The following is a 54,736-nucleotide window of genomic DNA, read 5'->3' as shown; positions in this document are numbered from 1 at the left end:
GGCGCGCGTTGTCCGCCGGCTCGCGCAGGGCCAGGCGCAGCCAGGCCCCGTCGAGGCCGGGGAAGCCGTGGGTATGGCGGGCCAGCAGGCCGCGTCGCAGCAGGAAGGCGAACAGCGCCTCGGCCTCGGCGGCGTCGCGGCCGCCGCGCAGCAGGAAGAAGTTCGCCTGGGTCGCCGGCACCGTGAACCCCAGCGACCGGACCGCCTCGGGCACGTCGCGCACGGACGACAGCCAGGCCCGGGTGCGGGCCAGGTAGTCGTGGTCGGCGAGCAGCGGCGCCACCAGCTCCAGCGCCAGGGCATTGACGCTCCAGGCCATCTGCCGGGCGGCGAGGCGGCGCACCGTCTCGGGCGCGCCGAGCAGATAGCCGAGCCGCAGCCCCGGCACGTCATGGCGCTTGGTCAGCGAGCGCAGCAGCAGCAGGTTCGGCGACTCGGCGAGCAGGGCATTGAGGCGTTCGTCGCCTTCGGTGAAGTCGGCGAACGCCTCGTCCACCACCAGGGTGGTGCCCGTCTCGTCGGCCCGGGCCAGCAGGCGCGCCACGGCCTCGCGGGGCACCAGGGTCCCGGTGGGGTTGTTGGGCCGGCACAGGAAGGCCACGTCGACGCCGGCCAGGGCACGCGCGGCGGCGTCCACCTCCAGCGCGAAGGCCTCGCCGCGCAGCGCCAGGGTGGTGACCGCCAGGCCATGGTGCCGACAGGCCAGCGCGTACTCGCCGAAGGTGGGCTCGATCACCAGGGCCCGTCCGCCGGCATGCAGGGCCGCGGCCAGGTGGATCGCCTCGATGCCGCCGTTGGTGACCAGCACCCGTTCCGGGGCCAGGTCCTCATGGTCGGCGATGGCCCGCCGGGCCCGGTCGTCGTCCGGATCGGGATAGCGGGCCAGCCGCGGCCCCGCCCCGGCCAGCCAGTCCCCCAGCCAGGCCGGCGGCCCCAGGGGGTTGAGGTTGGCGCTGAAGTCCGTCACCGGATGATCGGCCGGCAGGCCGAAGCGGGCCAGCAGCGGGGCCACGCGCCCGCCATGGCTCGGCCACTCGATTCGCGTCATGTCAGCCACTCCCGGATCAGCACCAGGGATGTCAGGAGGATCAGCATCCCCAGCCAGCCTGCCTGCATGTGGCGGATGGCCCGCTCGATATGGCCGGCCGCCAGGGGCTCCAGGGGCCGGCCCAGGGTGGGCCGGGGCGACGGCCGGCCGCCATAGTGGTTGAGCCCCCCGAGCCGCACCCCCAGCAGGTTCGCCATCATGGCCTCGGGCCAGCCGGCGTTGGGGCTCGGGTGGCAGGGGGCCTCGCGCCGGGTGGCGGCCAGGGCCCCGACGACCCGGCTACGGGGGATCGCCCGGGCGGCCAGCCCCATCGCCAGGGCGGTGAGGCGCGCCGGCAGCCAGTTGGCGGCGTCGTCGAGCCGCGCCGAGGCCTTGCCGAAGTCCTCGTAGCGCGGGCTGCGATGCCCGACCATGGAGTCCAGGGTATTCACCGCCTTGTAGGCCAATGCCAGGGGGGCGCCGCCGAGCAGCGCCCAGCACAGCGGCGCGGTGATGCCGTCCACGGTGTTCTCGGCCACGGTCTCCACCGTGCCCCGGGTCACCTCGGCCTCGTCGAGGTGCTCGGTATCGCGCCCGACGATCATCGCGAGCTGCCGGCGCGCCTCGGCCAGCGTGCGCAGCCGCAGGGGCTCGCCCACCGCCCGGGCCGCCTGGGCGAGCCCCCTGGTGGCCAGGGCCGTGGCCAGCAGCCCCAGCTCCACGACGCCGGCCAGCCAGGGGCTCCACCGGGCCAGCGCCGCCAGCAGCCCCCAGGCGATCGCCCAGGTGCCCCCCACCACCAGGGCCGCCAGCCACAGGCCCCGGCGGCGTCGGGCCGCCGCCGGGCCCCGGTTCCAGGCGCGCTCGAGCCGGGCGATCACCCGGCCGATGCCCACCACCGGGTGAGGCAGCCAGGGCGGGTCGCCGATCGCCAGGTCGATCAGGACCGCGCCGACGACGAGCCCCAACAGCTCCAGGGACAGCGGGGCGAAGGTCATGGGGCCCCCTCCCCGCCCGCCGCCAGGGAGGCCCGGATGGCCCGGAAGACGGTCGCGGCGATGGCCCGGCCCAGGGCCGTGCCCGAGCCGGCGTAGGGGGTGGGCGGGCCGCGCCGGGTGGCGGCGATGGCCAGGCAGTCGGTGGACGTGCCGGTGGCCGGGGTCCCGGTGTGGGGATCACGCACGCCGAGGCTGTCCAGGGCGCGGACCTTGGCCTCGGTCGCCGACAGGGCGGCGTTCACCAGGGCCCCGTCGCCGGGACACCCGTCGATGAACACCAGGACGTTCAGGGTGCCGACCACCAGGCGGGGATCGCCCCGGGGAGGCGCGGTGATGTCCACGGCGTTGCCGACGCCGGCGGTGACCACGGCGAGCACCGTCATGTCGCCGGCCCGGGCCTCCTCCAGCGCCAGCCGGTCCAGCGGCACGGCGGTCATCATCGCCAGCGTCTCCCGGTGGTCGAGCCCTCGCCCCGCGAGCCAGGCCCGCAGGTCCCGTCCCGGGGCCTCCCCGGCGTAGCCCTTGTCCACGTGGAAGTTGCAGAAGTCCCGCGACCAGCCGAGCCCATCGCCGACCAGGGCATTGCTCAGGGTGCGCAGCGGCGAGGGGTGATGCAGGTGCACCCAGCCGTCGTCGGCGGCCAGCCTCAGGCCGTCGCCGAACGCCAGGACACGTTCGGGGGCATGGCGCGGGGCGTCCACGGGCTCAGCGCTCCGCGCGGTCGTCGACGCCGGCCTGGGCGAAGGTGGCCATCTCGGCCAGCATGGCGGTGGCCGCCTCGAGCAGCGGGAAGGCCAGGCCCGGACCGGTGCCCTCGCCCAGACGCAGGTCCAGATCCAGCAGCGGCTCGGCGTCCAGCGCCGCCAGGGCCCGGGCGTGACCGGGCTCCCGGGAGCGATGACCGAAGATCAGGTAGGGCCGCAGCGCCGGGTCGAGCCGACAGGCGGTGAGCGCGGCCACCGTGGCGATGAAGCCGTCGACGAGGATCGGCATCCGTCGCGTCGCCGCCTCCCGGTAGGCCCCGGCCATGGCGGCGATCTCCAGTCCCCCCAGCCGGGCGAGCACGTCCAGCGGATCGGCGGTATCCGGCGCACGCTCGATCAGGGCCGCCTCGATCACCGCCCGCTTGTGGGCCAGGGCTTCCCCCGCCACCCCGGTGCCGGGGCCCACCAGCTCGGCCACCGGCGCGCCGGTCAGGGCCGCCAGCATCGCGGTGCTGGCGGTGGTGTTGGCGATGCCCATCTCGCCGACGATCAGGCAGCGACAGCCCGCCTCGGCGGCGCGTCCGGCGGCACGCCGGCCCACGGCCAGGGCCGCCCGGGCCTCGTCGCGGCTCATGGCGGCTTCACGGGCCAGGTTGGCGGTGCCGTGGCGTACCTTGTCATGCACCACGCTCGTCTGGGGCAGCTCCCCGGCCACGCCCACATCGACCACCTCGAGGCGCGCCTCGAGGCGACGGGCGAAGACGTTGATCGCCGCCCCGCCGGCGGCGAAGTTGGCCACCATCTGGGCCGTGACGGCCTGGGGAAAGGCCGAGACGCCCTCCTCCGCCACGCCGTGATCGGCGGCGAAGACCACCACGCCGGGGGGCGTGACCCGCGGGAAATCCTCGCCGGTGATCCCGGCCAGGGTCACCGCCAGGGCCTCGAGCCGACCCAGGCTGCCGGGGGGCTTGGTGAGGGTATCCAGGTAGCGGCCGACCCGCTCGGCACGGGCGGCATCGGGAGGGACGATCGAGGATGGGCGGTCGTTCACGGCGGGCTCCGGGCTTCCTTGTCGAGGCGCACATGCTACCAGAGGGAATCCGACCGGGCCCGCCTCGGGAACGTCCCTCGAGTGCTAAGCTAATTCTGTCCAGGACACCCACAACGCAGGCCCGACCGACGACGCCGCCGCCGCCAGCCGGGCGCTCCAGGAGTCAGCGCCATGACCAAGAAGCCTCCCCGCACCCGCGGTCTCCATGAACTCTATGCCGAGGATCCCGAGAAGGCCGACAAGCTGCTCTGGGATCGCGAGGTCGACCCCGTGACTCGCCGCGGCTTCCTCAAGCGTTCCAGCCTGCTGGCGATGGCCGCGGCGGTGGGCGCCCAGATCCCCTTCGCCGATCGCATGCCCGGCGGCTTGATCCCCGCCGCCCTGGCCCAGAGCGACGAACCCTTCACGCTGCATGGCAAGGAAGGGCTGACGGTGCTCAACGATCGGCCGATCAATGCCGAGACCCCGGCCCACCTGCTCGACGACGACGTCACCCCGGGAAAGCATATGTTCGTGCGCAACAACGGCATCCCGCCGGCGCTGGAAGGCATCGACGTCGCCGCCTGGCGGCTGGAGATCGCCGGCGAGTCCTGCCTCTCGCCCAAGACCTTCTCCATCGCCGAGCTCAAGGAGCAGTTCGAGCACCACACCTACCAGCTACAGGTGGAATGCGGCGGCAACGGGCGCAGCGAGTACGTGCCCTCGGCCAGCGGCAACCAGTGGACCACCGGGGCGGTGGCCTGCCCCCGCTTCACCGGCGCCCGGCTGCGTGACGTGCTCGAGGCCTGTGGCATCGCCGAGGATGCCGTCTACATCGGCTACTACGGCGCCGACGATCACGTCAGTGGCGACCCGAACCGGGAACCCATCTCCCGCGGGGTGCCCATGTCCAAGGCCCTGGAGGACGAGTCGCTGATCGCCTGGGCCATGAACGACGCCGACATCCCCTACCTGAACGGTCATCCCCTGCGCCTGGTCTGCGGCGGCTGGCCGGGCTCGGTGTCGGGCAAGTGGCTCAACCGCATCGTCATCCGCAACCAGAAGCACGACGGCACCAAGATGGGCGCGCCCTCCTACAGCGTGCCAAAGCACCCGGTCGCGCCGGGCACCGACGTGCCCCTGGAGGACTTCGAGACCATCCAGTCCATGCCGGTGAAGTCCCTGGTGACCTTCCCGAAGTCGGGGATCACCCACGCCCTGGGCGAGCCGATGACCGTGCGCGGTCATGCCTGGGCCGGGGATCTCCCGGTCCAGGAGGTCCACGTCTCCATCGACTTCGGCGCCACCTGGCAGAAGGCCGAGCTCCGCGAGCCGGCCAACCGGCTCGCCTGGCAACGCTGGACGAGCGCCGTGGAGTTCCCCGAACCCGGCTACTACGAGGTCTGGGCCAAGGCCACCGACAGCCAGGGTCGCGCCCAGCCCATGGTGGTGCCGGGCTGGAACCCCAAGGGGTATCTCAACAACGCCTGCCACCGCATCGCCGTCCAGGTGGCATAGGGGGTCCCATGACACACGCGCTACCCTGGCGGCCGCTGGCACTGGCCGCGGCACTGCTCCTGCCCGTCGGGGCATCGGCCCAGGAGACCGATCCGGAGACCGGGTTGATCCAGGCCGAGGGCTGGGAGGTGGTCAAGGCCAACTGCACCGTCTGCCACTCCGCCCGGCTGGTCACCCAGAACAGCGGCTCCCGCAACCACTGGGAATACCTGATCCGCTGGATGCAGGAGACCCAGGGGCTGTGGCAGTTCCGCCCGGAGATGGAGGCCACCATCCTCGACTACCTGGCCGAGCACTACGGGCCCAAGGAGGGCGCGCGGCGCCCGCCCCTGCCCCGCCACCTGATGCCGGACAACCCCTACGCGACCGGCGAGGGGCCCGGCTAGGCGTTCCAACCCGGCTGCAGTAGACCGCCACCGGCTCTATACTGTATATAAATACATAAAGGAGTCGACCATGGCGAGCCGCCCCCACGACGCCGTGGCCCGCAAGGGCCGCGGCGCCACCTACGCCCCGGCCAACCGCTTCGCTCCCACCCACCGCGAGACCGTGGACGACGGCTGGTGGCAGGAGGCCGTGCCCGACCGCCTGGCCACCGAGGTCGCGGAGGAACGCGCGCGCAGCGCCCTGGCCTGGAACACCTCCCCGGACCTGCCCTTCGACCGCTCCCTGAACCCCTACCGGGGCTGCGAGCACGGCTGCATCTACTGTTACGCCCGGCCCAGCCACGCCTACTGGGACCTCTCCCCCGGGCTCGACTTCGAGACCCGCCTGATCGCCCGCACCGGCCTGGTCGAGCGGCTCGAGGAGGAGCTGGCCAGGCCCGGCTACGCGTGCCGATCCATCAACCTGGCGGGCAACACCGACGCCTACCAGCCCATCGAGGCCGAACGCCGCACCACCCGCGAGGTACTGGCCCTGCTGCTCGAGTGCCGCCACCCCGTCACCCTGGTCACCAAGAGCGCGCTGATCCTGCGCGACCTGGACCTGCTCGAGGCCTTGGCCGAGCAGCGCCTGGTGCGGGTGATGATCAGCCTGACCAGCCTCGACGCGGACCTGAAGCGCGCCCTGGAGCCACGGGCGGCGGCCCCGACGACCCGGCTGAGGACGATCGCCCGGCTGGCCGAGGCCGGGATCCCGGTGGGTACCCTGGTGGCGCCGGTGATCCCGGGACTCACCGATCATGAGCTGGAACGGCTGATGGCCGCCGCCCGGGAGGCCGGCGCCCGGGAGGCGGGCTGGATGCTGCTGCGCCTGCCTCGGGAGGTGGCGCCGCTGTTCGAGGACTGGCTGGCCCACCACTATCCCGAGCGGGCAAGCAAGGTGATGAGCCTGATCCGGCAGTGCCAGGGCGGGCGTGACTACGACCCGCGCTTCGGCCACCGCCTGCGCGGCCAGGGCGTGTTCGCCGAACTGCTCGAGCAGCGCTTCCGGGCGACCCGTCGACGGCTCGGCTTCCCGGGGCTGCCAGCCCTGGACACCACCGCCTTCCGCCCGCCGCGGCGCCAGGGGGAGCTGTTCCGGTAAGGCTCGGGAGCGCTCAGGGCACCAGCACCGCGGCGCCGGAAAGGCGGCCCTCACGCAGGTCGTCCAGAGCCCGGTTGGCCTCCTCCAGCGGGTAGGCGGTGGTCTCGGTATGGATGGGTACCCTGGGGGCCAGTGCGAGGAACTCCTCGCCGTCGCGGCGGGTGAGGTTGGCCACCGACTTCAGGCTGCGTTCCTCCCACAGCAGGCCATAGGGAAAGGACGGGATATCGGACATGTGGATGCCACCGGAGACCACCACGCCGCCGGGACGCACCTGGGCCAGCGCCGTGGGCACCAGGGCCCCCACCGGGGCGAACAGCAGGGCGGCGTCCAGCGGTTCGGGGGGCGCCTCGTCGCTGCCGCCGGCCCAGTCGGCCCCCAGGCGCCGGGCGAAGGCCTGGGCCTCGGTGTCGCCGGGGCGGGTGAAGGCATAGAGGGTCTGGCCCCGGGCGATGGCCAGCTGGGCCAGGATATGGGCGGCGGCGCCGAAGCCGTAGATGCCCAGCCGGCGGGGCTCGTCGCCCCCGGCGAGGCGCCAGGTGCGATAGCCGATCAGCCCGGCGCAGAGCAGGGGCGCGGCGGCCTGGGCGTCCTCGGCGGGCAGCGGGAAGCAGTAGCGAGCATCGGCGACGCAATACTCCGCATAGCCGCCGTCTCGCGTGTAACCGGTGAACTCGGCCCGCTCGCAGAGGTTCTCGCGCCCGGCCTGGCACTGGGCGCACTCGCCGCAGGTCCAGCCCAGCCAGGGCACGCCCACCCGCTGGCCGGCCGCCAGGTCGGCGACGCCCTCCCCCAGGGCATCGACCTCGCCGACGATCTCGTGGCCGGGCACCAGGGGCAGCCGGGGGTGGTCGAGCTCGCCGTCCACCACGTGCAGGTCGGTGCGGCAGACGCCGCAGGCCAGCACCCGGACCCGCACCTCGCCGGGCCCCGGCTCGGGCCGGGGCACGCGCTCCAGGCGCAGGGGCTGGTTCGGGGCATGCAGGCGCATGGCGCGCATCTCGCTCATGGGGGGCTCCTCGTCCGGGATCACGCCCCGAGCATAGCCCAAGGGAGCCCGCGATGACCGGGAGTCACCGCCCGGCATGACCCAGGACAGGCGCCTGCCGCTCAGGCCTCGACCGCCACCTCGTAGCCGGTGAACTTGCGCAGGTTGATCACCCCGCTGTCGAGGATCAGGTACTGGCCCTTGATGCCGAGCAGGGTGCCGGTCACCTCGGGCGACTTGTCGAAGTTGTGGGAGACCACCTTGCGGGGGTACTCGAGCACCGGGTAGTCGAAGGCCCGTGGCGCCTCGTCGAGCACGCGGATGGCCCCGTCGCCGAAGCGCTGGCGCAGCTCGGCCAGCCCGGGGGCCAGGCGCTCGAGCAGGCGATCCCGCTCGCCGGCCAGGTCGAGTTCCCGGGTCTCGCCCTTGAGCATGGCTCGCCAGTTGGTGCGATCCGAGACCTCGTCCTTGAACAGCACCTCGACGAAGCCGGACTGCTGGCGGGAGTCCACCTCGAGGATGGGCAGGGCCTGGACGGCGCCCTGGTCGAGCCAGCGGGTGGGCACCTGGGTGAGCCGGGTGATGCCGACCTTGAGGCCGGAGGCGTTGGCCAGATAGACCACATGGGGCTGGAAGCAGTGGCGCTCGCCCCACTCGGGCTCGCGGCAGGTGCCCTGGAAGAAGTGGCAGAGCTCCGGCTTCATGATGCAGGTATCGCACTGGGCCAGCTTCTTGAAGCAGGGGTAGCAATGCCCCTGACCGAAGCTCTTCCGGGTGGCCCGGCCACATTGGGTACAGGCGATGGCGCCGGTCCAGGTCAGGCGCAGGGGGTGGCCGAGGCGGGCATTGAGATCGACGCGTGCCTCGCCGGCCCTCAGGGTGTAGCGGGCCGGCGAGCCCGGCTCCACGGCCATCTTGGTCAGGCAGCCGGTGACGGTCGCGGCCTCAGTCACGGCTGGCGTCCCGGGCCAGGCCGGCCAGCTCGGGGGCGACGTTGGCCCCGCTGCTGTCCGCGCCGCAGGTGCGCCGCTCCAGGTAGCCGACGCGCTGATCCTCGGGCACGCCGGTTTCCGCCTCGTAGCGCATCACCGCCTCCAGGCACAGCTCGGTCTGCTCGGGGGTCAGGAAACGGCCGTCCGGCCACTTGCGCAGCGACACGGCCTGCTTGAGGCTCTCGTAGATGGCGGGCGTCATCTGCTGGATCATGCGCTCGAAGGTCATATCGCTCATGGCGTGCCTCTCTGGAGGAAACGAATCGGAACAGGGAGAGTCGTTGGCTCGCGGAGCCACCAAACTCGCAAAAGTTGGCGAGCGAAGGCTAGACAAGGCAAAAATCAGCGCAAAGGCGGAGTTTACGAGCCGTAAATGAGCACTTTAAGCTGATTTTTAACGCCGTATAGCCGAGCGCAGCCACTTTTCAGCACTACCTCGCCCGGCGGGAATGATACCAGCCCAGAACGAGGCCCACGACCAGCCCGCCGAGGTGGGCCTCGTTGGCCACGTTGCCGAAGCCGAACAGCTCGGCCACGTCGGTCATGGTGAAGACCATCCAGCCGAGCATGAAGACCACCAGCATCTGGGGCACGAAGAAGCCGTCGGCCGGCCGCCGGCGCGACATCAGCCAGACGTAGCCCAGCAGCGCGAAGTCGACCCCGGACATGCCGCCGAACAGCACGGTGCCGGTGGCGTACTGGGCCAGGTTGCCGCCGATCCCCGCGGCCAGCAGCAGGATCAGCATGCGTGCGCTGCCGTGCAGGGCCTCGACCTGGCGACCGAAGAACCACAGCCATAGCATGTTGAAGATCAGGTGCATCCAGCCGAAGTGCAGGAAGGCCGGCGACAACAACCGCCACACCTGGCCGGAGCCGAGGGTCTCCGCCAGGCTGCCGAAGGCCAGCTGCCCCTTGACCATGCCCACCGGCACCACGGTCAGGGCGGCGATCACCAGGTCACCGAGCAGGGCCATGACGGCGAAGACCAGCAGGCACAACGCCAGGGCAGCGGCGGTGACGGGGGCCTGGCGGAAGGGCGCGAGCCAGGGCGGAAGCGCCGGGCGCGCGCGCCGGGGGCGGCCCTGCGGCATCAGTGGCTCGCCGCGCTGCCAGCGCAGCACCAGCCGCTGGATCGCCTCCCGCTGGCCCGGGTCGACCAGCCATAGCACCTGGCCGTCGGCTTCCTCGGTGAAGAAATGGCCGATGCGATGCGCCCAGAGCGCCCGGCGCAGCTCGCGGGTGTCGACGTCATGGGGAAGCGAGATCACCCGGTACATGGACTCTCCTCGGAGTGGCGCAAGGGGCATGCCGGGCACGAAGAAAAAGTCCGGCGGAGGGGGCCGCCGGACAAGAGCAAGGGATCATTCAAGGGAACACCTACTCTGACGGGACCGCTGACGGTAAGTTCGCAACAGTTATCGGTATTTAGGTAACGTTTTGTATCAATCGAAATCGATCTCCCACGGCTGTGGCCGCGCCTCCTCTTCCCGGGGCACCCGGATCCAGACGAAGTGATCGGCGTCCAGCCGCGCCTCGCCGCTCCAGCGGTAGGCCACCAGCCGACCGAACTTCACCGCGCTGTAGTCCAGGCAGGCGATGTTGGGCGCCGGCAGGGCCGGAATGCCCTCGCACCAGTAGTGGCCGATGAACAGCGGCGGCTCGTCCGGGCCGTAGTAGCTCAGCCGCTCGCGCTCGGCCTCGGTCAGGCCACGCAGCTCCAGGTCGTCGGGCAGGTTATCGGGCTGGAAGACGACATCCCCCCAGGTCCGCGGTGAGCGGGCCCAGAAGTGCGCCCGGAAACTGCGCCGGGTGAAACCGTCGCCGGACTGGATCTGCACGCCCTCGGGCAGGGGGATGTGGCTGCCCCGGGTCAGCCGATCGAGGATGCGGAACTCTCGGGTGGCGGGCTGGACCGCCGCGGTCAGGAAGTCGAGGTCGATGCGCGCATCCGGGCGGTCCCGGCGCAGCTCGTCGATCAGGGCCTGGTCCCAGCAGGCGTGGACCACCCGCAGCCCCTCGAGCTCCAGGCAGAGGGGAATCTCCAGGAACCAGGCCAGCACCTCGTCCCACTCCTGGGGATGGTCGCGGTACTGCTCCAGGGTCTCCTTGACGATGCGATTGTGACGCGGGGTGTGCTCGCGCAGCCACTCGCGCCCCAGCTCGGGAGGCGCTCGGTGGCTGTAGGTGAGGGCATTGACCTCGTGGTTGCCCATGACGATCAGCGCCTCGCCCTCCTCCACCATCCGCCGGGCGATGGACACCGCCAGGCGGATGCGCGGGCCGCGGTCGATGAGGTCGCCGAGGAAGATCGCCTTGCGGCGGGGGTGGCGATAGACGCCGCCGCGCTGATGATAGCCGAGACGTTCGAGCAACGACGCCAGGGTCGCCCCGCAACCATGGACGTCGCCGATCAGGTCATAGCCTTCCAGGGGCGCTCTGTTCACCTCAGTCTCCCAGGCGGTTGCTCCAGCCCAGCTTGCTGCGCAGGACCTCGTAGAAGTTGTGACCCAGGGGGTGAACGAGCTGCACCCGCTGGGGCTTGCGACGGATCACCAGGACGTCGTCGGGCTTGGCGACGGCGCGGGTCTGGCCGTCACAACTGATGTGCGGGTAGGTCTGGTTGGTCTCGCCGATGTGGATGCGGATCTCGCTGCCGGCGTCGATGGCGATGGGCCGGCTCGACAATGTGTGCGGGAACATCGGCACCAGGGTGATGACGTCCAGCCGGGGATGCATGATGGGGCCGCCCCCGGAGAGCGCATAGGCCGTGGAACCGGTGGGGGTGGCGACGATCAGGCCATCGCTGCGCTGGCTGTAGACGAACTGGTCGTCGATGAACAGCTCGAACTCGATCATCCGTACGGCCTTGCCGGGATGCAGCACGACCTCGTTGAGGGCGTCGCCGTTGCCCACCAGGACGTCGTCCCGGTAGAGCTCGGCATCGAGCAGGAAGCGTTCCTCGAGCTCGTAGCGCCCCGACAGCACCTCGCCCACCCGTTCCTCGAGCTCGTCGGGAGAGATGTCGGTGAGAAAGCCCAGCCGCCCCCGGTTGACGCCCAGCACCAGGGTGCCGCTGTGGCAGAGGTTGCGGGCGGCCCCCAGCAGGCTGCCGTCGCCGCCGACCACGATCACCAGGTCGCAGAGCTCGCCCAGCAGCCGGCGGCTCGCCTCGGGGTGACCGTGGCCGAGCAGCACCGTGGCGGTGCGATCCTCGACGATCACGTGGTAGCCGCCGTCATCGAGGAAGCGGCACAGGCGCCTGAGCGTCTCGACCACCTTGGCGCTGCCCAGGCGGCCGATCAGGCCGATGTTCTTGAAGGCTTGCATGCGCGGGTCCTTCGCTTCGCGACGGCTCATTATGGCGACAGGCGCCGAGCCGGGCAAACCGCGCTCAGGCCGACAGTGGCGCCCGCCGGCGTTGCCACCACTCGTTGACGGCCAGGGAAGCGAGGATGATGGCCCCGCCCAGGGCCAGGCGCGGCAGGTCGGCGTCGCGATTCCAGATCAGCAGGTTGACCAGCAGGCCGGCGGGCACCAGGGCATTGTTCATGATGGCCAGGGCGCCGGCATCGACCCGGGTGGCGCCGAGGTTCCAGAGGAAATAGCCGACGCCGGATGCCACCAGGCCGAGCCAGGCCAGCACGCCCCACTGCGTCGGCGTGGTGGGCAGCGCCCCGGGGTTGCCCAGCCACAGGAAGGCCGGCAGCGCGACGGCCAGCGCGCCCAGGTAGAACCAGCCGAACACCGACAGCCGCGGCAGGTCCCGGGGCAGCTCGGCGGAGAGGCGGCGATAGCCCACCTGCCCCAGGGCGAAGCAGAGATTGGCGCCCTGCACCACCAGGAAACCCAGCCAGTAGTCGCCGTCGAGGCCTTGATAGCGGATCACCGCGGCCCCCAACACGGCCAGCGCCGCGGTCACTAGATGGAAGGGGGTGAAGCGCCGGAAGAAGGCGTCATCGAGCAGGGTGATGTAGAGCGGCGTGAGGACGGTGAAGAGCAGGACCTCGGGCACCGAGAGCAGCAGGAAGGACTGGTAGAAGAAGATGTACATCAGGCCGAGCTGCACGGCCCCGAGCCCCATCAGCGTCCAGCGCTGACGCCCTCGCAGCAGCCGCGGGCGCAGCACGGGCAGGAAGACCAGGGCCGCCAGCGCGATGCGTGTCAGCACCGAGAAGTAGCTGTCCACCTGGCCGGCCAGGTAGACGCCGATCAGCGAGAACGAGAAGGCCCAGAGAACGGTGATGCCGACGAGATAGCCCAAGAGTCAACTCCGGTTTGAACATGGGGGCGCCGGGGATTATACCGGCCGCAGGCCCGGTGCCAAGGTTCAGGCGCCTCGCAGCCAGGCCAGCACATAGATCACCCCCGGCACCCAGCCGAGCAGGGTCAGCGCCACCGCGATGAGCACCCGCCGCGAGCCGCCGCCAGCCAGCCCCATCGCCAGGGGCGGCAGGAGTACGCCCAGGGCCAGCAGGGCCGCGAAGGGCTCGGGCCGCCGCGACGGGACCGGCTCGATCGGGGGCTCCCGGTCGGCATCCCCACCCTCGGGGACGGAAACTCGCGGCGCCTGGCGCGGCGGAGGCGTGAAATGCTGCACGGCGTCCTGTTCGTGCTCCAGGGCACGGCGATGGGCCTCATGGTCGATCTTCTGCTCCAGGGCCTCCGCGCCCTCGGCGAGCTCGTCGTGGTAGCGCTCCCAGTCCTCCCAGTCGTGAGGCGTGCCCGCCCGGGGACGATGATCGCCGGACTCCCGGGCACGGGACCAGGCCTTCTCCTCGAGGGTGTTGGGGCGCTCCCGGTCGCGTTCTCCATCCAGCCCCTTGCGGGCGAGGTATTCACGGGCATCCATGAGCGGTCTCCATCGGTCGAGCGGAGGGGCATTGTGCCCCATTGGAGTGGTGACTCAAGCCCGGGTTCCGGAGGGCCGGTCTCGGAGGGTCGGTCTCAGAGGGCCGCTGACGGACGGCCGGTCCCGCGTGTCCTCTAGCGTTGGCAGAGGGTCCACGCGCTCCGGCAACCGGGTCGGCTATGCTGAACGCGAGACACGCCGGGGGCGGCTCCGTGACATGGGCGCAGGGACGGCGCCCGGGAGGCGACACCCTGGCGAGAGGTCCCATCGGCACAAGGAGAATCGCCATGCCCAGCAAGGCTCCCACCACCGTGCGCGAGATCATGTCCCGCGACTGCTATCGGGTCAGCGGCAAGACCTCGGTCACCACCCTGGTCGAAGGCCTGGGCCTGCACCGGCTGCCCGGGGCGCCGGTGGTCGACGAGCACGACAGGCTGATCGGCTTCATCTCCGAACAGGACGTGCTCGGCAAGCTGCTCGAGAGCGCCTACCTGGACGACGAGCCGCCGCTGGTCCGCGAATTGATGCGCGACGAGGTCCTCTCGGTCACGCCCAACAAGAGCATCACCGACCTGGCCCAGGAGATGATGGAGGCCAAGCCCAAGGTCTACCCGGTCACCGAACAGGGCCGGCTGGTGGGCATCGTGACCCGCCGCGACGTCCTCAGCGCCCTGCTGCGCATGCGCCACTCCTGACTCCCGGCTTGACGCCTCCGCCATGCCACCCGGCCCCGCGCCGGGTGGTATCGTGTCGTGCCCACAAAAAAAGAAGCCGCCCCATCGAGATGAGGCGGCAAAGGATCGATTCTGCAAGCCAGAACAACAGTGCTAGCGACTGCCATCGCCCCTGTTGCCTGCACCTGTTCTGACAGTGTTGGCGGGGAAAGTTCAGCCGACGAGGAAAATTTTTCACGGTGACTGTCCGCGGCTTGGGCACGGCCGGGGTTGAAATCATTAAGGCACTGGATATACTGGGAAACCTCGCGGGTGTAGCTCAATGGTAGAGCAGAAGCTTCCCAAGCTTAAGACGAGGGTTCGATTCCCTTCACCCGCTCCAGTATCACTCTAACCCTCTGATCTCCAAGATCTTTCCCTCCTAACAAGGGGTTAGGTGCTACAGGAGTGGCTACAGAAGTGGCTACACCTCCTCCCTACTCCGTTGATTTCATTGCCTTGAAGGCATGGGACATCAGGATGCAGATCCATGGCCAGAGGAAAGCCTACTGACACCCGCGCCCTGCGGCGGCGTGGCAACGTCTGGTTCGTCCAGAAACGACTCTCCCCGATCCTCGCCAAGCACCTCGGCAAACAGATCCTCCAGCAGTCTACCCGAACGGGGGACCTGGATGAGGCATGTCGAATCCGTGATCGCTTGCTCGCCGACCTGAACGACCTGGAAGCCGACCTCAAAGGTGAGGCCAGCCAAGTTCAGCAGCGGCGCCTATACCTCCAGGCCCGCGACCAGTTCGAGGAAGCCAAGGAAGCCATCCACAGCACCGACCCTAGCCACCCTGTCAGCCTCATCGAGGTGGTAGACCCCGAGGACCTGCCGGAGATCGAGCAGGAGGCGCTCAGAAGCGTCTACCAGGGGGAAACCCCGGCTCGCTACCAACTGACGCTCAGAGGCGCTCTGGAGGACTGGAAGACATCACCGCTGGTGGATCGCAAGCCCTCGACTCGCTCGAAGAACGAGCTGGCGATGAAGCGATTCCTCGATTACCTGGGCGAGGAGGACGCGACCCTTGCTTCACTCCAGCGTCGACAGGTGAAGGGCTTCATCACTTCCATGCTCGGTGAAGGCAAGACGAAGCAGACCGTGGCGAACTACTTGGCCGGCCTGTCGGCCCTCTGGCATCACGCCGAGTACACCATGGAAGAGCCACTCCCCCAGAGCAACCCTTTCAGGGGCCACCAACTCAAGCCCAAAGGCTCCATCCGCAGCTACGACCAATTCAGCCGAGAGGACGTAGAGGCCATCTTCGAGGCCACGGCAAAGAGCGAGGGCATCTACCACATACTACCGCGCTTGGGCTTCTACACCGGCGCTCGCATTGATGAGCTGTGTTCGCTGAAGGTAACGGACATCATCCAACGCCAGGGCATCTGGTGCCTTGCTGTGCGTGAAAGAACAGGTAAGAACAGCAATGCTACCCGCGAAGTCCCTCTCCACCCTGAGATCAAGGACTTGATACTGGCGCAACTCGAACACGCAAAGGCTGTAGGGGCCACCTACCTCTTTCCCGAGGTAGAGGCATCCACTCGGCGAGACGGAAAGAAGGGGCCGAAGTTCTCGCAGTGGTTCGCCCGCCTCTCCAAGAAGGTCATCAACCGAGGTGACCGCAAGCTGGGCTTTCACTCGTTCAGGACCACCGCCATCACCATCATGGGCGATGCAGGGCAACGAGAAGAGATCATCGTGTGGGTCACGGGTCATGAGCGAGGACTCACTACCGCCAACAAGGTCTACAACCGAGGACCCAGTTTCTCGAACCGTCTGAAAGCTGTCGAGAGCATTCGGCTGGACGCGCTGCAGTAACGACCAAGGGCGTTCTGCCCTACTGGAAGAGCGTTCGCTGCCCTCCCCCACTTCCTTCATCCACGCAAAGCACATCACGGTAGGTCGTCGCTTCCACAGGATGGCCTCCCGGTGCTCCAGGCCTACCCCAGGGTGAAGACCAAGCGACTCCGTCTGACCTTCGGCGGGGCTCGTCTGCGCCTGTCCGTGGCCCAGGACCAAGAGAACGTCATCGAGCTGGATCGCACCAAGCAGACCAACGGCATCAGCCCGAACTGGGTCCACAGCATGGACGCCTCTCACATGCGGGAGACCGTGCGTCGCTGCTGGGGCGAGGGTCTCCGGTCCTTCTCCCTGGTTCACGACTCCTACGGCACCCACGCCGGGAATGCCTGGGCGCTCGCCGACATTCTCCGTGAGGCCTTCATCGACATGTACTCCGAGCAGGATGTGCTCGCCAACTTCAAGGAGGAGCTGGAAGAACAGCTACCGGAAGGCAAGAAGCTGGACTCGCTGCCCGCCAAAGGCGACCTGGACCTGGGGCTGGTGATGCAGTCCGACTTTTTCTTTGCCTAGTCCTATCCGCCTACGGATAGTTCGTGCCGGGAGTCCCGCCAGAAGGGGCTCTCGGAATTACGGCCCACTATTGGACAGCCCGCTCTGTCCGTCTCCGAAAGCAACCCTCGACAGCAGAGAGAGCTATCACCATGAGCAACACCCAACTGACTGTCGCCGACATCGCCGTTCGCCAGGACAGCGAAGGCCGCTTCAACCTCAACGACCTCCACAAGGCAGCCGGTGGTGAGCGCCGGTTCGACACCCGCGAGTTCCTCGACCGCGAGCAGACGAAGGAGCTGGTCGCTGAATTGGAATCCCAAATGACGGAGATTCCCGTCAATAAGAAGCGTGGTCGCTACGGCGGCACCTTCGTCGTCAAGGAGCTGGTCTACGCCTACGCCATGTGGATCAGCCCCGCGTTCAACCTGAAGGTGATCCGTGCCTTCGATCAGCCCAGACCCAAGGCGTGGCCGTGGCCGATCACGCCGCCGACGACTTCCTCGACAACCCGCTCGACTACATGGAGAAGCTCCTCCATCAGGCCAGGAAGCTGAAGGCCGAGCGTGACCAAGCCCAGCAGCGTGTCGGCACCTACCAAAAGGTGGTCGGCCAGAGAGAGCTATCACCATGAGCAAGACCCAACTGATCACCAAGCAGTGGAACGACAAGACCCTGACCTTCCGCCAGGACGGCTACTTCAACATGACGAAGGCCGCCAAGCAGTTCGGGAAGCGGGACGCCTTGGACTTCTTCCGCAATGCAGAGACCCAGGATTATCTCGCCGAGCTGGAGAAAACCACGGGAATCCCCGTGGATTCGCTCGTGATTAAGACCCGTGGTCGGCACGGCGGCACCTGGGCACACCCCAAGCTGGCCGTCTTTTTCGCCCGCTGGTTGGACACTCGGTTCGCCGTGGCCTGTGACGCCATGATCGAGGACATCCTCAAGGGCAACGCTGAGGTGACCGTCACCAAGCCTCAGCAGTCAGCCACGATGGCGCTTCCTCAGGACTACCTCTCGGCTCTGGAACAACTGACCGAGGCTGTGCGCCGGGAGCAGGAAAAGGACAAGGTGATCGAGGAGCAGGGTCTTGCTCCCGTATAGCACTCCATCAGGCACTTACGCTACATTCTATCGGCCACACCGTAGAAAAGGAGGAACTCAGGAATGACTGCTGCGGCTAGCTACAACCGCATTGCTATCAAACGGCTGTTCCGAGCACTTGAAGAGCTGCGTGAAGTTTACTCAGACATGCAGCTTCAAACCGCCCAAGTCTTCCTCATCATAGCCATGAACCAGGGGATCACCATCAAAGAGCTGATGAGAAGAACTGGCCTCGCCCAGTCCTCATGCTCAAGGAATGTGAATCTGCTCTCTGACTGGGTCAAACCTGAGGTGCCAGGGCATGGGCTGGTAGTCACATCTGAGGATCCGAAGGAACGTCGGAGAAAGGTGGTGCACCTGACTTCCAAGGGCAAGGAGCTGGCAGCCATTCTGTCAGACATTGTCCACTAAGAAGCTCATAGCACTCTCCCCTCTATCTGGAGGTCGAGAGAGCTAGCGAGCCGCATCTCCTGTCGAGCCTCTCCCCAAGGCTCATATTCCCTCCTGCCATAAAACCCTTGATTTCTATAACTCCTGATTACGGCCCACTTATGGAGGAGAGACTTCCTCTGGGGGCACTCTAAGAAGGGCACTCTATACGGATGGTGAATCCGGTAGGCTCTTGCGGCCCCGCCAGCTAGCAGCTTTGCGCCTTCGGTGCAGCGCCAGTAACGGTCCCGGCACAACGCCTGGACGCAGCGAACGCGATGACGCCGACCCATGGATCACAGGGAGGTGGTGGCACCCTGTCGGAGTCCGGGCGACCCGTTGTTCAGACGGGGTGACTGCGGGTGGCGGGGGATCTAGAAGAGCATCTACCGGATGGTGGTTTCCTCTTCTAGAGGATCTACAAGATTCCTCAGTGAGTGAACCTTGTCATGGTTGATCACATCCATGATCCCTTCCTCTCATGAGTCTCTCTGAGTCGATCCCAGGCCCTTCCCTGGAGTGATCCATCCCAAGGAGGAAGGACCTCACTTCCCCAGTGCTCCGATGAGCATCCCCAGCTCTTCCCTTGAGCTGATCTGTTCAGGCGATGCCTGTCACCCAAACCCAACCCACATCATCGAAACCCAGCGGCATTCTCGAAGACAGTCGGTCAGTCGGGCGGTGTTCGTCCGTCTCGCTGGTCCGTCCGTCTGAAGGGAGCCGACTGTCTCCGACAATGAGGACGAACGATCATCATGGTTACACCACACGCTCTTGCCGATCTCTCTGAGCCTCTCTTCCGGCCTGACGACGAGGGCCATCGTGTCCGCATCTACACCGATGGAGCCTGTAGCAACAATGGTCAGGGCAATCCCCAGGGTGGCTGGGGGGCCGTCTTAGTGAGCCCCTCCGGGCGTCGTCTCAAGATTGCGGACAAGCTCCAGGGAGAGACGATCACCAACAACCGAGCCGAGCTGACCGCCGTCATCAAGGCACTGGAGGTGCTGAAGAAGCCATCCGACATCGACCTCACCACGGACAGTGAGTACGTCCTGAAGGGCGCGACTCAGTGGATGAAAGGCTGGAAACGTCGGGGGTGGCAGACGGCCAGCAAAGCCCCGGTGAAGAATGTCGACCTATGGCGTCGGCTCGACGAGCTGCTTCAGGTGCACCGTGTCCGGTTCCACTGGGTCAGGGCTCATGACGGCCATCCAGAGAACGAACTGGCAGACGCTCTTGCGGTTGCAGCCGCGAAGGGAGAGAAGGTGCATGAGTACCACAGCATCGCCCCTTCCGGGCAGGAGGTGTCCGATGTGTGACCCGTACTCCATCGCCTCGACAATGATGACGGTTGCCTCGGCCGGTAGTCAGTACATCGGATACCGCCAACAGGCTGCCCAGGCCGAATCCCAGACGGCCATGTACAAGCAGAATCGACGGAATGCTCTGACGGCACTCACCCGACAGTACGGCGACATCGGACAGCGCCAGGTTCAAGAGCAAGAGGCTGCCTATCAGCGGAAGGAGGAGCTGACTCGTCAGGAGCGAGCCCGTCGAGCCCGTGCCCGAGTGAAGGCCGGAGAGTCCGGCGTGAGTGGCCACAGCGTGAACATGGCTCTTCGAGACATCTCCGGTGCTGCGGCTCGTGACCGCTCTACGGTCGGTCGAAACCTCGACTGGACGCTGGGCCAGTTGCAACGCCGCAAGCACTCTGCGAGAACCAAGGCGGAGAACCGGATCAACGCAGTGCAGCCCGGGCAAAAACCCTCGAAGCTGGCTCTGGGCATTGGCTTGGCGAGCACGGCGACCCGTGGCTACACACGGTTCCTGAAGTCGTCACCACGCTCCTGAGACGGATCGCACGGAGGACCAAGGAACGGCGACTAAATTGATCCTCAGATGGCCAAGGAGGGCCTCGAAGGAGCCTGTTCACTCGGCCTTCCAAGTCCGACATTTGTAGAGCTTTCGGGCTATGTTGGGATCCCCTAGAATGTGGGCGTCCGGTTCCTGACATGGAAGTGAAGTCATGAACGAGCGTCAGAAACGCATCAAGATGCGGCGAAAGCCGGTCGCCATCGGCGATGGACAGAACTCCAAGAAAGTGGCCGAGTTGGCTTCTGAGTTGATCCGCAGGGGCTACACACGCCAAGCTGCATATGCGAAGGCTCGACGGAAGTACCGAGAGCAATACAGGAAGGGTCCTAAACGGATGTTGCAAGGCGGTGGTGCTACGCCGAAATGACTCTTCCATCAGGAGCTTCTAGGCATCTCCTCCCCTGTTTCGCACAGGCAACATCGGCACAGTTGGAGCAGTCCGACGAAGCTAAAGACTGGGAATGCTGCTCCTGAGCGGTCATAGCACCATCCTCAGGTTGAACGCCGTGCTTATCCACATGGCGTGGGCGTAGACCAGCTCCTTGACGACGTAGGTGCCACCATTGCGGCCACGCTTGGCTTCCATCGGGCTAATCCTGAGATCACAGGATTTAGAAAGCTCAACGATGATTCGCTTGGTGGAGTCCAAGGAGGTGAAGTTGCTGGGCTGGTGGACTCGCTCACCGCCGGATGCCTTGTGGAGGTTGTTGAGGTTACACCGGCCTTCACTGTCTTTACGAATGGCCAGGAGGACAGTCTTGGTGACCCAGTCTTGGAAAGCGCGGGCCTGGGGCTTGTCGCTCCGCATGATCAGCTTGTAGAGGCCAGACTCGGAGATGATCTTCGACGGGCGGCCCCTTTCACTGATCCGAGCAGTGAAAACCTCTGAGCCATCTAGGTGACGGAGCACATTCGTAGTATTCACGTCGCCACTGCTCTTCACGCCATAGCCAATGGCGAGGCACACGTCCTTCGCTGCGCACCAGGGATCGTCCCCACAGTCGATCACACGGACGGCCATGGAAGGGAAGTCGAAGGTGGTCAGTTGGGTGTTGCTCATGGTGATAGCGCTCTCTGCTGTCAGAGCCTGGCTCAGTCTCCACTCACCATGCCCCGGGGAAAGCCCGGCTATTTTTGTGGCGCACTTGTGAGCCGGTATCGAGGTTGAAGAGAAGACACCGATCCCCCCCATGCCCCCGGTGACTGCTCGGTAGTTTGCGTGAGGTGGATCGAATGACCCATGCCCCAGGGGCTTCCTGAAACTAACCTGGCGACACGGCCCATGTGCTACCGCCTTCAACCTTGAGACCAGAGCAACTAGCTCAGTGCCTCATCACGGGATCTTGCGCTACGTCCTTCCAGGCATCCAGGTACAGGCCGCACTGATTCCAAGCCAACTGACCAAGCCTGGGAATCCTGACAAAGACATCCCCGTAGACGAGCCGAATGTAGAGCCTTGCCACTTCCAGCTCCATGCCCCAACGAACAAGCTCGATCCGCATGACTGAGCCTCCTTCCTTACTTAGTCACCGAACGTTGGTATTGGTGGCTGGGTTTCTTGAACGCCACCGGAGATGAAGCTATCGCACCCCAACATCTTCGTAAAGTGCTGATATAAATGAAAAACATCCGGGTGAGGATGTGTTCCGATAAGGGATAGTGGGTGCTGCCCACGCCGACTGATCCCCAGGGATCTCCTATGCACGAGAGGATGAATTCGCGGAAATCGAAAAAAGCAGGACCAACCGGCCCTGCCCTTCGTCCTGCCCTTCGTCTTGCGGTCGGGCCTTGTCTCATTGAGCAGCTTGCTCGGCACGCTTCATGGCGCGTTGGACGGTGCTGACACCACAGCCCACGATGTCGGCTGTCTTCCGGACGCTGAAGCCTTGCTCTCGAAGCTCCCTGATCCGTCGATGTAGCTCCTCGTTCACCGGGCGGCCCTTGTAACGGCCTTCCTGCTTGGCCTTCTCGATGCCCTGAGCCTGTCGCCTACGCCTGTCCTCGTAGTCCTTGCGGGCCACTGCCGCCAGCATGTCGAGGAGCATCCCGTTCACCGCATCGAGCATCCTGCTGGTGAAGTCATCATCATCGCCCACTGCCATAGCCGAGTGACTGGTCGGGAGATCCAGGGAGACGACCCTGAGACCCGCACTCTGGATGGCTCCCTTCAGCCGATCCCAATCGCTCTTCGTCAGGCGCGTAAGGCGATCAATCTGTTCGACCAGTAGAACGTCTCCGGGGTGGGCGTCATCGATGAGCCGAGCAAGCTCGGTACGGTCGGCCTTCGTCCCGCTGGCGTTCTCGACGTACCACGATGCGACCTTCAGCCCTTTCTCATCGACGAAGCTGGTTAAGGCCTCTCGGGCACGGCTGGCGTTCTGGTCTTCAGTGGAAGCACGGAGATAGGCACGGATGTAGGCCATCGACGATCACTCCCTTGTTGAGCATCGTATTCATTAGGGTGTGCTCACAATAAGTGTGCTCGCTTGGGTTGTCAATACGCTTATATGAACACGTCCTGTGCCCGCCTTGAGGCGTGATCGGTGATGTATGCCCTAATGGTCACATTGTTAGAGGACTATCGATAGGAGGACCTACACAGCACTACAGGCTGAGCATCGGGGACTCACAGCTAGCAATGGGTTTACTTGTCTGTGTGCCTCGGTATGTTTTTGCAAACTGGGATAGGTCAAAAGATGGACAGGAAGACAGGACTGAGCGTGGCTCTATGAGCATATCAGGATGAGACCTGGATCAGCTCCACCTATACGAATCGATGAATCACAAATATTTTTACCACATATCAGCAGTTAGACTCCGCGACACATGTATTATTCTTAAAAGCGTGACACAGGACCATGAAACAAACTTAATCAAATGTTTCGAGAAGATCTCTAACTTCATCCAACCTATATTCTTTCCGAGAGGACAAGTAGCTTGACACCCCCTTGGCGATCTGCGCACTGCTGTTACTCATATTACTCTTCTTGACTAGACTGGCAATTCGCTGTTCAATCCCCTCGGGTGAGGCAGTTAGCATAATTCTATCTTCAAACATCTTCAACGCATTGTCGAAGATAGGATTATTTTTGCTAGTGTAGCCTAGCGGCTCTTTCCTACCAAAGCTTACATCCACCTCCATACTTGCATACATATCTGCATTATCGTAAATCTGTACAACATTCTCTTTGTCTCTGACAAGCTCTTTGCAAATAGCCCATACCTCAAAGAGAAGAGCCTGACGATAACTCTTGTCTTTCTGAAGAAATATCCTCATCTGGTTGGCTAACTCGGCTTGTGAAAAAACATCAACATGAGTCACGTTAAGCTCATTAAAAATCCGCCACGCTTCATCACTTTTACCCGCAAGCTGCAAACACATGGGAAGGCGCATACGTTCTTTGAGCATAAGCTCGTCGCCTCCTTCTGCTGAAAATGCTTCTTCTAACTTGCGACAAGCAGCTTCATAGCTCTTATCTTTCTTAAGCTGAGTGGCTTCTTTTAATAATCGCCGAGCAGGGACCTCTGCTCGCCAATGCTCGATTCTTTGATCAGCATCACAGCTTGCTGCTTTATCCCTTGACGAAGACTTCGCATGAACCTTGCCGAAAAAATCTCTTAAGAATGACAGCATCTTACAAACCCTCATATTTCGATCTTCATCTTCCTAACCAATTCACTTCTACAGTCAACCCAAACTGCAAGAGTAAATCTCGATAGATTTTCATTCTTCGCCAAAGATAGGTGGTTAAGAAGACTTAACTGCCACTTGCTGCTATCCCAGCCAGCATCGGCACGAAAGGACCGATGATGCCCATCAGATCTGCCCCTTTGCTGATGAGCTGCCCCAACTTCTCAGACATGCCTTTGCTGTCATGTTGGGATGCTTGCATATCATTGATGATGCCTTCTAGCTCAGAAATGCGCTGAGGATCAGCCACATGCGCCCTCAGCTCAGTCTTCAAGTCCTCGAACACCCCGTCACTAGACTCAATAACGACATTGAGCGAGTTATCCTCACTATTCTGGTTGAAGCGAGCATTATTTCCATTTATATGATAGTTGATTGTAGTGACTGACTGCTTGTCATTAGGAGCATCCTCCCTACGCACTTCCGTTTGATAGCTATCAGGAATACTTCCAAAGCCTCTCGTAAACCCAGGATCAATCACCAAGTACCGCTCATCTGTACCATGCAGCATTTCTCGGATCAGCACATCGTAAGCGAACGGGCAACACCGCTTGCCGGTAATCAGTCGGTGTGCTGCCAGTTGTGAGGCAGGAGTTCGCTGAGCTGGCTGGCCTTATGTGTCGGCAGCCGTTCCAGCACATCCTTCAGGTAGGCGTAGGGCTCATGGCCGTTCAGCTTGGCGCACTGGATCAGGCTCATGATGGTGGCGGCGCGCTGGCCGCTGCGCAGTGACCCGGCGAACAGCCAGTTGCTGCGGCCCAGCGTCCAGGGGCGAATCAGGTTCTCAACCCGGTTGTTGTCGATCGTCAGCCCGCCGTCGTCGAGGTAGCGTGTCAGCGCCACCCAACGCTTCAGGCTGTAGTCCAGCGCCTTGGCCGTCGCCGAGCCGTTCGGCACCTTCTCGCGGTGAGCCAGCATCCAGCGGTGCAGCGCGTCGGCGATGGGCCTCGCTCGTGTCTCTCGCAGTCGTTGGCGCTCTTCCGCGGTGAGCGTCTGTGCCTCGCGCTCCACCTGGTAGAGCTGGCCGATCAGCTCGATGGCCTGCTTGGCGATCTGGCTCTTGCCGGCCACATGCAGGTCGACGAACTTGCGACGCGCATGGGCCATGCAGCCGATCTCGGTGACGCCGTTGGCGAAGCTCTGCTTGTAGCCGCTGTAGTCGTCGCAGATCAGCTTGCCCCGCCAGTCGCCGAGGAAGTCACGGGCATGCTGCCCGCCGCGACTCTCGCTGAAGTCGTAGACCACCGCCTTCAACCCGGCGTAGGGCGTGGTGGCGTAGGCCCAGAGGTAGGCGCGGTGCGTCTTCTTCTTGCCCGGGGCCAGCATCGGCACCGGGGTCTCGTCGGCATGCAGCACCGGCTCGCTGAGCAGTAGGTCACGTAAGGCATCGATCAGCGGTTGGAGCCGCACGCCGCAGACGCCGACCCATTCGGCGAGGGTGGAGCGCGGAATCGCCACGCCAGCCCGGGCGAAGATCTGCTCCTGACGATAGAGCGGCAGGTGGTCGGCATACTTGGCGATCAGCACCTGGGCCAACAGGCCGGCGGTGGGAATGCCCTTGTCGATGATCTGCGCCGGCATCGGCGCCTGGGTCAGCGTCTCGCACTGGTCGCAGACCCACTTGCCACGGATATGGCGCTCGACGTGGAACACGCCCGGCGTGTAGTCGAGCTTCTCGCTGATTTCCTCGCCGATCCGCCGCAGCTGACAACCACACGCGCAGAGATCATTCTCCGGATCATGGTGAATCTCGGTGCGCGGGAGTTCGGGCGGCAAGGGGGCGCGCTTGGGCGCCTTCTTGGGCGTCGGTGTCGCGGAGGCGAGCTTCAGGTCCTCCAGCTCGGTCTCGATGGCGGCGATGTCGGCATCCACCACCTCGTCCAGCAGGCTGATCTGCAGGACGTTGAGCTGCTCGCTGCGCTTGCCGAAGGCATGGCGCTTGAGCAGCGCCAGTTCGTAGCTCAGCTTCTGATTGACTTGCTCGGTATGCCGCAGCGTTTTCTGACTCTGCGCCAGTGCCTGTTCCTGCTGCTCGACCTGCGACATCAGGGTTGCCGCCAGGTGACGGAGTTGATCGGGAGTGAGCTGGGACAGATCGGGCGGCGTTTTCATCCGCCAAGTATGCCAGCCCGCCGGCGACAGCGGGATTAGCGCATCCGCGAATAGCCGGGCCGCCAAGTCTGTGCCGCTCATCACACGACCGAGATCACCCCGTCGGCACCGAGACGCTGCCAGGGCAGGCCTTGCACCAGCGCCGTCACCTGCTCGGAACACAGCGCGACGCGATCGCCGTGCCAGTTACCGGCCCAGTGGAACTTGCCCTGGTTCAAACGCCGGGCGCACAGCCAGACGCCCAGGCCATCGTGAACCAGCACCTTCATGCGGTTGCCGCGACGGTTGGCAAAGAGATAGGCACAGTGCGGGCGAGCCGCGCCGAACACCTTCACCACCCGAGCCAGCGTCGTATCCGGGCCGGCGCGCATGTCCAGCGGCTCGGTGGCCAGCCAGATCTCGTCGATACGGATCATCCCAGCAGCCCTTTCATCCACTGCGCGCACTGGGCCGCCTCGGCGACCGGCCAACGCACGGTGATCGTGCCATGCGCCGAGGGCACCTCGATCCGGATTGCCGCGGCGGAAGTGGGAGGCGTAGGGGAATCAGCCGTTGCTGCCGGGGCCGGAAGTGGCACGAACTCCGGCACGGTCGGCAGTTGGCTCTGGCGTTTGGCCTTGCGAATCCAGGTCTGGACGAGGTTGGTGTTGAGCCCGTGCTGCAGGGCGATCTGGGCAATCGAGGCGTCGCCCTGTAGGCAGGCCGCGACGATCTTGGCCTTGAACGACGGGGTATAGCGACGGCGACGACGGACCTCGCGTTCGGTGCTTGGGGATGTCATGAATAGGTGCCCATCTATTGTTACGTGGGCACCTACTGTCACCGGCCAAGGCCCTTCGCAGAAGGTGTGTTCAGCGACCGGTTACAGCACATCACCCATCTCGATGGGTTCTCTTGCATGGGGGATGTAAACAGTGCTTTTCTGAACGGATGCTGCCACTGGTCCAAGTTGACGGCCATCTGTCTTTTCAATGATCACTTTGTCACCGTGCATGTCTTCGAGCATGTTGCCTCCTTGCTGGATGCTTGCCAGCTCAAGATAGCACGGTGACAAGCAGTACTGCTCTCCCCATCCCCTGACCTGAGGATTTGCTTGATGCTTTCAGCGAGGCGGCAAGAACGGCGCACAGCAAGCGGTAACGGTCCGAGGCAGCAATCCGTACTCTTCTGACAGAGCAATACATCGACCATACGTTGCTGGACTCCAGCGGCCCCCCTTACAATGGCCCCAGTGGATGCCTACGAGAATGGCTACAGTAGCGGCTACAGATGGCTACTCTAGATCACGTAACCAACTGATTTTACTACTAGTTGCGGAGAGAGGGGCGATTCCCTTCACCCGCTCCATCCCCTTGCTCGATCTCGTCCAGGCACGCCTCCTGCTTCCCCGCAAGCTCCCGATCCCCCGGCGTCTCCGGATCCAGTCTTGTCCACGCACCACCCGGCATCGCAGCGTATGGCGAGATTTCTGCCATACATGGAAGCCCCTCAAGGGCATGCGCTACTGGCTGGACAACGCCGCCCTGCCCGCCCTGGGCACCATGGCGGTGAACAAGATCCACCGCAGCGACTGCGCCAAGGTGCAGGTAGCCATCTTGGGCCGGGGCGCCTTCAACACCGTGGAGAAGTCCCGCACCTGGCTGAACCAGATCTTCGGCCACGCCATCGTCCCGGGCCACACCGAGAACAATCCGGCCAGCAACCTTACCGACATCGCCGTCCAGGCACCGAAGGAGGAGCGCTACCCTCATCTCCTCGAGCCGGAGCGCCCCCGAGTTCCTCCAGGCCCTGGGGGCATCCCCCAGCAAGACGATCGTCAAGGCGGCTTCCTGGATGGTGGTTCGCACCGCCTCGCGGCCGGGGCATGGTGCGCTGGGCCGAGTGGGATGAACTGGATGGCGATGTGTGACGGGTGCCGGCCGAGAAGATGAAGATGTGCCGGGAGCACGTGGTGCCGTTCCCCCGTCAGGTTCTGGAGACCATCGAGGCCCTACGGCCTGGCACACACGAAGAAGGGGTTGGAAAGGATCCACAACCAAGCGGAGTACCTGGGGCACCGCAAGGAGATGATGCAGTGGTATGCGACTACCTGGACGCCCTGGAGCGCGGCATCAATCACGAGGAGCAGGCGACATTCAAGGCGCGAGGAGCTATGGTGACTTCTGGTGTATGGGAGGAGGTAGGAAGGGTGGCGTATCCTGTTGATTGATCTCGCCAGATCACAATCAACACGGAATGGATACGCCATGACCGATTCTACCCTCCGAGCTCTTTCACAACCAGAACCCCAGGCCACTGACCCGCTGCACGAGCTGCTGCGCCAAGGTGCCCGTGACCTGATCGCCAAGGCCATCGAGGCCGAGTTGACCACCTTCCTGGCGCAGTATGCCGATCAGCGGCTCGACGATGGGCGCCAGGCTGTGGTCCGCAACGGCTACCTACCTGAGCGCACGGTCCAGACCGGGGTCGGGGATGTCAGCGTGCAGGTGCCCAAGGTGCGTGACCGCAGCGGGGGTGGCGCTCGCTTCAACAGCAGCCTGCTGCCGCCCTACCTGAAGCGAGCCCGCAGCATCGGGGAGCTGATCCCCTGGCTCTACCTGAAGGGGATTTCCACCGGCGACTACCAGGAGGCCCTGGCGGCGCTGCTGGGCGACCAGGCCAAGGGGCTGTCGGCCAACACGGTGTCACGACTCAAGAAGCAGTGGGAAGACGAGCATACCAAGTGGCGGAAGCGAGACCTGGCCGACCGGCGCTACGTCTACTGGTGGGCCGACGGTGTGCACAGCAACGTCCGCATGGATGACCGCCTGTGCCTGTTGGTCATCATCGGTGTCACCGAGCATGGTCGTAAGGAGCTGGTGGCCGTCGAGGACGGCTTCCGCGAGTCGGCGGCCAGTTGGGAGACCCTGCTGACGGGCCTGCGAGAACGTGGCCTGACCACGACCCCAAAACTGGCGGTGGGCGACGGTGCCATGGGGTTCTGGGCGGCGCTGAGCAAGATTTACCCGGAAACTGACCATCAGCGCTGCTGGGTCCACAAGACAGCTAACGTGCTGAACAAGCTGCCAAAGTCGGTACAACCCAAGGTCAAGGCCGACCTCCATGACATCTGGATGGCCGAGACCCGCGACCAGGCGCACCAGGCCTTCGATCGCACCCTGAAACGCTTCGAGGCCAAGTACCCCAAGGCCATGGCATGCCTGGCCAAGGATCGGGACGAGCTGCTGGCGTTCTACGACTACCCGGCAGAGCACTGGGTGCACATCCGCACCACCAACCCGATCGAATCGACCTTCGCCACGGTCAGGCTACGGAGCAAGCGGAGCCGGAACTGCGGCTCCCGGGCGACGACCCTGGCGATGGTTTTCAAGCTGCTTCAGAGCGCTCAGAAGCGCTGGAGGCGCATCAAGCACTTCCAGAAGCTGGAGCTGGTCGTCAGCAACGTCAAGTTCCAGGATGGAGAGCAGGTAACCGATCAATCAGACAGGAATGCGGCCTGATCGCCATCCACCAGAATTGACAATAACTGAGGCGCGAGTGCCTCGCAGTTCATAGTCAAGGGCTTCGCCAGGAAAGAGGGGGCAGATCAACTTCTGAGGGATGATAGGGACAAGTGTGATCTGCCCCTACTAGGGGAAACACCTAGTCTTGCGCATCCTCCTCGAGGAATGCCTCTTCCTTGGGGCTGATCTGGAATACCACCGCTCGGGCAGGTTGGTCCGTCGTGTTCATTGCCCGCATCCGGGCATCCAGGGGTTCGGAAACCGCTTCTCCTGCCTTGATCGTCTTGCTTTCACCTTCCACCTCAAGCACCACCTCGCCTTCAGCGACGTACACATAGACTGGGCTGGGATGGGAGTGCCATGCCGCTGCCGTATGTGGATCCATCGTGACTCTGATCACCCGTACCTCCTGAGCTCCCGCTGGTAGCTCAACTTCCTGTGCTAACACCTGTTCCAATTCCGAGGCGGGCGTATCGATTTCAGTCAGATCTTTCGCCAGGCTCATGGATGAGGCTGTGGCGAGAGCAGCAACAGCGGCCAACGTCATGAGTTTCATCGCTTTTCCCCCAATGGATGGTGTACAACTTCACCCTGCTGCCACGCCTGAAACATGCGGGCGCCCCGCAATCTCACTATAGCCAAACGGAAGTAAGCGACCATGCTGGGGAGGGGTGGCTACCGGCAAGACCAGATGCCCGATGTCACTGGAGGCCAGACGCAGGTAGGCCCCTACCGGGGCGCCTGCCGGAGAAGCCACCTTACCCACGCCTCTTCACCCGCCAGGGGCGCTTTCGTTTTCTGTGCCGGCGCGCTAGCTTGGTATCCCTACCGCAAGGACGCGACGCTATGGAAACGCTGCTCTTCCTGCTTCACCAGTGCCAAGCACGAATGACAGCCGTCGGACTTGACGCTGGGGACGTGTTAACCGCATTGGCCACTCTGCTGGGAGCTGCTGGCGGTGCCTATATTGGTGCACGAGGTGCCTATAAGGGCACCGTAAAGGCCAACAACCACGCCCTCCAACGCAGCAAACTGGAGGAGGCGTACTCCGCACTGGATGAGGTCATAACCACTCGAACTGAGCAGATGGCCACTGTGCGGGATATACTCAAGCACCTCGACGCCACAGAGGTGCGTCGGTATGCGCAGCAGCAGCTAAGCATCCATGATCATCTCCCGGCTGCGAACCGGCTCGCAACGTTGGTCAAGTTCTACCTTCCCGAGGCCGATCAGCAGGTGTCTGAGCTAACGGGCATCCAGTTCTTGTTCGATCGGTTCGTGCGGAATCTCGACGATGAGCAGGGGAAGGAAGACCAGGCACGCGATTCTGCCAACAGCAAGCTCAACGAGTTTCAGAAGCGATCGAGCGGCTTGAAAGCCGAGATCCAACAGGCCCACGCCAGGCTAGGCTGATTAAGTCCTCCCTTTGCTCCTCCACCTCGCCGGGGTGTTCTCGCTTCTGGAGGTCCTGATGCGCCGATGGCTTGCAGGCATGCTCTGCTGATTCAGCGGCCGCCCTGGGGCGAGCTAAGCTCTGACCCGGTTATCATCAGGCTCCCTGGAGCCTCAGTCAGCTCGAGCTCACACATGGAACTCCTGCCCTCGGGATTGACGTTGCGAATCAGTATGATGCATGGGTCCCAGGCTCACAAATCGGGATGTGTCTCACGCCTCCGGTGCCAGCCGTTGAGAGATCCAGCGCACCTCCTGCTATCTTCAGCCCGTGGATGACGGCGGCCCTGGCGCTGCCAAGAACTTGTGACATGGACAGGAGACTTGCCGTATGGAGATTGGAGACAGGGTCACGGTGTCCCGCGAGATGATCGCTCTGCACGAGGACGATCTCGCCATCGGAAACACATGCGACTTCCTTGATATGCGAGAGCGAGTATCAACGGAGAACGGGGTTTCACAAGTCGCCAGGTATCGCATTCGTATTGACCATATCGGGCCGGAGAAATGCGAGTGCACAGTCATAGAGAGACTGAGATAGGAAGCCCCACGCCGATAATGGCCCACACCACCGACATACCTCTCCTCTGCTGGGCGAGTATGGTTAAAATTTTTCCTGAATCAAGACCGAAAGGGATATTCGATGGCACAGTTACGATCTCTTGCCAAGCGGCAACATTATCACATGGCAAGCATCATTAGATCTTTCTCCCACAACAATGATGAAGTAGTTGTCATAGATAAAGAGACAGGAACAGAAACCCTGACTTCGATAAATGATGACAGATTCACTGGGTGGAAGGCTTGGTCAAACCACATAGAAGAGATATTGGGCCGCGATGACATTGAAAGGAAGATGCAAGGCCAGGTTCGACAGGTAGAAAACCATGGGAACGTATCAAGCCATATAGATATTTCAAGATACGACCTATTCTGGAAGCTCCGCCACCATCACTCTCTAAACCCAAGCGCACCGGAAACAATGCTTGAGGGAATAGATTGGGGAAAGCTGCCCAAGGACATCGTCCACTGGTGCAATCAAAATGGAAAAGTCCCTATTAACGGTGATGGAACTGTCGACGGAATATTCTCTTCCTCAATGAAGATAGAGAAAGAGCTTGAAGAAAATTGGCATCAATATAAATATGCCAAATGGGACGTAATTCACTGTCCCTCAGGTGGATTCATATCCGCCGATTGCTATGACTCAAGAGCAATAATTCCAATAAGCGATACGACAGCCCTCGCGGCAGTTCCTAAACACAAGGCAACAAAAGGCACTGTGGAAGTTAAAGAGGACACTGTGGCTGCATTCAACTCATTAGCCTTAGAGCAGTGCAAGAACTTCTGCTTCAAGTTAAAAAATTCTTAGCCAACACCATACGCCGATGATGGCCGCATATGGACGGGCATCCAGCGCCAGCAGCCGGGAACCCGCGCCGCTGTCGGGCTGATCAATTACCTGCTACCACCGCCCTACCCCACCGGATGGCATGGAATGGCGTCCGGTTTGCCCCATTGATGCCCCACGGGCGCCAGGCCCTTCCTCTCACACCTGCTGTCAGCGATCACCTACACCAGCGCCCTGCCCCGCCACCTACCCTGAGCAGATCAGCTGGGAGGATCAATCCATGGACGAGATCACGATGATGCCGGACCCATCTGGGCGCTGGTTGATGATGTGCTCCTGTGGGGCGACTGAAATACGGGCCGACTCCGGTCCCGCCTGGCGAGACTTCGATCTCCACCAGGAGGGGCCCAATCTGTACCGGGTAACCTGCAAGGCCTGCGGGAAGGTCACCGCGCATCACATGCGCGAGGGCTCCCGAGGCACTGCTGCCACCGCGACCGCATGACGTAGCCCGCTGCCGCGCTTGCATCCCCCGCCCCGCCCTGCCGACACTGGATACCCATCCAGCAATCACAGGAAAAGCCGCCATGGATCAGCACACCCCCACCAGCTACGAGCAGCTCGGCCGCCGGGTACAGCAGCAGTTGGAGGCGGCGACGTACCCGGCAGCAGTACCAGGTGACCCTGACCCAGCAGCCCGATAACGAGCTGCGGTACCACATCACCCAGTGGCGGAAGCGGTTGTAACGACGAGGATGGATGAGCCTGCGGCGGGCGCGGCCGCCGCGGCGGCGGGTCGTCGAGTATCACGTGATCTGGCGGGGCCGGCTGGTCAGCGGGCGCGTTCGGCTGGATGACCTGGACCAGCAAGCGCCGGTCAGCCAAGTGGTGCGGCGGATGCCGCGGTAGAAGGCAGCCATCCGTGTCCTTTCACGCTCCAACACTCGTCAACCAGTGACGCTTGGGTTCGCTGCCATCCAGGGCGCATGACAGCGAGAGCATGCTGAGCCGCGTCACTCCCTCAGCGTAGTACCATATTTCTCATACCGTGGCGCGCATTCGACCAATGGCCTACGGCCGAGCGAATACCAACCAGATCGCCGGATTCGTTCTGCTGCATCGGCTCGCTTGAAATATGTCTAGATGGACACAATGTAAGCAGCATCGTTCCGAACTGTCAGAGTCCTCATGGGTTGCGAGCAGTTCGATTAGTCACATTTATTTTACTTTTCAATCAAAAGTCCTTCAGATAGGGATAGAAAGGCCTACTTCATGAAAGGTGACAGCACTAAGAAAATTCAGCTACATGATGGCCGACACTTGGCTTACATTGAGAGGGGCAATCCGGATGGAGTCCCAGTACTATTTTTTCATGGAACACCTGGTTCGCGACATTTTCGCCATCCTGATGGCTCTATCGCTACTAGAAAAGACGTAAGAGTGATTCACCCTGACCGGCCCGCAATCGGTCTCTCGGACCCAAAGCCGGGGCGAACATTGCTTGATTGGGCAGAGGATACAGGTGAACTCTTGGATGCTCTCCAGATAGACAAGTGCACCATCGCTGGCATCTCAGGAGGGGGCCCCTACGCATTGGCCTGTGCATGGGCAATGCCTGATCGCGTTTCTCGTATAGCAGTGATCAGCGGAATGGCGCCTCTCGAAATGCCAGGTGCGACCGAGGGCATGAGCACAGTGAACCGCACCGGATTGTGGATAGCTCGTCATGCTTCATGGTTACTACCCTTGGCCATTTCTCCTATGGCTCAAGGGGCTAGAAAGGAACCTAGGAAGGTTCTGGATAAGGCAGCAACTAGCTATTCGGCGCCCGACAAGAAATTGATGGAGAGACCCGAGATCCGTGGAATGTATGCCGAGGACATAGCTGAAAGTTACCGGCAAGGCGCACGCGGACATGCCAGGGATCTCCGCGCGGTTGCAAAGCCGTGGGGCTTCAACCTTGGAGAGATCCGTATACCCGTAACGCTTTGGCAAGGGGAGCTGGACCGAAACATCACCACAGCAATGGCCATGCACATGAAGGAAAAAATACCCGACGCGAAACTTAACCTGATCAAAGATCAGGGCCACCTTCTCTTGTTTGAATACTGGGAAGACATCTTGTCCGAACTCATTGACGGGTGATGAGGAGGGATAGGGACACCATTCAATACGTAGTTGGCCCGCCGGGTGGCGGGCCTGGTGGGATGGAATGGCGGGGCCGGTCGTAGACCGCTTGAGCGATGCCCTTTCCCCGGAATGGTGCCTCGGCGAGCACCTCGACGCCGGCCTGCCTCCCTGGCGACGGGCCCCTCCCGGGGCACACACGAATGCCTGACGTCACACCCCCTACCCTAGCCCGCATAGCGGCAGGGGTGTGTAGGCGGTCACGGATGCGGGGCGTCAGATGTTGGGGTCGGCGTACTCGTTGCCGTCGATGTGGGCGATCTGCTGGCCGCTGGAGTCATACAGATAGCCGTTGGTCTTGGTCGAGTCGATGCTTTTCCAGCCGCCGTTCGCCGCCGGCGCGAGGTAGATGCTTTCACCCTGGCCGTCGCACAGCTCGATCTCGCTCATCGGCTTGGAGTAGGTGCCGTCGTTCTCGGGGTCGTATTTGCTGCCGACGATCTTGCCGCCTTTGATCGCGAGATTTACGCAGCCGTCCTCGGGCCATTCGTCGACAAGAATCTCTGCTTCCGTGGGATTGCAGTAGTCCTGATCGCTGTCCGTGCCCGAACACTCAAATTGGGTGGCATCCGTCCACTGCCCCCTTCCCAATATTTCCCGTTACAGTATTTCCCTGTCTCGCTTTCCGATTCCGTGATACCTATACAAGCATCGTAGGAGATGCCATTTAATACGCCATCCGTGTGCATGCCGGCATCGGCAGCAGCGGCATCTGTGGTAGCCCCCTTCCCTGTAGTACCAGTGAACGAATTGGAGACCTTCCAGAAGTATCCCTCTTTGTATCCTGAATTCAAGCAATGAGCGCAGCACCTGCGGTATCCAGGGCTCCTGAGTATTCCCCCAGAAACACCTGAGCCGGTGTCCGATAGCCGAGCCGTTTTCGGGGCGGTCATTCAGCTTCATAACCACTTTGCGCAGCTTGGTATCGGTGACCTGCCGAAAATCCGTTCCCTTGGGGAAGTACTGCCGTATCAGGCCATTCGTGTTCTCGTTGGTCCCACGCTGCCCGGAGCAGTAGGGATCACAGAAGTACGTCGCCGCCGTCACCGCCTTGGCCACGGCTTCGTGGCCGGCGAATACCGAGCCATTGTCCAGAGTGATGGTTTGGACAGCTCCCCGACGAGGCTTCAACAGGCGGATTATGGCCGCTTGTGTCAGTTCTGCCGAGATCTTGGGCAGCCGTGCCGCCAGCAGATAGCCGCTGCGACGCTCGACCAGCGTGACCAGGCCCGATTGCTTGTGCCCCTGGATCACGGTGTCGCCCTCCCAGTGGCCGATGAAACGCCGGTCATCGAGCTCAGCCGGGCGGTGCTCGATCCCTACCCGGTTGGGGATCTTGCCCAGCCCAGCGCTCTTGGCCTGGACGCGGTGCTTGCTGCGACGTTTGGGCTGACGGAGATGCCGCCAGTGATCACCACCCCGTGCCTTGTCATCCCAGATCAAGGAGTAGATCCATTGATGACTGACGCCTACCCCGGCCAATGGCGCTATGAAGCCGCTGATTTGCTGTGGGCTCCACTCCTCACGCAGCCGGCCGATAACGGCGGCAATCAAGCTCGGCAGACGTTTTGTCCACTTCCAGGCTGTGCGGCGCCGATGATCACTGAGGGCCTGGGCCTGTTCGGGATCATAGCCATCTGAGGTGGCGTTGCGGCGCAGCTCACGACTGATCGTGCTACTGTGGAGGCCCAACTCCCTGCCGATCTGCCGCTGGCTCATGCCCAAGTCATAGCGGGCGTGGATCTGGTATCGTTGGATCTGGGTCAGCTGTCGGTATCCCATGCTCTGCATCACTTTGGTCGGTGAGCCGAGAAGGGCACCGGCGCTGGCCCTCCTGCCTCCACCGTGCTGTCCAAAGTGCTGCGGTTATTCTATGAATCCAGGACTATAAATTGCTATCGATACCTAGGATATCATTAATTCGATACCTTAAAGCCAGCAGCTATCTCAAGGGAGCTCACCAATATAATAATTCGATCATCAGGATGTATTTTTCCTCTGCAGTAGATTATAAAGAGACCCCAAGTTACTAGGCGCTTCATCTAATCGAACACATCGCCCTGACTCTTTCTCCCATTTAGCCGAAGAAGCGAGAAAAAGATGGACAGAAACTTTTGAATCCAACTCTTCACCTAGCAAGCCAGCCGGCACCCAAATCATGCCAGCCTCTACAATCTTATTTGGAACGGGGCTTCCACATCGTGAACAAAAACTGCTTTGAAATCCTGTCTCCTTACTAAATGACGCAATCAACTCTAATCCAGACACCCAACGAAAATTACTTTCATGCACCAAAGTAGCGGCATTGGCAGAAGACCCCGTTGCTTTCCGACACAGCCGGCAATGACATTGATAAATATTCGGAATCTTGCCAATGACTTCAAACACCACCCCACCGCAAAGGCACTCACCTTTAACACTCGCCCGTTCCACTTCCACCCCCTAGAATAAGTATTCCATCAGTTTCGACAAACCTGCCAAAACACAAGATAATCCAATAAGTTAAGCCAAACATTTTCTCTGATAACCATGCCCATCTTACATTGCCAACACATGGCTTAATGAAATTATGAACAGAGTTGCGATAAAATTCGAGAACAACTGACCACAAAACCATACACATCAATGGCCACCCAACACCATGACCATTGCAGCCTTATAAATAGCTACATAACAGCCATCTACCATTTATCTCAAAACAGAACAAAGTTCTAGAAAAAAACAAACACGACTTATCCTTTTAGCAATAACCCCCACCTCCTCAGAAAAATATTTTTACCTCTAACTAAAATCGCATTACATGCTCTCCCCACAACAAGCTATAACATTTATCGATTTTAAATATACAAATTAGCATTATCCATGAAAATCGAGAACCAGAAGATTCAACGACCACATTAGCACTCTGCATCTACTAACAAAAAAGGCGCGTAATGCGTCAAAAACTCCACTACATAACATCCTGGCGCTTAAATCAAGTCATAAAGTCAATCTAACGATGCTCCGGACCGTAGGTCGAGCTATTCCGTTCTTGCACCACCGCACTCAAGCTGACGTTGTAGGCACTCGCGAAGTTCCTGGAGATCTGGGACACCCTCAATTCTCACCGTACCGACCTGAATCGTCGGTACTGATCGAATATCATGTTGACGCGCCACATCAAGCATCGCTTGGTGTAGCTCGAAAAAGCGGCCTGATTCCAGGTTACGTCTAAATTCCATCCTATCTAACCCGGATTGATAAGCCACCTTTTCCAGTACATCTAATTTTCCGATGTCCTCACCAACAACGAAAAAAGCGTTAAGCACACCGCGTATATATGCATCGGCTTTTCCTAGGGATTTCGCGTACTGCATTCCTTCAAACGCCAGTCGGGTATAAGGCTGTGGTGAGATTTTTGGAAGCTGGATCGGAACACCTAGCTGCTTAGCCATAGGATAAACCGAACTAGCCCAGACTGTTTGCAAGTACTTACCTTCTGGCCGCAGCGTTGGCTCTGGATATGGACGTAATTCAAACGGCATCCACTCGATCTTAACGTCTAGACTCTTAGCAGCCTCATAGATTGATGCTTCAGACAGCAAGCAATAAGGGCAAACAAAGTCAAGCCAAACTCTTAATCTCACTTTACCGCAGAAATCTTGCCCGTCGATAAAAGCGTTCCCATCTAGAGTTTCGCAATGAGAAAACGCAGCATCACATGATTGTTTTTGCAGAGTGTCCACTCGTTAGCTCCTTAACTAGCATACTGGCTATTAACATCTAGCCTTGGGCATACTCGTCATAGCGACAAATTAGGCAATCGTATCAATCACCGTTTTGAGATAGGCATCAACATCTGGCTCTGGATACCCTTGCAGCACATGCTTTATCCATGCCTCTCGCTCAAAGCACAAAACACTTAGTTCCCAAGCACAGGCAATAAGCCCTGACGGCGTAAGGTAACGAAACTCGTCTTGCCGCTTAGACGAAGTGGCATAGACATGATGGTGAAGCTCATTTTCATCCGCCCACCAGTCTACAAAAAAGAAGCTACTAGTTTTGCTCTGATGAACGCCAACAAAGCCGACACCATAGTGGTTTGTCTGATGAGCCGATTCATGTAGCCGTTTCTTTGCTAGCTTCCATGCTGATTCAATCAAGCTCTCTTCTAACTGCTGACCCTCATAGGCAATGCCGTAAGCCTTCATTTTCCAATCGTCAATCTCCCAGAGACCAATAGGACGAATAAGCCTCGGGCGGTAGGGTTCGGCTAATCGGATCACGTTACTTACCTCTTTATAATCAATTCCCCTACGGAGAAATCAGTGCATACACCTTCCTAACCTGAGAAAAACCATATCATGGTCTACTCACCACATTGGTGTCCCATTGGGAAAATAACCATTTCCAAAACTCGAATAATCAATTGCACACAGCACAAACTATTCAATCGATTAAGCGGGCAATGATCTATTAATCACAGACTCTATCCCACCGAGGAGGACTGCCAACCCAATCATTCAGATAATCGACAAACAACCTGACCTTAGCCGAGAGTTGCCGCCCGGGTGGGTACACTGCAAATAGGTGATGCCCCTCAGGTTCGAGGTCAGGCAGTAAGCGTAACAACCGCCCAGCACGAAGATCTTCCCCGACCATGAACGTCGGGATAAGCGCAATGCCATGACCAGCTAGTAAAGCCTCCCTCAAGACGAGACTGTTGTCGGCATACATGCGCCCATCCACGGATATCTCCTCACCGCCAAGATTCCAGCGCCGAGGAGAGGCCGAGAGCTTATAGATCAGGCAATCATGTTGCTGCAACTCCTTGACCGAGTGCGGCTCTCCCGCGCGAGCCAGATAGGATGGTGCCGCGCAAAGCACACGTCTAACTGGTGCCAGGCGACGCGCGATCTGACTCGAATCCTCAAGATGCGTGCGAATGCGCAGGGCCACATCCACCCCCTCCTCGATCAAATCCACTACCCGGTCGCTGAAACTCACATCGATTTGGATATCCGGGTAACGCTCCATGAAGCTCGGGAGAGCATGTGCGATTTGCAGAAGCCCGAAAGACATGGGTGCATTAACGCGGAGGAGACCGCGTGGCTCAGTGTACAACCCACTAATGGCACACTCCGTCTCTTCCAACTCGTCGAGCAAGTAGCGAATTCGCTCCAGATAGACAGCACCGACATCGGTGAGAGTCATGCGGCGTGTGGTGCGGTGGATAAGCTTCACCCCAAGCGCTTGCTCGAGGTGGGCAACGTGCTTGCTAACCGATGCTGGGGCAAGATCCAGGTCCCTCGCTGCAACAGCAAAGCCTCCCAGCTCAGCCACCCGGCGAAAGATTCGCATGGCTTGTAACTTGTCCATGGATGCACCTGAATGATGATTGTTTCCACAATGGAAATAATATAATTCCACTCCCCTCAGTTATCAACACCCAATGTTCTTCTACAATTCATATCACAGCATTGAGGAGGATCAGCCATGGAGATCAAGAGCCTTATAAACACTTTATTCTTCGGCCGGGAGACTCGAATCCCTGAGAACACACCTGGTTATCTACTGCGGGACATGGGACTGTATGAAACAACAAATCTTCGCGACAACGAAATCGAGGCTGCTCGCTGGCGCGATAAATATGCCCTCTACTGTTTTCGCTGAGGTCCTTCTTCGTGTATCTGGAAAGAGGTTTTTCTCAGCCAAGAAGACGACATGATCACACTACAGCCTTGTTTCTCAAGTGTGAGTTTTTGGGAACGCCTCGCATATTATTTTTTTCCGGAATGGCACTTACGTTCGTGGGGCTTCTTCACACACCGAGCATCGAGCAGGAGGAGCTAAACCATGGGCATGCTAAAGAACGGCAGTTGGAGGGTAGATTACCAGCGGCCACATGGCATCCACAGCGACGAAGGGTTTCGGGGCTGCATCCGGGTAGACAGCACCCATGGACGACATCCCGAGCTAGATCGCTACCACCTCTACATCTCTTATGCCTGCCCTTGGGCACACCGAACGCTCATTGCGCGAGCACTTCGCGGGCTAGAGAATGCGATCAGTATCACCGTCGTAGACCCGATCCTCACCAAGCAGGGTTGGCAAATTCCAGAAGGTAATGATCCAGTACTGGGTGCACGCTATCTGCACCAGGTATATACTGCTGCTGCCCCCCAATACACAGGCCGCGTAACGGTCCCAGTACTCTGGGATAAGAAGCACAATGAAATTGTCAGCACGGAGTCGGCGGACATCATGTGGATGCTCGCCACTCAGTTCGAGCGTTTCGCCCAGCGGAAGGCAGATCTCTATCCCCAGTCGTTGTGCCGCCAAATCGACTACTGGAGTCGATTTATAAACTCACACGTAAATTCGGCAGTATATCGAGTAGGTTTCGCTCATGACTATGAAACCCATCATCGCGAGAAAGTTTCATTCTTTCAGGCCCTCGAGAGACTGGACCGACTGCTTGACCACAAGTCGTACCTTGCTTCAAGTAGCCCAACTGCCGCAGACTGGCGCCTGTTCTGCACGCTGGTACGCCTCGATATAGCCTATGCCCCCTACCTCGGCTGTAACCTCGCGCGTCTTGCAGACTTTCCTAATCTGAGCGCGCACACCAATCGCTTGATGCAGTTCCGGGGCGTGGCGGAGACGATCAGCAAGGAGCATATCCAGCGACACTTTGAAGCCAGAGCAAAAGAACTGAACCTAGGTTGGAGGCAAGCCGGGTAGCACCTCAAAGGAAGATACATAGCTGATTATTCTATATCCACTATCATCATCGCAATGAAGGTCATATGCCCTTGCGACCTGCTTGCTTTCCCATGGACCATCTACCTCAGCACAATGTCATAATGAGGCCTCCAATGTTATCAGGGATAGCTTAACATGACTGGATAAAACAATCACCTTTAGGCTTATAATAAAAAAGGGTAACGAGATTTAACGATCCCGCAACAACAGCACATCGGTAGGCGATAATTAATAAAACCTATAGAGAAACCGATTCACATCAACACTTAGCATAATGTTTTTGAAACACACCATTGATCAAAAATTTCGCTAAAGACAGGAGATAAAGCCTTGGCAAGGAAAGGGGGGGGGGGGGGGGGGGGAGTTCTTACTACGACATCCCTACACAAAGCTTAGATGAAGATAGGCAGACGCTCCATCACTAGCCCTTAACCAAAACTTAAGGGCGAATACACTTAGTGCAATACTCTATAAAAAAAGACATCATATCTATTCAAATGAAGGTGAAAAATATGTGCAGCAATAAAACGCAAACCATCGAACTGGAATATCTCTATATTGACAATCAGACTTGTGCGCGCTGCCAAAGCTCTGAGGAGTCTTTCGATGAGGCGATTTCTATCATACGTCCTGTCCTGGAAGCCACCGGTCGACGTCTGTCCATCCGGCGCCAGCATGTAGATAGCCTTGAACTCGCGGAATCAGTTAACCTTCAGAGCTCGCCGAGCATTCATATAAACGGCAGAGACATACAGCCAGAGTTAGCTGAGTCGCATTGTACCGAATGCTCTAATCTCGCTAGTGGAGCGGATGTTGACTGCCGTGTGTGGAAGTATCAGGGAAAGAAGAGCACCACGGTCCCCGTGGGCCTAATAATTGAAGAAATACTGAAGACAATCTACAGCGGAGAAATGCCAGAATCTCACTCTGCCAACTCCTCTGTCCCTAGTAACATCCGCCGTTTCTTCGAGGGCTATAAGAATGGCGGAAACAAATGTGACAGTAGTTGCAGTTGCTAGGCGTAAGCTCCCGGATGATACGGCTGAGCTCGAGGAGCACTCCTCTTCCTAAAACTGAGAAGATTCTCCAGCACTACATCCGGGAGCTTTGACATAGTCAGTCAGTGTGATGCCAGTTGTGAGGCCGGAGCTCGCTGATCTGTCTGGACTTGCATATCGGCAGCCGTTCCAGTACGTCCTTTAGGTATGCGCAGGGCTCATGGCCGTTCAGCTTGGCGCACTGGATCAGGCTCATGACGTTGGCGGCTCGCTGCCCACTGCGGAGTGATCCGTCGAACAGCCAGTTGGACCGACCCAACGCCAAGGGGGCGGATGATGTTCTCGACCAGATTGTTGTCGATCGGAAGCGCGCCGTCGTCCAGGTAGCACGATAGCGACGTCTAACGCTTCAGGCTGTAGCCCAACGCTTCCGCCGTCGCCGAGCCGTTCGACACCTTCTCGCGATGAGCCAGCATCCTGCGGTGAAGCGCATCAGCGAGGGGCCTTGCCTGAGTATCGCATAGCCGTTGGCACTCTGCTGCGGTGAGGGACTGGGCTTCACGCACCACCCGACATCGCAGCGCATGCCGTGCATGGGACCTTGCCCACCACCCCACCCGGCCCTTGCCGGCGATCAGCAGGCGTCGTCTTCCTCCCTCAGCCGGATGAGTGCGTCCGGGGCCAGGAGATGGATCTCGCGTCCGGACACCGCGACCAGGCCCTGCTGCTGGAAGCGGCTCAGCACCCGGCTGACGGTCTCCACCGCCAGGCCGAGGTAGTTGCCGATGTCCGCCAGGGTCATGGAGAGCCGGAAGCTGTAGGGGGAATAGCCGTGACGCCGGAAGCGATCGGATAACCTGGTGAAGAAGATCGCGAGACGCTGCTCGGCGGTCTTGTGGGACAGCAGGCGCAGCATCCGAAGGTCCTCACGCATCTCCTTGCTCATGCTGCGATAGAGCTGCGTGCGCAGCACCGGCAATCGCTCGGACAGGGCATCGAGCCGGTCGAGGGGGATCTCGCAGACGGTGGTGGTCTGCAGGGCGATCACCGTGCCGGGGTAGGCGTTTTCGTCGATGCCGTCGAGGCCCACCAGTTCGCTGGGCAGGTAGAAGTGGGTCAACTGGCCGTCGACGCCGCCTTCGGTGGTGACCTGCTTGAGACTCCCGGTGCGCACCACATAGACGCCGGTAAAGGTAGCCCCCTGGCGGAACAGCGCCTCGCCCTTCGCCAGGGGCGCCCGGCGGCGAACGATCGTGTCGAATCGCTCCAGATCCTCGAGGCCCAGGGAGAGTGGCAGGCACAAGGAACGATGGCAGCAGGTCTGACAATGGGTCTCCGGGGAGGGGGAGCATCGATGATGGATCATGGAAAATGGCATTCCGCCCGCTCCGGTGGGGACGCCGGTCACCGGTTCGGGGTATCTGGGGTTACGGCTTCGGACCCGATGATGGCTTCCTCGCCAAGCTTGCCGCTCCCGTTGCCAGAAGCCTCACTCAGGGCCTCGACATCCGGGTCCTGCCTCGTCCTGGCCGAATGCAACGCGTCTGGCGTCGGCGGGATCCCAGGTCCTTCCCTTGTCGGACCAAGCTAACCCCCACGAAAAAGAAGCATTGATAACCTTTGTTAAGAATCCTGACTTCTTTGGTCGCAGACCGGCAGCCGTCGCGCCCGGCGACCCTCGAGGGGTAGAACCGGATTACGGAGCGGCATCCCTCAGTTCCGCCAGCCTTGCCCTGAGGCCATCGATCCGGTCGCTGAGGTAGTCGTCCTCGAAGTCCGCCTCGTCGTACAGGCGCCGGATGTCGGGAATGCTCACGTGGCCGCGATGCTTCTTGAGGACCCCATCCCGTTCCAGGGCCATCAGGGTGCGACTGATGTGCACCGAGGACTGGCCCAGGATCTGCCCCAGCAGCTGCTGGGAGACGGGGAAGGGCATCTGGTCGGGGGAGACGACCTGGATCTTGCGCAGGCGCAGATAGGTCTCGAGGACGAAGTGGCACACCTGGACCCGGGCCGGGCGGCGCAGGGTGACCAGCATGCGTTCGGTGAGCAGCGCCTCCTGACGGGCGATGGCGGCGAACAACGCGATCGCCAGTGAGGGCGAGGCCAGCACGAGGTCGACGACCTCCTGATGGGGGAAGCCGCTGATGGTGCCGGGCGTGATCATCCTGGCCTCGCTGGCGTGATGGTGGAAGGTGAATTCCCGCAGGCCGATGATGTCGCCGGGCAACAGCAGCTCGATGATCTGGCGCTCGCCCTCGACGGTATCGCGGAAGGTGCACACCCAACCGCTCTGAAGGATGAACAGGGTCTCGACCCGGTCCTCGGGGGCCCACAGCGTCAGGCCCTTCACGGCGCTGATCGGACGGCGTTCGAGTCGCTCCAGCAAGCGACGCTCGTCGTCTTCGAGGTCGAAGAAGCGCGACATCGCCGCCTGGAGACTGTTGACGCTGCTCATGCCTCCCCCTGTCGAAGCCGACGCCGGGGCGAAGGCCGATATGGGAGAGACCGATCCCCTCCCTACTCCTTAACCCTAGAGGTCAACGTCCCGCCCCTCCACTGGCGGGCATCGCCATGCCGCCTCAGTGTGTCGCTGGTGGACGCCGATGTCTCGTGCGACATGGCAGGCCGTCCGGGGCCGGGTATGAGTTATCTCATCCCCGAGCATGGAATCGAAGGCACGAGGCCCCTCCCGCACTCGACCTTGATCGGCGTCATGGTTTCGCAAGCCGCGCCTTCCTACCCTTGCCTCCCAGAACAACAATACGGCACCCATGGAGGCTGCACGATGGCACGACCCGATCATCCCCTCATGACCACCCCCCTGCTGCCCCAGGAACTGCTGACCCTGGCCCTGGACCACGAACGCCAGGAGATGCACCGCTATCGCCGGCTGGCCTTCCTGTTCCTGACCTTCGGGCGCGGGATCAGCCCCTTGATGGCCGTCCTCGGTGTCGAGAGCGAGAAGCGGCTGGCCGAACTGCACCGCGTCGCATGCGATCTCGATCCGGCACCATCGACCGGCGAGCCGCCTGTCGCCACCTCGCCGGCGCCAGGCGAGATGCTCCACCCGATCCATCACCGAGGCCAGGCGGTGGCCATGCTGAAGCGGGCCGAGGCCCAGGCCGAACATGCGCTTCGCGTGACGGAGCACCTCCAGCGACGCAATGTCATCCCCGCCCTGGCATCGCTGCTGCCCGGCCAGCTGGCGCAGAAGCAGGCGGAGCGTCATATCCTCCAGGAACTGATCGCGGCCTATGATGGTGAATTCGCGAGGGACGGTCAGCTGGCCTCACGGCCCTGGCCGAGGGGCTGGCTGTCGGGCGCCAGGCGGCTGCATCGCCTGCCCGCCGATTGACGGCCGATTCCGATCGTGGTGATACCGGTCACGCCCGCCTCGTGCCCTGTGCACGGCTCAGGAGGCCTTGGCCAGTCCCCGTCAGACGCCGTACAATCGTTCCTAGCTCCCTCGAGGGAACGACGACCGACACCTCGTTCGGGTCCCGTTGCCTCGCCGGGATCGACGCGCCAGGCAGGAGGTCCCTTCTGCCCCCATTCCTTGTCTCGCCGCGGTGAGCCCGTCGTCACGCCCCGTCCATGGCCCTTTACCTGATCGTCTTCCTCGTCTGTCTGCTGGTCATCGGAAGCATGGTCGTGCTGCTGATGCTCTCCCGCACGCCGCGCTATCGCACCGAGCCGGAGCACCTCCTCGCCCTGTTCGACCAGGCTCTGGAAAGCCGGGTCGACGAGACCAAGTGGAACGCCATCGTCGGCTACCCGATCCGCCACGACGACTACCTGGAAGGGGTACGCCGCCGAGCCCAGCGCCTGATGGACGAGCATGGCCGCCATGGCCGGGTCGCCCGCGGCAAGCCCCTGCTGGATGACGAGGGCCGGGCCGAGCTGTCGGCGCTGCGAGACCACCTCGCCGCCCGCACCGAGATCCGGCGCCGCCAGCCCGTTGAGTGAGTGTTGAGGCGCGATACGGTACACTGGAGCGTCCTGACCTGATCGCCATGCCGGAGGCCTTCGATGAGCAGCGCCATCCGCCAGATCCCGCTCGACACCACCATTCGCCACCACGCCCACGACTTCCATCAGATCGTGATCGGGCTGCATGGCCAGGCGGAATTCGAGATCGAGGGGCTCGGCGGCTCCATCGGGGAGCTCTCCGGCTGCATCGTGCCGGCCAACCACCTGCATTACTACGCCGGCAGCGGCGAGAACCGTCAGCTGATCCTCGACCTGCCCCGCGACGCCATCGCCCTGACCGGCCATCATCACGAGCTGGCGCGCCTTTTCGACGCCCCACGCTTCTTCAACCTGGATGATCCGCTGGAGCGCTACCTGGACTTCGTGCTCCACGAGCTGCGACTGCTCGGCCGACAGGGCGCCTTGCCCGCCATCCAGCAGGAGCGCCTGGCCCTTCCGCTGCTCGGTTCGTTGCATGCCCGCCTGGCCGGCGACGCCCCGACCGGGGGACGACGACTGGACCTGGCGGCGCTGGATCGCTTCATCGATCGTCACCTGGGCAGCCGGCTGCGGGTCGCCGACCTGGCCGCGGAGGCCTGCCTGAGCGAGGCCCACTTCACCGAGCGGTTCCGCGCCCAGACCGGCGTATCGCCCTGGCAGTACGTGCTGCGCCGCCGACTGGACGCCGCACGGCGACTGCTCAGGGAAAGCCACCTGCCGCTGTCCGAGATCGCCGCCCTCACCGGCTTCACCAACCAGAGCGCCCTGTCCAGAGCCTTCCGTCGCGCCTTCGGCCACCCTCCCAGCCAGCTGCGCCGCCCCTCTCCTCAGCGGCTCGGCAACCAGGCCGCCTCGCCTTAGACTTAAGTCGCAAAAAGCGGTCACGAAACTTCAACATCCGCGAAATCGACAAATCTCGCCGGGGATTCGACAAGCACGACCCGCGAAGCCGCCCTACCCTCACACCATGCCCTGGGTCCGCCGTGGCACCTTTCTCGGCGGCCGGGACTCTACCCTGTGACGACGGGCTTCTTTCGGGGGACCGACATGCTCAATGCCAACAAGATGCTGGATGACGCCACCTGGCGTCAGGATCTCGACACCCTGTTCGCTCGCATCAGCGAGCACTATGTGGTCGACGAGAACGATTTCGTCGAGGAGCTGATCCAGGCGCTGGGCGCCGGTCGCGAGGACTTCGCGCGCATCGCCGACAAGACCGCCCAGCTGGTCCGCGAGATCCGCGAGATGGACACCGCGGTGGACACCATCGACGAGCTGCTCCAGCAATATAGCCTCGACACCCATGAGGGCCTGATGCTGATGTGCCTCGCCGAGGCCATGCTGCGGATCCCCGACAAGGCCACCGCCGACGCCCTGATCGAGGACAAGCTCGGCCCCGCCGACTGGAAGGCCCACCTGGGCCAGAGCGAGTCCTGGATGGTCAATGCCTCCACCTGGGGCCTGCTGATGACCGGCCGGGTCGTGACCCTGGACAAGCCCCGCGAAGGCAAGCCCTCGGGCTTTATCAACAAGATGGTCAACCGCATGGGCGAACCGGTGATCCGGCGCGCCATGTACGAGGCCATGAAGATCATGGGCAAGCAGTTCGTGCTCGGCCGGGACATCGACGAGGCCCTCAAGCGCTCCAAGCCGCTGTTCGACAAGGGCTACACCTACTCCTACGACATGCTCGGCGAGGCCGCCCGCACCCGGCGCGATGCCAAGCGCTACTTCGACGATTACGCCCGGGCCATCGAACGCGTCGGCAAGACCAGTCGCTCGCTGTCCGCCAGGACCCCGACGCCCTCGATCTCCATCAAGCTCTCGGCGCTGCACCCGCGCTACGAGTTCGGCCGACGCGAGCAGGTGCTGCGCGAGCTGGTCGGCAGCGTGCGCGAGCTGGCCGCCATGGCCCGGGAACGCGACGTGGCGGTGACCATCGACGCCGAGGAAGTCGACCGCCTGGAGCTGTCCCTGGAGGTCTTCCGCGCCGTCTACGAGAGCGAGACCTGCCGCGGCTGGGGCAAGTTCGGCCTGGTGGTCCAGGCCTACGCCAAGCGCGCCCTGCCGGTGCTGCACTACCTCAACCGCCTGGCCGATGAACAGGGCGACGAGATCCCGCTGCGCCTGGTGAAGGGCGCCTACTGGGACACCGAGATCAAGGAGTCCCAGCAGCTCGGCGTGGACGGCTACCCGGTGTTCACCCGCAAGGCCTCCACCGACGTGGCCTACCTGGTGTGCGCGCGCTTCCTGCTCTCCGACGCCACCCGCGGTCGGATCTTCCCGCAGTTCGCCACCCACAACGCCCACACCATCAGCACCATCCTCGAGCAGGCCAACCAGGCCGACCGGGCGTTCGAGTTCCAGCGCCTGCACGGCATGGGCGAGGCGCTCTATGACGCGGCCCTGAAACGTGCGCCCCAGGGCACCTACTGTCGCATCTATGCCCCGGTGGGCGCCCACAAGGACCTGCTGCCCTACCTGGTTCGCCGCCTGCTCGAGAACGGCGCCAACTCGTCGTTCGTCCACCAGCTGGTCGACCCCAAGGTGCCGGTGGAGTCGCTGTGCGTGCACCCGGTGGAGACGCTGCGCCAGTACGAGACCCTGGCCAACAACCGTATTCCCCTGCCCAGGGACATCTATGGGCCCAAACGTCGGAACTCACAGGGAGTCAACTTGAACATCCGCAGCCAGTACCAGCCCCTGATGGACGAGATGGGTCGCTTCATGGAGACCCGCTACGAGGCCCGGCCCCTGCTGGCCTTCGAGGTGGCCGAGGACCCGAGCCAGACCCATGAGGTGACCTCGCCCTACGACCGCCGCCGGACCGTCGGCACCATCCAGTGGACCACCCAGGAGCAGGCCCAGAAGGCCCTGGACGCGGCCTGGGCGGCCTTCCCCCGCTGGGACGCCACGCCGGTCGCCGAGCGGGCCGCCATCCTGCGTCGCTTCGCCGACCTGATGGAGACCCACCTGGGCGAGCTGATGGCGCTGTGCTCCCGGGAAGGCGGCAAGCTGCTCACCGACGGGGTCGACGAGATCCGCGAGGCGGTGGACTTCTGCCGCTACTACGCCATGCGCGCCGAGGAGCTCTTCGCCGAGCCGACCCGCCTGCCGGGGCCCACCGGCGAGTCCAACGACCTGATGCTGGGCGGCAAGGGCGTGTTCGCGGCGATCAGCCCCTGGAACTTCCCGGTGGCGATCTTCTGCGGCCAGATGGTCGCCACCGCGGTGGCCGGCAACACCGTGCTCGCCAAGCCCGCCGAGCAGACCTCGCTCGTCGCCCATCGCGTCGTCGAGCTGCTGTACGAGGCCGGCATGCCGCGTGACGTGGTCCAGCTGCTGCCCGGCGACGGCCCCACCGTGGGCAGCGTGCTGACCAGCGATCCGCGCATCACCGGCGTGGTCTTCACCGGCGGCACCGATACCGCCCAGGTCATCAACCGCGCCCTGGCCAGCCGCGAGAACGCCCCGCTGCCGACCCTGGTGGCCGAGACCGGCGGCATGAACGCCATGATCGTCGACTCCACCGCCCTGCCCGAGCAGGTGGTGGCCGACGTCATCCAGTCCGCCTTCCAGAGCGCCGGCCAGCGCTGCTCGGCGCTGCGGGTCCTCTACCTGCAGGACGACGTGGCCGACCGGGTCATCGAGATCCTCGAGGGTGCCATGGCCGAGCTGCACGTCGGCGATCCCAGCGACCTGGGCACCGACGTGGGCCCGGTGATCGACGAGGACGCCCGCAAGGGCCTGCAGGCGCACATCGACCGGCTCAAGGGGGAGGGGCGGCTGCTCGCCGAGACCCGCCTCGATCCGGCGCATACCGCCAACGGCACCTTCGTCGCGCCCACGGCCTTCCAGATCGACGGTATCGAGGCCCTGGAGCGGGAGCAGTTCGGGCCGGTGCTGCACATCGTGCGCTACCAGGCCAGCGAGATCGACCGGGTGATCGAGTCGATCAACGGCCGCGGCTACGGCCTGACCTTCGGCGTGCACAGTCGCAACGAGTCCTTCGCCGATGAAATAGCGCAGAAAATCCGCGTTGGTAACGTCTACGTCAACCGCAATATCATCGGAGCCGTCGTGGGGGTCCAGCCGTTCGGCGGCCAGGGCCTCTCCGGTACAGGCCCCAAGGCGGGTGGCCCCAACTACCTGCTGCGATTCGCCACGGAAAAGACGGTGACCGTCAACACCGCCGCACTGGGCGGGAACGCGTCACTGCTCGCGCTGGGAGACGAGTGATCCGTGCTCGTCATCAACGACAACAAACTGAAGGAAGCCCCTCATGGTCGACAATAATGCCACCATCGGCTTTACGTTCGCGCTCTACCTGGTGGTGATGCTGGCCATCGGCATCATCGCCTACAAGCGCACCACGAATCTCTCCGACTACATCCTGGGGGGCCGCTCGCTCGGCCCCTGGACCTCGGCGATCTCCGCCGGGGCCTCGGACATGTCCGGCTGGCTGCTGCTCGGGCTGCCGGGCGCGGCCTACGTCAGCGGCCTGTCCGCCGGCTGGATCGCCGTGGGCCTGCTGATCGGTACCTGGCTCAACTGGCTGATCGTGGCAAGGCGGCTGCGCGTCTACAGCTACCAGTCCGGTGACGCCCTGACACTGCCGGAGTTCTTCGCCAACCGCTTCCGCGACAACAGCCAGTTGCTGCGGGTGATCTCGGCGATCTTCATCCTGCTGTTCTTCATGTTCTACACCAGCTCCGGCCTGGTGGCGGGCGCCAAGCTGTTCGAGACCGTCTTCGGCTTCGACTACACCATGGCACTGACCATCGGTACCCTGGCGATCATCTCCTACACCTTCTTCGGGGGCTTCCTGGCGGTGTCCTGGACGGACCTCATCCAGGGCCTGATGATGGCCGCGGCCCTGCTGATCGTGCCGGTGATCGCCTTCACCGAGCTGGGCGGCGTCGGCGGCAGCAGCAGCCAGATCCTGGCCGAGAACCCGGACATGCTGAAGTGGTTCACCGACGCCTCCACCGGCGAGGCCCTCACCGTCATGGGCATCGTCAGCTCCATGGCCTGGGGCCTGGGCTACTTCGGCCAGCCGCATATCCTGGCGCGCTTCGCCGCCATCCGCAGCGAGAATGACATCCCCACCGCGCGGCGCATCGCCGTGTCCTGGTCCGGCCTCTGCCTGGTCTGCGCCATGGCCGTGGGCATCCTGGGCACCGTCTACATGAACCGCGACCTGGGCGACGGCGAGACCATCTTCATGGTCATGGTCAACGCCATTTTCCACCCGGTGATCGCCGGCGTGCTGCTGGCCGCCATCCTCGCCGCCGTGATGTCCACCGCCGACTCCCAGTTGCTGGTGTCCTCCTCGGCGCTGACCGACGACTTCTACAAGGCCATCTTCCGCAAGGACGCCACCCAGTCCGAGCTGGTGTGGGTCGGCCGCTTCGCCGTGGTCGGCATCGCCATTCTCGCCTACCTGCTGGCCATGAACCCCGGTTCCACCGTGCTGGGCCTGGTGTCCTACGCCTGGGCCGGCTTCGGTGCGGCCTTCGGCCCGGCCCTGGTGATGTCGCTGTTCTGGCGCCGCATGAACACCTGGGGCGCCCTGGCCGGCATCGTGGTCGGCGGCGTCACCGTCGTGGCCTGGGCCCAGGTCTCCGGCGGCATCTTCGATCTCTACGAGATCGTCCCCGGTGTGGTCTTCGCCTACATCGCCATCGTGGCGGTGAGCCTGGCCACCGAGGCGCCCAAGGACGAGATCACCGCCGAGTTCGACAGCCTCGAGCAGGCCTGATCGCACCGCGACCAGTGTTTCATGAGAGAAGCCGCCTTCGGGCGGCTTTTCGCGTTCTCGAGGCCCGCTCAACCGAGGAGGCGGCGCAGCACCAGCAGCAGCGCGAAGCCCCACAGGGCGGCCCGGCTCCATGGCGTCGCCGTCAGCCGCCACAGCGCTCCCTCCCCCCGCCCCATGGCCACGGGCCGGAAGAAGGCCGCGCCCAGGGCCCACACGCCCAGCCCCACCAGGGCCGTCCGCCATGGCCACGCCATCTCCCGCACCAATTCAGGCTGCCATAGCACCCAGACGGCCAGGCCCGCCGCGACCAGCAGCGAGACCAGGGGGTCGTACCGCCGTTCCTCGATCACCATCGAAGCCTCCCCGGGCCGCATCCCTATCGTCAGTGAAGACGAGATCCGGCCGATCGGCGAGCGGGACGCGGGGTGGAAAATACTTGTACAAATCCTGTAACTCAGGCTAGATTTTGAAGGCAAGCCCCATGGAAAACCCGCATCCATCCCTATCCTGGCCATAGGAAAATTTTACAAGACATTTAGAAACACTGTTTTCTATACTCATTGACGCGATCGCACGGACGCCGAATGGTTCGGCGCCGGCATCCGGATGTCACAGGGAGGCTTCCCATGAAGACCATGCATCTGATCACCGCCACCGCCTTCGCCGCCGCCGGCCTCGTCGCCGCCCAGTCCGCCTATGCCTACCAGGCCGGGGATATCTACGTCCGAGGCGGCATCGCCAAGACCGAGGTCACCGACGACAACGGCACCCTCGATGTGGCGGGCGAGCTCGATATCTCCGACGAGAGTCATCTCGCCTATGCCCTGGGCTACCTGTTCCACGACAAGTGGGGCATGGAGCTCAGTGGTGCTGAGCCCGTCGAACACCAGCTGAACACCGGCAACCTGGGAGACATCGGTGGTGTCGACCGGATGCCGGTCAACCTGATGGTCAACTACTATCCGCTGGGCGGTACCGGGGCGAAGGTGCAGCCCTATGTCGGCGCCGGACTGAACTACACCCGGTTCTCCGACGAAGAGCTCGACGGCCTGGACGTCGATGAGTCCTGGGGCGCGGTCGGCCAGGTGGGCGTGGACCTGGCGATCACCGACTACCTGCTGGCAGGCGCCTTCGCACGTTATGCCGACGTGGACGCCGACGTGTCGGTCGGCGGCACCGACATCGGTGAAGCGGAAGTGGACCCGATGACGGTCGGCGGGGTCCTGACCTTCCGCTTCTGACGCGATTTCCTTCCAGACCGGACGCCGGGCCCAGCGCCCGGCGTCTTTTTGTTGATCCCCATCAAGCCGGCCACGGCCGGCGATTGCGCTGCGTCAAGTTTCGACCGCAAGGCCTTGCGTAGACTCGTCTCCACACTTCCGGCGCCACCGCCCGATCCACGAGGAGACCCATCATGCGCAAGCCCATCCTGCCCACCCTGCTGATCACCGGCCTCGGCGCCGCCAGCCTGGTCGCCAGTACCCAGGCCCTGGCCTATGGCGCCGGCGACTTCTTCACCCGCGTCGGCGTGGCCAAGGTGGAGCCCAAGAGCGACAACGGTACCGTGGACACCGCCCTCGGCGAGTTCGATGTAGACGTCCAGGACGATAGCGCCTTCGCCTTTACCCTGGGCTATCGCTTCACCGACAAGCTGGGCGTGGAGCTGCTGGCCGCCGAGCCCTTCGACCACGACATCGAGCTCGACGGCGCGAACATCGCCGCCACCGACCATCTGCCGCCGACCCTGACCCTGCAGTTCTATCCCTTCGGCGGCACCGATGCCCGGATCCAGCCCTATGCCGGGGTGGGCGTCAACTACACCCGCTTCTCCGACGAGGAGCTGGACGTATCGGGCGTGGATCTGGAGCTGGAGGATTCCTGGGGGGTGGCCGGCCAGCTGGGCGTGGACCTGCTGATCGACGACCACTGGGCGCTGAACGCCGCCGCCTGGTACCTGGATATCGATACCGACGCCAAGGTCGGCGGGGTCGATGCCGGCACCGTGGAGATCGATCCGATGGTGGTGATGGCCGGCGTGAGCTTCCGCTACTGAGCGACGCCCTCTACTGCGACGAGGCCCGCCGAATGGCGGGCCTCGCTCGTTACCGGGCACCGGTCAACGCGGCGAGTGGCGGGACAGCCCGAGCGCCGCCAGGGAGGCGTCGTCCAGGCCATGGACCGCCTCCACCTCGGCCAGGCGAGCATGGTAGGCGGGCATCCTGAACCGCTCGCCGGCCAGCAGGTGATCGAGGTATTCCCGCGCCGGCCGGAGCGCCTCGGCGGTGGTCCCCGGCGCGGCGATGTAGACCCAGGCCTCGATGGCCCCGTGCTCGGTATGGATCGGCAGGCGATGGCGATCGTAGTCGTGGGGATAGCCCTCGAAGGGGTCCATGCACTCGATCTGCTCGGGGGCGAGCAGCTCGAAGAGCGCCCCCTCCACCCGCTTGCCCGGGGCGGGCCCCACATTGGCGTGACTGATGCCGGCCACCCGGGACGCCTTGTCGAAGCGCAGGGTATGGTCGGCCAGGATCCCGGGCAGGGCGCGCCGGGTGACCCCGATGCGCGCCTCGACCCGGGCCGGGTTCATGTTGCTGCCGTAGGCGAAGTAGTAGGGCATGGGCGTCTCAGAGGGTGGTTACAAATGTTACGAGCGACGGCCAGGCAAGGCGAAATCAGCCGACAAACTGCAGGGACAGCCGATTTGGGCAGCTTCGCTGCTCGCAGAGCGAGCGATATGGATATCGCGAGTCCAAAAGCGGAGTTTACGAGCTTGTAAATGCGCATTTTGAGGCTGATTTTCAAACGCAGCATGGCCTAGCGGAGTAGTGTGTAAGCACCCTCTCAGTTTTCGG

General features: G+C 62.6%; 59 protein-coding genes, 1 tRNA gene and 2 pseudogenes (2 of these 62 running past the window's edge). 28 read left to right on the top strand and 34 right to left on the bottom strand.

The annotated features are described in order from the left end of the window. The 4 genes in view from cobD to cobT are tightly spaced (at most 4 nt apart) and all read right to left on the bottom strand, a layout consistent with a single transcriptional unit that may run on beyond the window. On the bottom strand, positions 1–1,048 hold the 5' portion of the coding sequence (cobD, locus tag BEI_RS05290) for a threonine-phosphate decarboxylase CobD (RefSeq protein WP_097788532.1). Its footprint begins 35 nt before the window's first position; only the first 1,048 of its 1,083 coding nucleotides appear in the window; the start codon lies at positions 1,046–1,048; its stop codon lies off the left edge, out of view. Further along, entirely contained in the window at positions 1,045–2,025 is a 981-nt protein-coding gene (cbiB, locus tag BEI_RS05285) for an adenosylcobinamide-phosphate synthase CbiB (protein ID WP_097788531.1), read from the bottom strand. Before cbiB ends, cobD begins: the two co-directional genes overlap by 4 nt. Then, positions 2,022–2,726 carry an adenosylcobinamide amidohydrolase gene (locus tag BEI_RS05280; protein WP_227644588.1) on the bottom strand — a complete coding sequence of 235 codons (705 nt, stop codon included), beginning with the start codon at positions 2,724–2,726 and terminating at the stop codon, positions 2,022–2,024. Before BEI_RS05280 ends, cbiB begins: the two co-directional genes overlap by 4 nt. A gap of 4 nt (positions 2,727–2,730) precedes the next feature. Beyond that, positions 2,731–3,780 (bottom strand): nicotinate-nucleotide--dimethylbenzimidazole phosphoribosyltransferase, encoded by a 1,050-nt coding sequence (gene cobT, locus BEI_RS05275; RefSeq protein WP_097788530.1) that lies wholly within the window; start codon positions 3,778–3,780, stop codon positions 2,731–2,733. A 171-nt stretch (positions 3,781–3,951) separates the two neighbouring features. On the opposite strand from cobT, the gene BEI_RS05270 reads away from it, so the two are divergent. The 3 genes from BEI_RS05270 to BEI_RS05260 all read left to right on the top strand — a co-directional run bounded on the left by BEI_RS05270 (position 3,952) and on the right by BEI_RS05260 (position 6,804). Further along, positions 3,952–5,277 (top strand): sulfite oxidase, encoded by a 1,326-nt coding sequence (locus BEI_RS05270; RefSeq protein WP_097788529.1) that lies wholly within the window; start codon positions 3,952–3,954, stop codon positions 5,275–5,277. Between the two features lie 8 nt (positions 5,278–5,285). Beyond that, entirely contained in the window at positions 5,286–5,663 is a 378-nt protein-coding gene (locus BEI_RS05265) for a hypothetical protein (protein WP_227644587.1), read from the top strand. Positions 5,664–5,733: 70 nt separating this feature from the next. Then, complete coding sequence (locus tag BEI_RS05260; protein ID WP_097788528.1) at positions 5,734–6,804, top strand: PA0069 family radical SAM protein; 1,071 nt, start codon at positions 5,734–5,736, stop codon at positions 6,802–6,804. Between the two features lie 13 nt (positions 6,805–6,817). On the opposite strand, the gene BEI_RS05255 is transcribed toward BEI_RS05260, so the two are convergent. The 8 genes from BEI_RS05255 to BEI_RS05220 all read right to left on the bottom strand — a co-directional run bounded on the left by BEI_RS05255 (position 6,818) and on the right by BEI_RS05220 (position 13,633). Next, on the bottom strand, positions 6,818–7,813 hold the full coding sequence (locus BEI_RS05255; RefSeq protein WP_097788527.1) for a zinc-dependent alcohol dehydrogenase family protein: 996 nt from the start codon (positions 7,811–7,813) through the stop codon (positions 6,818–6,820). A gap of 101 nt (positions 7,814–7,914) precedes the next feature. Next, positions 7,915–8,706, bottom strand: a complete 792-nt coding sequence (locus BEI_RS05250) for a DUF2797 domain-containing protein (RefSeq protein ID WP_097791004.1) — start codon at positions 8,704–8,706, stop codon at positions 7,915–7,917. A gap of 31 nt (positions 8,707–8,737) precedes the next feature. Continuing rightward, positions 8,738–9,022, bottom strand: coding sequence for a YeaC family protein (locus BEI_RS05245; protein WP_097788526.1), 285 nt, complete (start codon positions 9,020–9,022; stop codon positions 8,738–8,740). A gap of 193 nt (positions 9,023–9,215) precedes the next feature. Next, positions 9,216–10,061: a rhomboid family intramembrane serine protease gene (locus BEI_RS05240; RefSeq protein ID WP_097788525.1), complete on the bottom strand. Its 846-nt coding sequence runs from the start codon at positions 10,059–10,061 to the stop codon at positions 9,216–9,218. A 165-nt stretch (positions 10,062–10,226) separates the two neighbouring features. After that, positions 10,227–11,213 (bottom strand): metallophosphoesterase, encoded by a 987-nt coding sequence (locus BEI_RS05235; protein WP_097791003.1) that lies wholly within the window; start codon positions 11,211–11,213, stop codon positions 10,227–10,229. 16 nt (positions 11,214–11,229) lie between these two features. After that, positions 11,230–12,111, bottom strand: a complete 882-nt coding sequence (locus tag BEI_RS05230) for an NAD(+) kinase (protein ID WP_097788524.1) — start codon at positions 12,109–12,111, stop codon at positions 11,230–11,232. A gap of 64 nt (positions 12,112–12,175) precedes the next feature. Continuing rightward, the gene (locus BEI_RS05225) at positions 12,176–13,045 is read right to left on the bottom strand and encodes a carboxylate/amino acid/amine transporter (RefSeq protein ID WP_097788523.1); all 870 of its coding nucleotides are present in this window, start codon (positions 13,043–13,045) and stop codon (positions 12,176–12,178) included. 66 nt (positions 13,046–13,111) lie between these two features. After that, a complete protein-coding gene (locus tag BEI_RS05220; RefSeq protein ID WP_097788522.1) occupies positions 13,112–13,633 on the bottom strand; it encodes a YqaE/Pmp3 family membrane protein in 522 nt (173 codons plus the stop codon). Positions 13,634–13,920: 287 nt separating this feature from the next. Here BEI_RS05220 and BEI_RS05215 point away from each other — a divergent pair, with 287 nt between their 5' ends. The 10 genes from BEI_RS05215 to BEI_RS18915 all read left to right on the top strand — a co-directional run bounded on the left by BEI_RS05215 (position 13,921) and on the right by BEI_RS18915 (position 20,480). Beyond that, on the top strand, positions 13,921–14,328 hold the full coding sequence (locus tag BEI_RS05215; protein WP_097788521.1) for a CBS domain-containing protein: 408 nt from the start codon (positions 13,921–13,923) through the stop codon (positions 14,326–14,328). Positions 14,329–14,615: 287 nt separating this feature from the next. Further along, positions 14,616–14,689, top strand: a tRNA-Gly gene (locus BEI_RS05210). A gap of 147 nt (positions 14,690–14,836) precedes the next feature. Then, positions 14,837–16,168: a tyrosine-type recombinase/integrase gene (locus BEI_RS05205; RefSeq protein WP_097788520.1), complete on the top strand. Its 1,332-nt coding sequence runs from the start codon at positions 14,837–14,839 to the stop codon at positions 16,166–16,168. A gap of 111 nt (positions 16,169–16,279) precedes the next feature. Beyond that, positions 16,280–16,723 carry a DNA-directed RNA polymerase gene (locus BEI_RS05200; RefSeq protein ID WP_097788519.1) on the top strand — a complete coding sequence of 148 codons (444 nt, stop codon included), beginning with the start codon at positions 16,280–16,282 and terminating at the stop codon, positions 16,721–16,723. Between the two features lie 131 nt (positions 16,724–16,854). Continuing rightward, positions 16,855–17,259 (top strand): KilA-N domain-containing protein, encoded by a 405-nt coding sequence (locus tag BEI_RS05195; protein ID WP_097788518.1) that lies wholly within the window; start codon positions 16,855–16,857, stop codon positions 17,257–17,259. 73 nt (positions 17,260–17,332) lie between these two features. Further along, positions 17,333–17,809, top strand: a complete 477-nt coding sequence (locus BEI_RS05190; protein WP_097788517.1) for a KilA-N domain-containing protein — start codon at positions 17,333–17,335, stop codon at positions 17,807–17,809. A gap of 63 nt (positions 17,810–17,872) precedes the next feature. Then, entirely contained in the window at positions 17,873–18,220 is a 348-nt protein-coding gene (locus BEI_RS05185; protein ID WP_097788516.1) for a MarR family winged helix-turn-helix transcriptional regulator, read from the top strand. 773 nt (positions 18,221–18,993) lie between these two features. Beyond that, on the top strand, positions 18,994–19,557 hold the full coding sequence (rnhA, locus tag BEI_RS05180; protein WP_097788515.1) for a ribonuclease HI: 564 nt from the start codon (positions 18,994–18,996) through the stop codon (positions 19,555–19,557). Then, complete coding sequence (locus tag BEI_RS05175) at positions 19,550–20,089, top strand: virion core protein, T7 gp14 family (RefSeq protein WP_097788514.1); 540 nt, start codon at positions 19,550–19,552, stop codon at positions 20,087–20,089. The genes rnhA and BEI_RS05175 overlap by 8 nt, the downstream gene beginning before the upstream one ends. Before the next feature lie 175 nt (positions 20,090–20,264). Beyond that, positions 20,265–20,480 (top strand): hypothetical protein, encoded by a 216-nt coding sequence (locus BEI_RS18915; protein WP_153045766.1) that lies wholly within the window; start codon positions 20,265–20,267, stop codon positions 20,478–20,480. A gap of 111 nt (positions 20,481–20,591) precedes the next feature. Here the strand turns inward: BEI_RS18915 and BEI_RS05170 are convergent, their stop codons facing one another. From BEI_RS05170 to BEI_RS19120, 9 genes are all read right to left on the bottom strand, one after another. Further along, on the bottom strand, positions 20,592–21,173 hold the full coding sequence (locus BEI_RS05170) for a BRO family protein (protein ID WP_153045765.1): 582 nt from the start codon (positions 21,171–21,173) through the stop codon (positions 20,592–20,594). Between the two features lie 262 nt (positions 21,174–21,435). Beyond that, a complete protein-coding gene (locus tag BEI_RS05165) occupies positions 21,436–21,615 on the bottom strand; it encodes a hypothetical protein (RefSeq protein WP_097788512.1) in 180 nt (59 codons plus the stop codon). 291 nt (positions 21,616–21,906) lie between these two features. Next, positions 21,907–22,536 carry a recombinase family protein gene (locus BEI_RS05160; protein ID WP_097788511.1) on the bottom strand — a complete coding sequence of 210 codons (630 nt, stop codon included), beginning with the start codon at positions 22,534–22,536 and terminating at the stop codon, positions 21,907–21,909. A gap of 446 nt (positions 22,537–22,982) precedes the next feature. Then, a complete protein-coding gene (locus BEI_RS18910) occupies positions 22,983–23,747 on the bottom strand; it encodes a hypothetical protein (RefSeq protein WP_153045764.1) in 765 nt (254 codons plus the stop codon). A 124-nt stretch (positions 23,748–23,871) separates the two neighbouring features. Next, complete coding sequence (locus BEI_RS18905; protein WP_153045763.1) at positions 23,872–24,315, bottom strand: hypothetical protein; 444 nt, start codon at positions 24,313–24,315, stop codon at positions 23,872–23,874. Positions 24,316–24,365: 50 nt separating this feature from the next. Then, the gene (tnpC, locus tag BEI_RS05150) at positions 24,366–25,916 is read right to left on the bottom strand and encodes an IS66 family transposase (protein ID WP_097788509.1); all 1,551 of its coding nucleotides are present in this window, start codon (positions 25,914–25,916) and stop codon (positions 24,366–24,368) included. Positions 25,917–25,996: 80 nt separating this feature from the next. Continuing rightward, entirely contained in the window at positions 25,997–26,332 is a 336-nt protein-coding gene (tnpB, locus tag BEI_RS05145) for an IS66 family insertion sequence element accessory protein TnpB (protein WP_097788508.1), read from the bottom strand. Then, the gene (gene tnpA, locus BEI_RS05140) at positions 26,329–26,697 is read right to left on the bottom strand and encodes an IS66-like element accessory protein TnpA (protein ID WP_097788507.1); all 369 of its coding nucleotides are present in this window, start codon (positions 26,695–26,697) and stop codon (positions 26,329–26,331) included. The genes tnpB and tnpA overlap by 4 nt, the downstream gene beginning before the upstream one ends. Positions 26,698–26,778: 81 nt before the next feature. Next, the gene (locus BEI_RS19120) at positions 26,779–26,922 is read right to left on the bottom strand and encodes a hypothetical protein (protein WP_193765159.1); all 144 of its coding nucleotides are present in this window, start codon (positions 26,920–26,922) and stop codon (positions 26,779–26,781) included. Positions 26,923–27,412: 490 nt separating this feature from the next. Here BEI_RS19120 and BEI_RS18900 point away from each other — a divergent pair, with 490 nt between their 5' ends. Then, positions 27,413–27,847: a phage integrase central domain-containing protein gene (locus BEI_RS18900; RefSeq protein ID WP_153045762.1), complete on the top strand. Its 435-nt coding sequence runs from the start codon at positions 27,413–27,415 to the stop codon at positions 27,845–27,847. A 315-nt stretch (positions 27,848–28,162) separates the two neighbouring features. Then, on the top strand, positions 28,163–29,416 hold the full coding sequence (locus tag BEI_RS05130; RefSeq protein WP_097788505.1) for an IS256 family transposase: 1,254 nt from the start codon (positions 28,163–28,165) through the stop codon (positions 29,414–29,416). Positions 29,417–29,558: 142 nt separating this feature from the next. Here the strand turns inward: BEI_RS05130 and BEI_RS05125 are convergent, their stop codons facing one another. Beyond that, positions 29,559–29,975, bottom strand: a complete 417-nt coding sequence (locus tag BEI_RS05125) for a cupin domain-containing protein (RefSeq protein ID WP_097788504.1) — start codon at positions 29,973–29,975, stop codon at positions 29,559–29,561. Positions 29,976–30,265: 290 nt separating this feature from the next. Between BEI_RS05125 and BEI_RS05120 the strand changes: the two genes are divergently transcribed. From BEI_RS05120 to BEI_RS05105, 3 genes are all read left to right on the top strand, one after another. Next, positions 30,266–30,832, top strand: coding sequence for a hypothetical protein (locus tag BEI_RS05120; protein WP_097788503.1), 567 nt, complete (start codon positions 30,266–30,268; stop codon positions 30,830–30,832). Positions 30,833–31,556: 724 nt separating this feature from the next. Then, positions 31,557–32,243, top strand: a complete 687-nt coding sequence (locus BEI_RS18895) for a hypothetical protein (RefSeq protein WP_153045761.1) — start codon at positions 31,557–31,559, stop codon at positions 32,241–32,243. A 1,251-nt stretch (positions 32,244–33,494) separates the two neighbouring features. Next, positions 33,495–34,367 carry an alpha/beta fold hydrolase gene (locus BEI_RS05105; protein ID WP_097788500.1) on the top strand — a complete coding sequence of 291 codons (873 nt, stop codon included), beginning with the start codon at positions 33,495–33,497 and terminating at the stop codon, positions 34,365–34,367. Positions 34,368–34,625: 258 nt separating this feature from the next. On the opposite strand, the gene BEI_RS18890 is transcribed toward BEI_RS05105, so the two are convergent. The 6 genes and pseudogenes from BEI_RS18890 to BEI_RS05080 form a co-directional block, all read right to left on the bottom strand. Continuing rightward, a complete protein-coding gene (locus BEI_RS18890; protein ID WP_153045760.1) occupies positions 34,626–35,000 on the bottom strand; it encodes a hypothetical protein in 375 nt (124 codons plus the stop codon). A 199-nt stretch (positions 35,001–35,199) separates the two neighbouring features. Further along, positions 35,200–36,191: pseudogene (locus BEI_RS05100) on the bottom strand (IS30 family transposase). Between the two features lie 198 nt (positions 36,192–36,389). Next, positions 36,390–36,842 (bottom strand): GFA family protein, encoded by a 453-nt coding sequence (locus BEI_RS05095; RefSeq protein WP_097791002.1) that lies wholly within the window; start codon positions 36,840–36,842, stop codon positions 36,390–36,392. A 587-nt stretch (positions 36,843–37,429) separates the two neighbouring features. Then, a complete protein-coding gene (locus BEI_RS05090; RefSeq protein WP_097788499.1) occupies positions 37,430–38,134 on the bottom strand; it encodes a DsbA family oxidoreductase in 705 nt (234 codons plus the stop codon). A 69-nt stretch (positions 38,135–38,203) separates the two neighbouring features. Then, entirely contained in the window at positions 38,204–38,674 is a 471-nt protein-coding gene (locus tag BEI_RS05085) for an isochorismatase (protein ID WP_097788498.1), read from the bottom strand. A 190-nt stretch (positions 38,675–38,864) separates the two neighbouring features. Beyond that, complete coding sequence (locus BEI_RS05080; RefSeq protein ID WP_097788497.1) at positions 38,865–39,767, bottom strand: LysR family transcriptional regulator; 903 nt, start codon at positions 39,765–39,767, stop codon at positions 38,865–38,867. 117 nt (positions 39,768–39,884) lie between these two features. Here BEI_RS05080 and BEI_RS19115 point away from each other — a divergent pair, with 117 nt between their 5' ends. The 3 genes from BEI_RS19115 (at position 39,885) to BEI_RS19465 (ending at position 42,172) form a co-directional block, all read left to right on the top strand. Then, on the top strand, positions 39,885–40,061 hold the full coding sequence (locus tag BEI_RS19115; protein WP_193765158.1) for a hypothetical protein: 177 nt from the start codon (positions 39,885–39,887) through the stop codon (positions 40,059–40,061). Positions 40,062–40,244: 183 nt separating this feature from the next. Next, positions 40,245–41,132, top strand: a complete 888-nt coding sequence (locus BEI_RS05075) for a glutathione S-transferase C-terminal domain-containing protein (protein WP_097788496.1) — start codon at positions 40,245–40,247, stop codon at positions 41,130–41,132. A gap of 518 nt (positions 41,133–41,650) precedes the next feature. Further along, complete coding sequence (locus BEI_RS19465; protein WP_097788495.1) at positions 41,651–42,172, top strand: DUF2703 domain-containing protein; 522 nt, start codon at positions 41,651–41,653, stop codon at positions 42,170–42,172. Positions 42,173–42,269: 97 nt separating this feature from the next. On the opposite strand, the pseudogene BEI_RS05065 reads toward BEI_RS19465, so the two are convergent. From BEI_RS05065 to BEI_RS05055, 3 genes and pseudogenes are all read right to left on the bottom strand, one after another. Next, positions 42,270–42,597, bottom strand: a pseudogene (locus BEI_RS05065) (IS66 family transposase); the annotation flags it as partial. A gap of 188 nt (positions 42,598–42,785) precedes the next feature. Next, positions 42,786–43,529, bottom strand: a complete 744-nt coding sequence (gene fnr / locus BEI_RS05060) for a fumarate/nitrate reduction transcriptional regulator Fnr (protein WP_227644581.1) — start codon at positions 43,527–43,529, stop codon at positions 42,786–42,788. Between the two features lie 318 nt (positions 43,530–43,847). Continuing rightward, positions 43,848–44,609, bottom strand: a complete 762-nt coding sequence (locus BEI_RS05055; RefSeq protein WP_097788493.1) for a Crp/Fnr family transcriptional regulator — start codon at positions 44,607–44,609, stop codon at positions 43,848–43,850. A gap of 330 nt (positions 44,610–44,939) precedes the next feature. Here BEI_RS05055 and BEI_RS05050 point away from each other — a divergent pair, with 330 nt between their 5' ends. From BEI_RS05050 to putP, 5 genes are all read left to right on the top strand, one after another. Beyond that, complete coding sequence (locus BEI_RS05050; protein WP_097788492.1) at positions 44,940–45,509, top strand: hypothetical protein; 570 nt, start codon at positions 44,940–44,942, stop codon at positions 45,507–45,509. Between the two features lie 239 nt (positions 45,510–45,748). Further along, positions 45,749–46,120 (top strand): hypothetical protein, encoded by a 372-nt coding sequence (locus tag BEI_RS05045; protein WP_097788491.1) that lies wholly within the window; start codon positions 45,749–45,751, stop codon positions 46,118–46,120. 63 nt (positions 46,121–46,183) lie between these two features. Beyond that, entirely contained in the window at positions 46,184–46,984 is an 801-nt protein-coding gene (locus BEI_RS05040; RefSeq protein WP_097788490.1) for an AraC family transcriptional regulator, read from the top strand. Between the two features lie 186 nt (positions 46,985–47,170). Next, the gene (putA, locus tag BEI_RS05035; RefSeq protein WP_097788489.1) at positions 47,171–50,362 is read left to right on the top strand and encodes a bifunctional proline dehydrogenase/L-glutamate gamma-semialdehyde dehydrogenase PutA; all 3,192 of its coding nucleotides are present in this window, start codon (positions 47,171–47,173) and stop codon (positions 50,360–50,362) included. 43 nt (positions 50,363–50,405) lie between these two features. Further along, positions 50,406–51,884, top strand: a complete 1,479-nt coding sequence (gene putP / locus BEI_RS05030) for a sodium/proline symporter PutP (RefSeq protein WP_097788488.1) — start codon at positions 50,406–50,408, stop codon at positions 51,882–51,884. A 68-nt stretch (positions 51,885–51,952) separates the two neighbouring features. On the opposite strand, the gene BEI_RS05025 is transcribed toward putP, so the two are convergent. Further along, on the bottom strand, positions 51,953–52,237 hold the full coding sequence (locus tag BEI_RS05025; protein ID WP_097788487.1) for a hypothetical protein: 285 nt from the start codon (positions 52,235–52,237) through the stop codon (positions 51,953–51,955). A 273-nt stretch (positions 52,238–52,510) separates the two neighbouring features. On the opposite strand from BEI_RS05025, the gene BEI_RS05020 reads away from it, so the two are divergent. Both BEI_RS05020 and BEI_RS05015 read left to right on the top strand, forming a co-directional pair. Continuing rightward, positions 52,511–53,125, top strand: a complete 615-nt coding sequence (locus BEI_RS05020; RefSeq protein ID WP_097788486.1) for an OmpW/AlkL family protein — start codon at positions 52,511–52,513, stop codon at positions 53,123–53,125. Between the two features lie 173 nt (positions 53,126–53,298). Beyond that, positions 53,299–53,937: an OmpW/AlkL family protein gene (locus tag BEI_RS05015; RefSeq protein ID WP_097788485.1), complete on the top strand. Its 639-nt coding sequence runs from the start codon at positions 53,299–53,301 to the stop codon at positions 53,935–53,937. A gap of 63 nt (positions 53,938–54,000) precedes the next feature. Here the strand turns inward: BEI_RS05015 and BEI_RS05010 are convergent, their stop codons facing one another. Together BEI_RS05010 and BEI_RS05005 are read right to left on the bottom strand one after the other, a co-directional pair. Next, positions 54,001–54,501, bottom strand: coding sequence for a gamma-glutamylcyclotransferase family protein (locus tag BEI_RS05010; protein ID WP_097788484.1), 501 nt, complete (start codon positions 54,499–54,501; stop codon positions 54,001–54,003). A gap of 224 nt (positions 54,502–54,725) precedes the next feature. Continuing rightward, positions 54,726–54,736 carry the end of a YqcC family protein gene (locus tag BEI_RS05005; RefSeq protein WP_097788483.1) on the bottom strand. Its footprint extends 322 nt past the window's final position, so 11 of the gene's 333 nt are visible here — the last part of the coding sequence; its start codon lies off the right edge, out of view — the gene reads right to left on this strand; it ends in the stop codon at positions 54,726–54,728.

Origin of the sequence: Halomonas beimenensis (genome assembly GCF_002549795.1) — a bacterium.
Classification (GTDB): domain Bacteria; phylum Pseudomonadota; class Gammaproteobacteria; order Pseudomonadales; family Halomonadaceae; genus Halomonas; species Halomonas beimenensis.
The sequence above is the reverse complement of the archived record's forward strand: the minus strand, read 5'-3'. Positions and strand labels throughout refer to the sequence as shown.

Excerpts from the sequence above, each read along its gene's own strand:
- cbiB (WP_097788531.1), bottom strand. The coding sequence starts at position 2,025 with ATGACCTTCGCCCCGCTGTCCCTGGAGCTGTTGGGGCTCGTCGTCGGC.
- BEI_RS05270 (WP_097788529.1), top strand. The coding sequence starts at position 3,952 with ATGACCAAGAAGCCTCCCCGCACCCGCGGTCTCCATGAACTCTATGCC.
- BEI_RS05265 (WP_227644587.1), top strand. The coding sequence starts at position 5,286 with ATGACACACGCGCTACCCTGGCGGCCGCTGGCACTGGCCGCGGCACTG.
- BEI_RS05260 (WP_097788528.1), top strand. The coding sequence starts at position 5,734 with ATGGCGAGCCGCCCCCACGACGCCGTGGCCCGCAAGGGCCGCGGCGCC.
- BEI_RS05255 (WP_097788527.1), bottom strand. The coding sequence starts at position 7,813 with ATGAGCGAGATGCGCGCCATGCGCCTGCATGCCCCGAACCAGCCCCTG.
- BEI_RS05250 (WP_097791004.1), bottom strand. The coding sequence starts at position 8,706 with ATGGCCGTGGAGCCGGGCTCGCCGGCCCGCTACACCCTGAGGGCCGGC.
- BEI_RS05245 (WP_097788526.1), bottom strand. The coding sequence starts at position 9,022 with ATGAGCGATATGACCTTCGAGCGCATGATCCAGCAGATGACGCCCGCC.
- BEI_RS05240 (WP_097788525.1), bottom strand. The coding sequence starts at position 10,061 with ATGTACCGGGTGATCTCGCTTCCCCATGACGTCGACACCCGCGAGCTG.
- BEI_RS05230 (WP_097788524.1), bottom strand. The coding sequence starts at position 12,111 with ATGCAAGCCTTCAAGAACATCGGCCTGATCGGCCGCCTGGGCAGCGCC.
- BEI_RS05220 (WP_097788522.1), bottom strand. The coding sequence starts at position 13,633 with ATGGATGCCCGTGAATACCTCGCCCGCAAGGGGCTGGATGGAGAACGC.
- BEI_RS05215 (WP_097788521.1), top strand. The coding sequence starts at position 13,921 with ATGCCCAGCAAGGCTCCCACCACCGTGCGCGAGATCATGTCCCGCGAC.
- BEI_RS05205 (WP_097788520.1), top strand. The coding sequence starts at position 14,837 with ATGGCCAGAGGAAAGCCTACTGACACCCGCGCCCTGCGGCGGCGTGGC.
- BEI_RS05195 (WP_097788518.1), top strand. The coding sequence starts at position 16,855 with ATGAGCAACACCCAACTGACTGTCGCCGACATCGCCGTTCGCCAGGAC.
- BEI_RS05190 (WP_097788517.1), top strand. The coding sequence starts at position 17,333 with ATGAGCAAGACCCAACTGATCACCAAGCAGTGGAACGACAAGACCCTG.
- BEI_RS05185 (WP_097788516.1), top strand. The coding sequence starts at position 17,873 with ATGACTGCTGCGGCTAGCTACAACCGCATTGCTATCAAACGGCTGTTC.
- rnhA (WP_097788515.1), top strand. The coding sequence starts at position 18,994 with ATGGTTACACCACACGCTCTTGCCGATCTCTCTGAGCCTCTCTTCCGG.
- BEI_RS05175 (WP_097788514.1), top strand. The coding sequence starts at position 19,550 with ATGTGTGACCCGTACTCCATCGCCTCGACAATGATGACGGTTGCCTCG.
- BEI_RS18915 (WP_153045766.1), top strand. The coding sequence starts at position 20,265 with ATGAACGAGCGTCAGAAACGCATCAAGATGCGGCGAAAGCCGGTCGCC.
- BEI_RS05170 (WP_153045765.1), bottom strand. The coding sequence starts at position 21,173 with ATGAGCAACACCCAACTGACCACCTTCGACTTCCCTTCCATGGCCGTC.
- BEI_RS05165 (WP_097788512.1), bottom strand. The coding sequence starts at position 21,615 with ATGCGGATCGAGCTTGTTCGTTGGGGCATGGAGCTGGAAGTGGCAAGG.
- BEI_RS05160 (WP_097788511.1), bottom strand. The coding sequence starts at position 22,536 with ATGGCCTACATCCGTGCCTATCTCCGTGCTTCCACTGAAGACCAGAAC.
- BEI_RS18910 (WP_153045764.1), bottom strand. The coding sequence starts at position 23,747 with ATGCTGTCATTCTTAAGAGATTTTTTCGGCAAGGTTCATGCGAAGTCT.
- BEI_RS18905 (WP_153045763.1), bottom strand. The coding sequence starts at position 24,315 with ATGCTGCATGGTACAGATGAGCGGTACTTGGTGATTGATCCTGGGTTT.
- tnpC (WP_097788509.1), bottom strand. The coding sequence starts at position 25,916 with ATGAAAACGCCGCCCGATCTGTCCCAGCTCACTCCCGATCAACTCCGT.
- tnpB (WP_097788508.1), bottom strand. The coding sequence starts at position 26,332 with ATGATCCGTATCGACGAGATCTGGCTGGCCACCGAGCCGCTGGACATG.
- tnpA (WP_097788507.1), bottom strand. The coding sequence starts at position 26,697 with ATGACATCCCCAAGCACCGAACGCGAGGTCCGTCGTCGCCGTCGCTAT.
- BEI_RS19120 (WP_193765159.1), bottom strand. The coding sequence starts at position 26,922 with ATGCTCGAAGACATGCACGGTGACAAAGTGATCATTGAAAAGACAGAT.
- BEI_RS18900 (WP_153045762.1), top strand. The coding sequence starts at position 27,413 with ATGCGCTACTGGCTGGACAACGCCGCCCTGCCCGCCCTGGGCACCATG.
- BEI_RS05130 (WP_097788505.1), top strand. The coding sequence starts at position 28,163 with ATGACCGATTCTACCCTCCGAGCTCTTTCACAACCAGAACCCCAGGCC.
- BEI_RS05125 (WP_097788504.1), bottom strand. The coding sequence starts at position 29,975 with ATGAAACTCATGACGTTGGCCGCTGTTGCTGCTCTCGCCACAGCCTCA.
- BEI_RS05120 (WP_097788503.1), top strand. The coding sequence starts at position 30,266 with ATGGAAACGCTGCTCTTCCTGCTTCACCAGTGCCAAGCACGAATGACA.
- BEI_RS18895 (WP_153045761.1), top strand. The coding sequence starts at position 31,557 with ATGGCAAGCATCATTAGATCTTTCTCCCACAACAATGATGAAGTAGTT.
- BEI_RS05105 (WP_097788500.1), top strand. The coding sequence starts at position 33,495 with ATGAAAGGTGACAGCACTAAGAAAATTCAGCTACATGATGGCCGACAC.
- BEI_RS05080 (WP_097788497.1), bottom strand. The coding sequence starts at position 39,767 with ATGGACAAGTTACAAGCCATGCGAATCTTTCGCCGGGTGGCTGAGCTG.
- BEI_RS19115 (WP_193765158.1), top strand. The coding sequence starts at position 39,885 with ATGGAGATCAAGAGCCTTATAAACACTTTATTCTTCGGCCGGGAGACT.
- BEI_RS05075 (WP_097788496.1), top strand. The coding sequence starts at position 40,245 with ATGGGCATGCTAAAGAACGGCAGTTGGAGGGTAGATTACCAGCGGCCA.
- BEI_RS19465 (WP_097788495.1), top strand. The coding sequence starts at position 41,651 with ATGAAGGTGAAAAATATGTGCAGCAATAAAACGCAAACCATCGAACTG.
- fnr (WP_227644581.1), bottom strand. The coding sequence starts at position 43,529 with ATGCCATTTTCCATGATCCATCATCGATGCTCCCCCTCCCCGGAGACC.
- BEI_RS05055 (WP_097788493.1), bottom strand. The coding sequence starts at position 44,609 with ATGAGCAGCGTCAACAGTCTCCAGGCGGCGATGTCGCGCTTCTTCGAC.
- BEI_RS05050 (WP_097788492.1), top strand. The coding sequence starts at position 44,940 with ATGGCACGACCCGATCATCCCCTCATGACCACCCCCCTGCTGCCCCAG.
- BEI_RS05045 (WP_097788491.1), top strand. The coding sequence starts at position 45,749 with ATGGCCCTTTACCTGATCGTCTTCCTCGTCTGTCTGCTGGTCATCGGA.
- BEI_RS05040 (WP_097788490.1), top strand. The coding sequence starts at position 46,184 with ATGAGCAGCGCCATCCGCCAGATCCCGCTCGACACCACCATTCGCCAC.
- putA (WP_097788489.1), top strand. The coding sequence starts at position 47,171 with ATGCTCAATGCCAACAAGATGCTGGATGACGCCACCTGGCGTCAGGAT.
- putP (WP_097788488.1), top strand. The coding sequence starts at position 50,406 with ATGGTCGACAATAATGCCACCATCGGCTTTACGTTCGCGCTCTACCTG.
- BEI_RS05025 (WP_097788487.1), bottom strand. The coding sequence starts at position 52,237 with ATGGTGATCGAGGAACGGCGGTACGACCCCCTGGTCTCGCTGCTGGTC.
- BEI_RS05020 (WP_097788486.1), top strand. The coding sequence starts at position 52,511 with ATGAAGACCATGCATCTGATCACCGCCACCGCCTTCGCCGCCGCCGGC.
- BEI_RS05015 (WP_097788485.1), top strand. The coding sequence starts at position 53,299 with ATGCGCAAGCCCATCCTGCCCACCCTGCTGATCACCGGCCTCGGCGCC.
- BEI_RS05010 (WP_097788484.1), bottom strand. The coding sequence starts at position 54,501 with ATGCCCTACTACTTCGCCTACGGCAGCAACATGAACCCGGCCCGGGTC.